Genomic DNA, 56,067 nt, shown 5'->3' with positions numbered 1-56,067 from the left:
GTGGCTGGGTGATATGGGCTGCATCACAGTTGGTGGCGAAGCCAACGATCTCGCCATAGATAGTTGCACCGCGTGCTCTGGCATGCTCAAGCTCTTCCAGAATCAGGGTGCCTGCGCCTTCCCCAATGACCAGACCATCACGCTGCGTATCAAATGGCGAAGGGGTGGTTTTCGGCGCATCGTTGCGCTGGCTGGTCGCGAATAAGGTGTCAAATACCGCCGCCTCTGACGGACAAAGCTCCTCTGCTCCGCCTGCGACCATCACGGTCTGATAACCGTGACGAATGGCTTCCCAGGCGTAGCCAATGGCCTGACTGCCCGACGTACAGGCACTCGACGTCGGGATAACGCGACCCCGAAGGCCAAAGAACAGGCCGGTATTCACCGCGGTCGTGTGCGGCATCATCTGCACATAGGTCGTACCGGTGATGTTGTGGGTGTGTTTTTCGGTGAGCATGGTGGCGAATTCGCTGACCGGCCCGGTACTGCCTGTGGAGGAACCATAGGCGATACCGGTTTGGCCATTTGTGAGCACCGCCTCGCCAATCAGCCCCGCCTGCTCCAGCGCCAGCTCGGTGGCGCGGGTCGACATCAACGACACGCGGCCCATGGCGCGAATACGCTTGCGGGTATAGTGTTCCGGCAGGGTGAAATCATCAATCGGCGCGCCCAGCAGAGTGTGGAGGCCATCGTAAACCTGCCACTCCGGCATTTTGCGTACCGCGTTGTCATACGCCAGCAGCCTGCGGGAAACGGATTGCCAGTCCTCGCCGAAGGCGGTAACGCCGCCCATACCGGTAATCACCACGCGACGCGTCATAGCATTCCTCCGTTGATGGAAATGACCTGGCGGGTAACGTAGCCTGCAATATCTGACATCAGATAGCTGGCAAGTCCTGCAACCTCTTCGGCCTGGCCCATCCGTTTCATGGGAATGATGGACATTGCCTCTTTCAGCGCAGCCTCTTCCATTTCAATCATGCCGGTATCAATCAGCCCCGGCGCAATGCAGTTCACGGTGATATTGCGTTTTGCCAGCTCAATTGCCAGTGCTTTGGTCGCGCCAATAATGCCCGCTTTTGCCGCGCTGTAGTTCACCTGACCGCGGTTGCCCATCATGCCGGACACGGAGGATAAGGTGATAATGCGCCCCCCTTTTCGGGTGGCGATCATCGGCATAATGCAGGGTTGAATAACGTTATAAAAACTGTCGAGATTGGTATGGATGACGCTGTCCCAGTCGTCTTCGCTGAGGGCCGGAAACGCACCGTCGCGGGTGATACCGGCATTACTGACCACGCCATACCATGCGCCGTGGGCCTCGATATTCTGCTCCAGCACGTCACGGCACTGTTCGCGGTTACCTGCATCGAAAGAGAGCAGGCGACCCTGACCGCCCGCCTGTGTGATGGTATCCAGCGTCGCCTGCGCGCCTGCGGCGTCACGGTGGTAATGTACGCCTACGGTAAACCCATCAGCGGCAAGCTGGCAGGCGATGGCACGACCAATGCCTTTGCTGGCCCCGGTGACCAGTACGGAACGACTCATGCGTGAGATCCCTGATTAAAAAGCGATGTTAATTCTTCTGCGCTCGGCTGGAAGGTATTGACCCGGCCCGTGGCCAGCGTCTCCTCACCTGAGGAGATCGTACATTCAAAACTGCCGAAGCGTTCATCCTGCATCAGCAGTCTGACGGTGATGTCCAGCGTCGCGTCTTTTGCGAAATGTCCACTGGCGCAGACCAACTCGCGCGCACCCAGCACCATGCCCAACGCAATATGATCTTGCCCTTTCTGCTGGCGATGCCAGCCTGACCAGACGCCAACGGTCTGCGCCATCAGTTCGAGCGCGTACCAGCCAGGCAAATCGCCCTCGGCATTCAAAAAGGGCGCCAGTACGCTTTGGCCGTTGACCGCGACACGGCATACGGCGGAATCGTCGGTGACGCGTTCAACGGATCCCAGCAGCATCATTGGCGCATCGTGCGGCAGATAGTCGACGGGTGATAAGTAGCTCATGACACTCTCCCCAGCAGGATGCTGGCGTTGTTGCCACCAAACGCGAACGAGTTAGATAAAATGACCGGTTTTTTCAGCGCGGTGCTCTGGTGCAGCACGCCGCACGGCGACAGCGTTTCGTCCGGCGCGTAGCGGGCGAAATCCTGTGGGGGTAACGGCAGGTCACGCGTCAGAATAAGCCAGCTCAACGCCGCTTCGGTGATACCGGCAGCGCCCAGCGTATGGCCGGTAAGGTGTTTGGTAGAACTGCAGGGCACGTTTTCTCCAAAGAGGTCGTGTACCACGTGTGATTCAATCTGATCGTTGAGCGGTGTGGCGGTGCCGTGCAGGTTGATATAGCCAATATCCTCCGGCTGCAGACCCGCGTCATTGAGCGCCTGGGTAATGGCGCGAATGGCGCCTTCACCCTGCGGATGCGGCGCCGAAATATGGTAAGCATCGCTGGACTCGCCTGTTCCCAGCAGCGCGACCCCGGCGGGCTCACGGGTCAACACCATCAGCGCAGCGGCTTCACCAATGGTGATACCCCGACGGTCGCGGCCAAACGGCTCGCAGAGCGTTGGAGAAAGCGATTCCAGACTGTGAAAGCCATTGACGGGCATCCGGCTCAGGGTATCTGCGCCGCCCACAATGGCAATATCCACCAGCCCGGCGTCAATCAGACGCCGGCCGCTGATAATTGCCCGCGCGCTGGAGGAGCAGGCGGTCGAGAGGGTATATGCCGGGCCCTCGAGCTGTAACCAGTTTGCCAGAAAGCGGGACGGATCGCCCAGCTCCTGTTGCGGATACTGCCACCGGGTGCTGGCTTCGCCGTTGAGCGTTAATCGTACGTGCTCATCCCCTTCATCGAGGCCGGAGGTGCTGGTACCCAAAACCACGGCCACGCGGTCGCGGCCGACCCGGGCAATCGCGTCGTCAACGGCGGATTGAATCTGTGCCAGCGCGGCCAGCAGCAGCTGGTTATTGCGGGTGCGGTGCGCGGACAGGGTATCCGGAATGGACGGCAACTCGCCTTCCACGCCACCCAGCACGGCGTCGGGCGCATCCTGCAACCAGCCGGACCGACAATGCATGCCAGGGGCTACGCCCGCCGTCAGGTTAGCGGCAATCTCATCCAGCGAGTTACCCAGCGCGTTGACCATGCCAACAGCAGAAATGTAAATCATCTCAGTCACCCAGATATTGAATGGTGATGTGGTAGTTAAAGACGTGTTGCTCGATGCTGATTGGCACGCGCTTGCCTTTGCGTTGCAGGTAGACAATGTCAGTGACTAGCTTGCCGCTGGCATTGCGTAGCTCGCGCCGATCGCCCTTGTCTTTAAGCGTCCAGCCCTTTGGCAGTTGTGGCTGCCAGGCGCTGAGTGGCCAATGGCTGAGCATCACATCGGCCAGTACCTGGCTGGCGGGAGGCAGCTGCGGCACAACGATCGACTGTTCGGTGTGGATCCCGGTGTCGTCGTAAGTCGCCAGGAACAGACGGATACCGACGGAAGAGAGCCCGGCAAGCGTCACTTTGTGATCATCCGCGTTGAGCATGACCAGCAGGGACTGCGTTTGTCCGTTGAAGGTTCCGGTCAGCAGCTGCTGCGAACTGACCGCCGGGGTAATACCGGGCGGCGGCAGCGTCACTCGGGTTCCTGGCTGAAGCCAGGCCTGCGGACGTGTCCCTTCAGTATCGGTCGAATGGCTACAGCCTGCCAGCAGCAGCGTCGCGACCAGCGCGGCTGCGCGGTAAAAAGCATTCATTTTCGTTTTCTCTCTTTCTTAACAGGCATCGCCAGCGGCGCCAGCAGGAAGGCGGTAAAAATGCCGCTCACCAGCACAATACCGAAGCTGCTGATGGCCTGCGTGGCGCTGAACACGAGCATGCCTAACGTCAGCAGCGTGGTCATCATCGCCAGCGTGATGGCCAGCATTGACGTCAGCGGCGTACCGCGCGGGTTGCCGAAAAACAGCGTGTAGTTAATGCCAATGCCGAGCACCAGGACCAGCGCCAGCAGTGAAAACAGATTTACCGGATGCCCCGTGACGGCCAGCGCGGCCAGCCCGCAGCTGAGCGACAGCACGGACGGGACCAGACTGATAAGCCCTTTTCGCCAGCCGAGGCGTACCATCGCCCCGCAGGCAATCACCGCCAGCGCGACAAACAAGAGTCCCGTTAACAACGTGCGGTAGAGCGCAAACAGGCTGTCAAAACTGGCCTTGCGATCGACCCAGATGACGCCCGCATGACGGGCGGCTACTTCGCTGAGTGCGGCGCTGTTGCGGGCGTTGTCCACCGGCACTAACACACCGCTTTCGCCGTCAGGCAGGGTCAGCCACAGCAAACGCCAGCCTTCGCTGGCCGGGCTGGCGAGCCACGCCTCCACGCTCACGGGCATGGCGTTCAGATTCGGTGTGACGGTGCTCAGTCCCGCGTTTCGCAGCGCGTTCGTTATGGCCGGCGCGGCCTGCTGCAACAGCAGCAGATCGCTTTTCTGGCGCGCCAGCGAATTTAAGGGCAGGGTCCGCCAGCGGGTAATATCCCCCGCTTTTTGGGCCTGGGCTAACGCCGGGGTAAAGGCTTCCAGCCGTTCCAGCGTTTGCTGCGGCGATGCGCCATACACCACAAACCATTTCTGATCGACACCTTGCCCGGTCAGGGCGGTAATGGTTTTCTCCTGCGTCAGAATGTCTTTGGGCAGCGCCTGTAGCTGGGCGATATCGTCGTTGACCTTCAGGGTGGCAAGCCCGGCAGCCGAGACCAGCGCCAGTACCACAGGCAGGCCCACAGAGAGTTTTTTATTGCGTCGCCAGGCGGCCAGCCAGCGCAACATCAGGACCATAAACGGAACCGGACGCACCGGCAAACCACGGCACAGCCAGGGATGCCAGAAAATCACCGTCAGGCAGGAGGCGCTCAGCCCCACCGCGGCAAACACCGCCATCTGGCGGATCCCGGGGAAGGGGGCCAGCATCATAATCAGGTAGGCGGCAACGGTCGTCAGCAGCGCCAGCAGCAGCGCATTACGCACTTTGGCCAGGCTTTGCCACGGGGAATGTTCTGCGCCGTGCACCATGCGTTCGGTGAGGTAATAGAGCGTGTAATCCGCTGAAATTCCGATGATGCTCATGCTCATCACCAGCGTCATCAGATGCAGTTCGCCAAACAGCAGCAGCGTCACCACCGTACCCGCCAGCGCACCTGTGGCAATGGAAATCAGACACAGCAGCAGGGGTTTCAGGGAACGAAACACTGCCAGGATGAGCAGGATAACCCCAAGGATCGTGACGATGCCCAGCGTAGAGATGTCCCGTTTTGCCTGCTGGCTGGCGTAATCACTGTAAAACACGGTACCGCGTGAGAGCAGCTGCGCCTGCGGAAAGCGTGTTTTCAGCGTCTCCTGCAGGGCGGTAAGGGTGGTTACCAGCTGATGGGTTTGCTGCATATCAAACGATGAGCCCGCCAGCTCACCGTGCAGCATATACCAGTAATTTCCACTGGCATCCTGGGTGACCAGCCAGCCGTCCATCAGCCGTAGCTTCTGGCTGTTTTGCGCCAGCGCCAGCTGCGAGCCGCGTATCAGCATCAGGGGATCGTTTTGCAACTCTTTGCCACTCACGCCGGAAAAGGCCGAGTAGAGCTGGGATAAAATCCACTGCGCCTGCGCCTCACCGCCGTTTTGCAGGCGGGCCCGGGTGGCCGAATCAATCAGGCCGTTGCGATGCTGCCAGAAGAACTCGCCCCAGGCTTTTTGCCCGGCGGCGTCCATCGGGCCTTTAACCTCCCTGAGCGAATGGCTGTTTTTCAACAGATCCAGCCACTGCTGCGCCACCCGCGGATCGGGTTCTTTACCGGGACTGACCAGCCAGACAAGCTGGCGGTCAAGACGCTGCATAAACGCGTCGTTGAGTGCCGGCGGGATTGCCCCGAGCGTCTGCTTCGGCAGCATAGCCAGTACGCTGCTGTTCAGGCGCGCGCCGGGCAGCAGCGACAGCAACACACCCAACAGAATCAGGCATACCGTCGCCCACAGCAGCGCCGGGCGCAGGGATTTACGGTGCGGCAAAGCGTTGGCGTTCGTCATCGGTCAGGCTGGCGGGCGTCAGTGTGTGGCGGGAAAGGACGATATCGGTACGATCGCCCTGCTTATCGTTGAGGCGAATCGTCTCAAGGTAGGTCGCGCCGCCCAGATCGAGGGTAGCGAAAATTTTGTCCAGCGGTGTCGTTGTGGGGGTCAGCACCAGCGACCAGCGGCCTTCACCGAGATCGCGAAAATCGATGCGGAAGTTCTCTTCCAGCACCTTGCGGTCGGCCTGGAACAACGCCCGCAGCAGGTGGTTGAACTGGAACATCTGCGGATTATTGTCGGCGGTAATGGTCTGCGGAGGCTGGCCGTTGATCGTCTGGATCATCCGTTTATCATCCAGCAACAACGTCATGGGGAAAGGCGCTTTTTGATCCCACAGCAGGCCGCTGTCGCGTGCGATCAACATTTCGCCCTGCGAGCGCAGCGGCTGCGGCAGATCCTTAATCGTCCGGACCTGTTCGAAATGCGCGCGCACGACAGGTTGCCCGGTAAACCGCTGCTGCAGCTCATCCAGCGTCACGGCGCTCACCAGCGGGCTGATCATCAGTGCCAGCACAGGCAACCATCTCATGGCGTAACTCCCATTCGTTCAAATAATATAGCCGGGCTGACAAAGCACATTTCACGGCTGGCTTCTTCGACGGCCACCTGGATGGTATAGCCGGTGGTGGTGCGTTTACCGGTTTGCGCGTCGAAAATTTGATAGGCGATGCGCAGACGGTTTTCATACTCTTCGATGTGCGCGCGTACACGGATGCGCTGCTCAAAGGTCACCGCATCGCGGTATTTCACCCGGGTATCGACTACCGGCCAGACATAGCCTGACGCCTTCATCTGGCGATAACCGTAGTTAAACTGGTTGAGCAGCGCCTCGCGGGCAATCTCAAAGTAGCGGAAATAGTTGCCGTGCCAGACCACGCCCATCATATCGACATCGTGGAACGGAACGGTGATTTCTACTTCGGTCGTAAAGCGGGGATCGGTCAGCACCCTTTACTCCTTCTCTTTGGCATCCGGCAGGTGCCAGAAATCGAAAAAATTAAACCAGTCGAGCGGTGACATTAAGGCGTAATGCTCAAGCCGCTGTGCATAGCGATCGACGGCCTGTTGCAGCGCCTGCTGGCGCTCCCCGCGTGGCAGAAGCAGCGGGTCGGCAAATGGTTCGCAGTGTATCGTGAGCGCACCCTGCTGACGCAGGGCGTAAATCAGCACCACCGGGCAGCGCAGAATGGAGGCGAGAATAAACGGCCCTTGCGGGAACGGGGCGGGCTGTCCCATAAACGAACTCCAGATCACCCGCCAGTCGCCGCCGCGCTGTGGCGTGACCGCTATGCGATCGCCCACAATGGCGACCCATTCACCGCGCTCAAGCTTCTCTTTGATGGCGATAGCAGTATCCGGGCCAATGTCCGTCACGGGCATCAGGTTAACCCCCGCCTGGGGGGCCATCTCGGTCATGATCTGTTTAAAGCGCTGCGCGTTATCGCTAAAGACCAGCGCGTTGATGACTTTGCTGCCTTCCAGCTGAGCCAGTGCCCGGCAGGCTTCCACATCGCCAAGATGCGACGCGAGCAGCAGTTTGCCTTGCGATGCGTCAGCATCCAGCACGTCATACGCACCGGGAGCAAAGACCACGTCACGATGAAACTTCAGTTCGCCGCGCCAGCTGGCGACTTTATCCAGCATGGCGTTACCGAAGCGCATAAAATGGAAAAAGCTGTTAAGGCGTGGCGGAACAGGCATGTTCCGCTGCGTCAGCACCTGCTTCACTCGTGCTGTCCACTGCTGTGAAGCCTGTCGCGCCGGTCGGGCCGTAAGCCAGTACACCCCGATAACCGGCCACAGCAGCACGGTAAAGGCCCGGCGGCCAAACAGCTGCCAGACGCGCAGCATCAGGCGCATACCCCACAGGCCTTTCACCTCGTCCTGCTGCGCCCAGTGCTGGCGGCGACGACGAAACAGCAGGGCGGGAATGCGGGGCAGCATGCCGAAGAACAGCCGGGTGTGCATCAGCGAGATCCGCAGGTTGTCTTTGAGCGCGTCGAAATGAGATAACCCGTCCGGCGGATAGGTAACGCGGGTCGGCAGAAAATAGCTGGTATTGCCCTGCCAGTAGAGACGGACCATTACTTCGGTGTCAAAGTCCATACGTTTACCAAGCGATACGCGTGCGGCCAGCTGCAGCGTGGGCGAGACCGGGTAGACCCGAAAACCGCACATGCTGTCTTTAAGTTGCAGGGACAGGGTTTCAATCCATACCCAGACGTGCGTTATCCAGCGACCGTAGAGGCGGGAGCGCGGAATGGAATCATCGTAAATGGGCTGGCCAGATATCAGCGCCTCCGGGTGACGCTCAGCCAGAGCCAGCATTTTGGGGATATCCTCAATAGCATGCTGGCCGTCGGCATCCACCTGTACGGCGTGGGTATAGCCCGCGCGGGCCGACTCTTCCAGCCCCTTAATGACCGCGGCACCTTTACCTGCGTTTTGCGCCAGACGTACCAGCGTAACCTGGGGCTGCCCGGCGGCCAGACGCTCCAGAATACGGCGCGTCTGCTCGTCACTTCCGTCATCGACCACCAGACAGGGCAAGCCGAACGGTGCCAGCCGCGACAGTACCTTTGCCATCATCGCGCCATGGTTGTAGCACGGGATCAGCACGCAGGGGCGGAAGGTTACTGACACAGGCGAATCTTCCCGCTGCTGGCAGTATGGCGATTGTCACCGGCATGGCGCTGGTAGCTGAAGGTCAGTATCTGACGTTCGGCATGCCAGTTAAGGACCAGCGTGACCGTGGTATCCGGCAGCAGAGGGGCCTGGAATTTCACATTTTGGATGCTGTGAAAACGGTAACCCGGTGCCAGCAGCGTGGTGGCGTAGTGCATGACCCAGTCAATCTGTGCCACACCTGGCAGCAACGGCTGTACGGCAAAATGCCCCTGGAACCAGAACAGGGAGGGGTCAAGATGCAAAACGATTTCCAGGTGCTGCGGCTGTGCCTGGTGGCGTTCGATTTCATGAATTTTCATGAAACAACTCCTGTAACTGCGCATAGACACGCTTATTCATACTGTTTACCGGCATCGCATCGATAATGCGCCAGTAGCGGGGGACAGCGACCGGCTCAAGCCAGGGCCGCAGGGCGCGGCGCCAGGCCAGTTCCTGCGTTTTTTTGCCCTGCTGATGCCAGCGCTGACGGGTCTTCTCATCCAGAACCAGCAGGACACCTATACCCTGACGACCTCCGCGGGTGACCGGTAATGCTGCGGCTTCACATATGCCCTCAAGCTCCAGCAGGCGACGTTCAATCTCGTTCAGTGAGATACGCTTTTCTTCGATTTTGACCACCCGACCACGACGTCCGGCAATGCTAAAAAAACCGTTACTGTCGAAGTGCAGGATATCGTCCAGCTCTAACCCTGCGGCTTCGTGAATGAGCGGGGAGGTCACGCGGCAGATTTCCCCTTCACTCTGGAACACCACGCCGGGGAAGGCGAACCAGGGTACGCTGTCCGCCTGACGGTGCCGCCAGGCGAGGATCCCGGTTTCGGTACTGCCGTAGATTTCATCCGGCCAGACGTTAAGCCAGCCATGGGTCTCCGTGACATCGCACCAGGGCAGCATTCCCCCGGCGGAGATCAGCATCACGACGGGAGGGGCAGTCAGCTCGGTATCCAGCCGTTTCAGGAATGCCGGACTGCTGATAAAAAGGTACTGCCTGTCGTGAGGGAGTGCCGCCAGTTGCTCAGCGTAATAGAGCATGGCGGCGTGCAGCGGAAGCCCCATCGCCATTGGCAACATGATGCGGAACGTCAGGCCATAGAGATGTTGTGGTACGACCGAGGCCACAATGCTGCAGCCCGCCAGGCGTTCGCCAAAACGGTTCGCCAGCAGGCATGCTTCACGGTCCAGGCTGGTGATGTGCTTAATGACCCGGCGTGGGGTGCCCGTGGAGCCCGAGGTAAAAAGCTCAACAAAGCGCGCGTCGTCAATGACGGGCAACGGTGCCCATTGGCGCGCGGTCTGGGGGGAGGAGGTTACCACAATGACCTTTCCCTGAATATCCAGCGTCTGATCGCTCAGGACACCGCTAAACAGCGACTGCTGTTCGTCGAGCAGAGAGACCCGGCTATGGCCTGGAATGACCGGGGTTTTACCGGCATGCAGTGAGGCCAGCAGCGCAACAATAAACAGGTAGCTGTTTTCAAAGCACAGCGCCCAGCGTTCACCCTCCTGCTGTCGCAATACTTCTACCAGCAAGGTGACATCGTGGCGCAACTCACCCAGCGTCCAGGTGCGATCGTCAAGCCAGGCGATCGGCGTGTCGTCAGGGCGTGGAGCATTTAACCACAGGCCCAGCGGGAGGGGTTTATTCATCGAGCTTCTCTTTTTTCATCACCCGTTGACGCACCAGCCACTCTGTCGCCATCAGCGTGCCCATCAGAAAATAAGCCACCATACCGTTCCACACTGTCCAGACATGCATATCGCCGTGTAGCACGGTAAACAGGGCTATCGCACCGTTACCGAGGAAAAACCCGCACCACACCAGCGTCACCTTACGGGTATATCGCACACCCGCCGGAGGCAAATTCGGTTCACGCAGACGTGCCAGCCGTTCAACCAGCGGCATGGTTGTCCACAGTGAGCCGCCAAACACGGTCAGCATCACGAGATTAACCACCACCGGATAGAGCAGCAGCCACTGATGCGCTTTCAGCAGATAGCTCGCCGCGCAGAGCGCCAGGCCTGCCAGCGCAATGCACTGCACCACATACCGCATCGGGCCTGCGTTTCGCCGCGCCTGATGCAGACGCAGCACCAGCACCAGGGCCATCAGCGGCAACAGCCAGTGCAGACCGTTGTGCGTCAGCCCCAATCCAATCAGGAATGGCCACGCCAGCAACACGACTCCCGTCAGGAGTGGGATTGCCGGAAACGCTCGTCCTCCAGGCACGGTGGTTTACTCGTCGCGCAAAAGCTGAGCGACAGCGTCAACCACATCCTGCACGGTACGGACAGATTTGAAGGTTTCCGGTTTGATTTTCGTCCCCGTTTTCTTCTGCAGGTGAACAATCATGTCCACTGCATCGATACTGTCCAGATCCAGATCTTCGTACAGGCGAGCCTCAGGCGTGATTTCCTGTGGGTCGAGTTCAAACAGCGTAGCCAGGAGTTCGCAGACTTCCTGATAAATGGTTTCTTGTTCAGTCATAACGGATCACATCTCAGGCGCGTTGAGCGTTGATAAAAGAAGCCAGCGTGGCGACGGAAAAGAAGTGCTGACGCATCTCTTCGCTTTCGGCAGACAGCACCACGCCATACTGGTTTTTCACGGCCAGGCCAAGTTCGAGGGCGTCGATAGAGTCGAGACCCAGTCCATCACCAAACAGCGCAGCATCGGTATCGATATCCTCGGCGGTAAGCTCGTCCAGATTCAGCGTGGTGATGATGAGATTTTTAATTTCAAGATGAAGCGCTTGCATCATTAATTCCTGACAAAGATTGAAGGCCTGATGTTAATCGATGCTGCAGATGCCGGTTTAACTGCCTTGCCGCCAGTGCCGGTTCTTGTGTCTTCGCATCGTAAAAAGCGTCGATATTCACGCGATCGCGAACATCTACGGTGAAAACAGGTTTTACGGGCGGTACGTCGTACCAGTGACTTTTTTTATCCAGCAGAGGTTCGCTGCAGTGGATCACCACGATGCGCAGGTCGCTGTGGCAGCGCACGGCAATATTTGCCGCGCCGCGCTGGAGGGAGATTGCCTCTCCCGACCGGGTTCGTGTGCCTTCCGGAAAGATTAACAGCGTGTCGCCCTGGGCCAGACGCTGCTGGCTTGCACTGAGGAGCGTTTCCGCTTCGCTGTTAATCAGGTAATCCGCTGCGCGAATGACGCCGTTGACAAAGGGATTGCGAAGCAACGCACTTTTCACCAGACAGTCGGTTTCGGGCATGACGGACGCCAGGATCACGTAATCAATCAGCGTCGGGTGATTGGCCACCACCAGACAACCACGGTCCCCGCGAAGGGCGTCAAGATTGTGAATGCGATAGTCCAGTACCCCGGTGCCACGGGCGACATGTAAGAAAAAGCGGAAGCTGGCCGCGATACTGCGACGCGCCAGGCGACGGCGTCTGGCGCGGTCGCGCTGAACCAGCAACAGCAGATTGAACCACACCAGCGACAGCAGCAACCCGCCCGTGCCAAACAGCACGAAGCAGAAGCCGGTCATCATCAGACGCCATAACCAGTTGATACGGGCAGTCAGGCGGCTCATTCGCGTGTCCATTGCCACAGCAGACGTTCGCCTGAAACCACAAACTGCCGTTCATCGCGGAGGTACCGTTGCAGGAACATCAGGCTCTGCGGCAGGGGAGGTTCTTCACCCGTGCTGCCGCTGCGGGTTTCGCACTGCAGTGTGCTCCCGGCTTCAATCACCAGGGCCAGTGCGTAGGGCCAGGTAGGCATCTGCGGCGGTAAACCCGGATGATAAAAATCGGGCAGGGCGCCGTCAAAATCGACCAGCAAGACGCGGGAATAGCCCGCCTGAAGCAGGCTCAACACTTCACATAATGCCTGCTGGAAGGTGTCCAGCCCCGCAGAAACAGAAGACGAGACGATGGGGTGTCGCGCAGTGATCGTCAGGTTGCCCACCGCCGAATTGTGCACGGACATGGCAAAGTCTGTCGGCGAGACGGCCTGACCGGTCGCCAGGGAGTGCAGGATGCGGAAATTACGCTCCAGTTCGCCATGACGGCTGGAATAGACAACGGCATCAATCGTGTGGCGGCGAAGCAGGGTGAGTCCAAGGTCTACCGCCAGCTTACTGCCCGAGTTGAGGCGGCGCGCGGTCATCATCGGCAGTTCGGTAAGCTTAGGCAGCGGCGCAGCCGGGTCGAGGGTAAGGTGCTGGCGTGACCACGCCTGCCACTCTGCGGCATCGCTCAGGCCTGGCGCTCTTGCCTGCCAGTCAATTATGTTCAGTGAAAATTTCATCTACGCGCGTCCGCGGAAAACCATCATTAAAAGACAGGCAAGCCTGCCGGGCAGTTCAACTGCTCTATTGTTCAATTTTTTGACAAATCAATAGGGTATGACCTACCCCAAGGTTGTCCAGCCGCTGTTCTACGTGGAAACCGGCCCGCTCCAGGTAGTGATAAAATTTCTCTACACTGTAAAACCGGCTGTTGCCGTTCGCCATACAGGTGAAATAAAGCGAGGTAGCATTCAGGCTGAATGAGGCGGCTTCAAATTTTTGGGCATCCCAGAACAGTTCCATGATGCACAGTCGCGCGCCGGGCTTCATAGCCTGTGCAACGCGAGTCAACATGGCGACAATCTGGTCCGGAGAGAAACAATCCAGGAACTGGCTCATCCACCAGATATCGGCTTCACCCGGCAATGTCGCATGACTAAGCATATCGACAGCATAGAAGCCAATGCGATGAGATAAACCTGCTTTTTCGATGTTTTCCTGCGCCAGCGTTATCTGCTGTGGAAGGTCAAGGATCGTCACGGCAACATTGTCGTCATAGCGGCAGCAGCGTAACGCCCATTTACCCGTATTTCCGCCCACATCGTACAATTTTGTCGGCGAGCTTGCGAATATATATGGCAGCGCCGCGTCGAAAGCGGCATCAGAATAGTAATGATCAAAAGCGAACCAGCTCTCTTTTGCCTGCGCGGGTAATTGTGATAATGCCGGATAGATGGTTGGCCAGTTGCCAAACACGGATAATCCCGCCGGTTTTTCTTCCTGCAGGGCATCGGCCAGATGGAATAACCCCTGGTAACAAACATCCTGCGTGAAATCCATATTCACGCGAGTCATGGTGTCATGCAATAAGAAATGGCCCACCTTTGCCAGGAAATAGCGCCCTTCTTTACAGGTAACGATCCGCCCGCTTAATCCCATATCCAGCAATACGCTTACGCTATAACTGCTCAGGGTACTGTTTTCGGTTATTTCCTCGAGACTTGCCCCTGCTTTCCCTTTTTTATCCAGCCAGGAAAGCACGCCCGAATTACGCAGACAACGCGCGGTCTGAAACAGCATCGGCGCAAAAGCGATGCGTTGCGCTTCGGTAATGGCGTCCAGCGCGTTGAGGGTGTCCTTTTCGTACATGCGTGCGTAACCTTATGAGGCCGAGAAAAACGTTATCGGGCCATGTCGGCCCGACATGAGGAAAATATTACAGCGCGGCGCCTGCAGAGAGGTTCATCTGAATATCGTGGTCGAGGTTATGAACCCAGCGGTTATAGTTCTTGTGGATTTTACCGTCGGCGGCTTTCAGGTTCATACTGCTTTCGTAATTAATTGAATAGTTTGTCGCAGAATAAGGAATACGGATTTCGACCGAGTGGTCGCGTGCCTGCAGACGGCCTTTAATTACGCCCGGGCCCGCTTCGCTCATGATCCAGTCGCGCTTCTGGCCTGCTTTCAGAATGGCGGTTTTCACCTGCTCAGCGGTGTGGCCTGTACTGACAGTAGCGTGAACCTGATCGATTGGGGCGGTACGCGCGCAACCGGCCAGTGCGCCGACGACAGCAACAGCAGCAAACCATTTAATGATCTTTTTCATCAACAACTCCGTATCAATAATAACAATTTAAATCAGTAATTTTAAAAATTATATTTTGGCGGAGTATTATCGCTAATGAGGATAATTTTTGTCGATATAAAAGTGGGTATTTATTTTATGTGAGGGGAGATGTAATGCATTGAAACGAAAGGGTGAGAATTATATGTCATGTAATTTGCGTTAAATAAATATTTGCATGACAATTCATTTATTAGGGCGGGATAAATAACGCGAAATCCTCCTTAGCGAAAATGAAAATTACCGCGCGGTGAGCGTCGCGGTAATTTTCGGTGTGTTGCACAGTGACGCGTTGTGGGACCCGTTATCCCGGCAATCGGCTTTTCGGTCGCCCGGGACCCAACAGGATCGCCAGTTTGCTGCCACCTTTGGTGGTTTCCATCCAGATCTTACACACGCTGGTCAGCGGTACTGACAGTAACATCCCGACCGGTCCCAGCAGCCATCCCCAGATCAGCAACGACAAGAACACCACCAGCGTCGACATTCCGAGACGGTGGCCCATCATGCGCGGCTCAAGGATATTGCCCAGCACCATATGCACGACCAGGAACAGCGCCCCCACCAGCATGCATTCGTAAAAGCCATTGAACAGAAACGCCTGAATCATCGGCGGCACGGCGGAAAGCACCGCGCCGATGTTGGGTACATAGTTCAGCAGAAACGCCAGTACGCCCCACATCAGCGCGAACTGCACGCCCATCAGCATCAGTCCCAGCCAGACAATCACCCCGGTCCAGACGCTTAACAGCGTTTTCAGGGCCAGATATTTGGACACGCCCTTCAGGGCCCGGTGTAAACCCGCAATATGAATTTGCGGGTTATTCAGCGCAAAGCGCAGCTTATAAGGAACATGGCGGACCTCGAACAGCATAAACACCACCGTCATCACCAGCAGCAGGATGCTGGCCATCGCGCCGGAAAGGCCGGTCATCAGGGTGGTGGCGTAGGTCATGACCTTCTCTGAATCCATGCGGCGTAACATCCGCTCGGGTGAGATATGCAGGTTAAGAAAAGGCATCATCTCCTGAAGCGAAACGATCTTACGCGTCAGCTCTTTGTTGTACTGCGGGAGCATGGTGGAGAATTCACTGAGCGACGCCGCGAGCACGCCGAAAAGCGCCGTCAGGGCAATCATCATCACGATGACCACGATAGTAATGGCCACCGGACGGCTGATGCCCCGGCGCAAAAACCAGGTCACCAGCGGATTAAGCACAATGGCAAAAAAGAGCGCCAGCAGGAGCTGGACAATGATGTCAGCGGCAGCATGGATACCTGCAAGGATAACCACCAGGCAGGCGAGTTTTAATAAGATGTGAAGTCCTGCTTTGTCGGACTGGTTCGGTATCATGCGGGTTCCTTAATGTGATAGCCCGTTAAGTGTAGTGCCCGGCGGCCGCTTCGTCTGGAGCCGATAATCTGAAAGTCAGTGCTGATTTTCTTATCCTGCCGTGGTAATAGTGAAACACTGTTGTAAAAATTCAGGTTAAACCCCATGCCAGAGCATGCCGCCGAACCGGCGCTGAGCGGATTGCGCCTCAATCTGCGCATTGTTTCCGTTGTGATTTTTAACTTCGCCAGTTATCTGACGATTGGCCTGCCGCTGGCGGTGTTGCCGGGCTATGTCCATGACGTCATGGGTTTTAGCGCATTCTGGGCGGGGCTGGTCATCAGCCTGCAGTATTTCGCCACGCTCCTGAGCCGCCCGCATGCCGGGCGCTATGCGGATCTCTTTGGGCCAAAGCGCATCGTCGTTGTGGGGCTCTGCGGCTGTTTTCTGAGTGGTCTGGGCTACCTGCTGGCCGCCACCACCAGCCACTGGCCGCTGGTCAGCCTGGCGCTGCTCTGTCTGGGGCGTGTGATTCTGGGTATTGGACAAAGTCTGGCGGGCACCGGTTCGACGCTGTGGGGCGTGGGTGTGGTGGGTGCGTCCCATATTGGCCGGGTGATCTCGTGGAACGGTATCGTCACTTACGGCGCAATGGCGCTGGGCGCACCGCTGGGGGTGATCTGTTATGCCTATGGCGGGCTATCCGGGCTGGCTATCACCATTATGGTCGTCGCGCTGCTCGCGATTCTGTTTGCCCTGCCGCGCCCGAAGGTGAAGGCCAGCAAAGGCAAGCCACTGCCGTTCAGGGCGGTGCTGGGGCGCGTCTGGCCTTATGGTATGGCGCTGGCGCTGGCAACCACCGGCTTCGGCGTGATCGCCACGTTCATCACTCTCTTCTATGACGCCAAAGGCTGGGACGGCGCAGCCTTTGCCCTGACGCTGTTTAGCTGTGCGTTTGTCGGCGCGCGTTTGCTCTTCCCGAACGGTATCAACCGTCTGGGGGGACTGAATGTGGCGTTGATCTGCTTTGTGGTAGAGATTGTCGGGCTGGTGTTGACCGGGATTGCCACCGCACCGTGGATGGCGAAAATGGGCGTTTTCCTCGCCGGCGCTGGCTTTTCGCTGGTCTTCCCGGCACTCGGCGTGGTCGCGGTAAAAGCCGTGCCGCAGCAGAACCAGGGGTCGGCGCTGGCGACCTACACGGTGTTTATGGACATGTCGCTGGGCATTACCGGGCCGCTGGCGGGGCTGGTGATGGCGTGGGCAGGGGTACCGGTAATCTATCTTGCCGCGGCGGGTCTGGTGGTTATCGCATTGATGCTGACATGGCGGCTAAAAAAATGGCCCCCGGTGCAGGCACCGGAGGCCACGTCATCATCGTGAAGAATTACTGGATCACGATGGTGTTAATGATGTTTTCAGCAGCCGTCTGCGCTTTCTGCTGATTTTCCGCCGGCAGGGTGATCTGCAGGGTCAGCAGTTTATTATCGACCTTACCAAGCACCACGGAAGAGTAAGCGGTCTGACCTTTTGCTGAAATGATGCTGTCCAGCTGTTGCAGCGTGTGGCCTTTCAGTTCGATAGATTTATTGGTCACGACCTGCAGCTGCGGATCGCGGCTGCGCTGCTGATCTTCCAGACGTTTGGTCATGACGGCCAGGTCTTCGCTGGTGTCGTCGCCCACAATCACAATAACGGCTTTCTGCCCGGTTGCATCGGAGTAAACGTGCATATTGTTCGCCTGGGTACCCAGCTTGCCGCTCTGGTCAGTCATATCTGCTGGCAGAGAGAAACTGAGTTTACCGTCCAGCAGACTCACCGGCTGACCGGTGGCGTTGCTCTCTGCAGACGCGCCCTGAGCAGGCGTTTTCGTGTCGCTGTTATCACAGGCTGCAAGGCCCACAACCAGCAGGCCAATCCCGACATATTTAACCAGATTGCGCATTAACTTCTTCCTTTCGATAAACGGCCATAACGGCTGATTGGCTCATCTTATCACAACTGATAAAGCGAACCCTTAACCAGCCTGCAATGCTGTGATTTCAGATTTATCTGCGAGTCTTTTCAGCAGCATATTCAGCAGGACGCCGTACATCGGCAGGAAGAACACAATGCTGATAAGCACCTTGAAGCAGTAGTCCACAAGGGCGATTTCCATCCAGTGCTGGGCCATAAATGCGTCCGGGCTACGCCAGAATGCGATAAAGAAGAAGGCCAGCGTGTCGCTGACGTTGCCGAACAGCGTGGACGCCGTGGGTGCCATCCACCAGCGATGATTTTGACGCAGGCGGTTAAACACGTGAACGTCGAGGATCTGCCCCAGCGCGTAGGCCATAAAGCTGGCGGAGGCGATACGGGCAACAAACAGGTTGAAGTGCGTTAACGCCTCGAACCCCTGCCAGCTTCCCATATAAAACAGGGAAGAGATCACGTACGAAATGAACAGCGCCGGCAGCATGACCGCAAAAATAATGCGGCGAGCCAGCGGTGCGCCGAAAATACGCACGGTCAAATCAGTGGCGAGAAAAATAAACGGGAAACTGAACGCACCCCACGTGGTATGAAAACCAAAGATGGAGATCGGGAGTTGCACCAGATAGTTGCTGGAGGTAATCACCAGCAAATGAAAAAGCGAAAGCCAGAACAACGCTTTAACGCGCTGCGAATCAGAAAACTGCATCATGTTGTAACCTTTTTATACGTTGGGGTGAGGGAACCCAATAAAAACCGCAGCATGATACTGCTTTGGCCGGACATTGCAATGGTTAGTTTTTACGCAATCGTTAACCTGGTTGCATTGCCGACGATGGGGCGTAAACTACAGCCGTTTTTACCTGACCGAGAAGAACATGACCGATCTGTTTTCCAGCCCAGACCACACCCTTGATGCTCAGGGCCTTCGCTGCCCGGAGCCGGTAATGATGGTACGTAAAACCGTGCGCAACATGCAGACCGGTGAGACGCTGCTGATCATCGCCGACGACCCCGCCACCACCCGCGACATTCCCGGTTTTTGTACCTTTATGGAACATGAGCTGGTGGCACAGCAGACCGAAACGCTGCCGTACCGGTATGTGATCCGTAAGGGGTAAATGTGGCCTGATGGCCTCACCCCGACCCTCTCCCACCGGGAGAGGGAGAAAACCTTTCTAAACCATCGTTTCAAAATTTCACGCTTTTGTGAGGCGCTTCACCTCCGCTTTTCCGGCCGTAGTCTAGTTTTTAAGCGTACAAAAATAAAACACTGTTTTAACGCTTATCTCACTACCCTGGAGTTGACCCGATGAAAACGACCCTCAAGCCGTTACTGGCCGCCCTGTGCCTCTCCGCTTTTGCCTGCTCTGTCGCTGCGCAAACCATCAAAGCCGCCGATGTGCACCCTGAAGGCTACCCGAACGTGGTGGCGGTTCAGCAAATGGGTGAAAAACTCAAACAACAAACCGACGGCAAGCTGGAGATCAAGGTCTTCCCCGGCGGCGTGCTGGGGGATGAAAAACAGATGATTGAGCAGGCGCAGATGGGGGCGATCGATATGATCCGCGTCTCGATGGCGCCGGTGGCGGCCATCCTGCCCGATATCGAAGTCTTCACGCTGCCCTACGTTTTCCGCGATGAAGACCACATGCACAAAGTGATCGACGGGGATATCGGCAAGCAAATTGGCGATAAGCTAACTGCCAACCCGAAATCACGACTGGTGTTCCTCGGCTGGATGGACTCCGGCACCCGCAACCTGATCACCAAAGATCCGATTGTTAAACCCGACGATCTGAAAGGGAAGAAAATCCGCGTACAGGGCAGTCCGGTGGCGCTGGCGACGCTCAAAGATATGGGCGCTAACGCGGTGGCAATGGGGGTAAGCGAAGTTTACAGCGGAATGCAAACCGGCGTGATTGACGGCGCGGAGAATAATCCACCGACCTATGTCGCGCATAACTATATGCCGGTCGCCAAAAACTACACCCTCAGCGGCCACTTTATCACCCCGGAAATGCTGCTCTACTCAAAAGTGAAGTGGGACAAACTCAGCGCCGACGAGCAGAAAAAGATCCTGACCCTGGCCCGTGAAGCCCAGTTTGAACAACGTAAGTTGTGGGAAGCCTATAACGCCCAGGCGCTGGAAAAAATGAAGGCTGGCGGGGTGCAGTTCCACGAGATCGACAAAACGGTATTTATCAAAGCCACAGAGCCGGTGCGCGCCCAGTATGGCGAAAAGCATCAGGATCTGATGAAAGCCATCGCTGACGTCAAGTAACCGGAGTACGTATGTCCGAACTCTATCTGAAGTGGATGGACCGTCTCTACCTGCTGGCGATGGCCGTGGCGGGCATTTCGCTGCTGGTGATGACGATTGTGATCCCCATCGGCATTTTTTCGCGCTATGTGCTTAACCGCGGTGAATCCTGGCCGGAGCCGGTTGCCATCATCTGCATGGTGACCTTCACCTTTATCGGCGCGGCGGTCAGCTACCGTGCCGGTTCGCACATTGCGGTGAATATGCTCACCGACCGGCTGCCCGGGCCGTTAAAAACCGTCTGCGCACGGGCCGTTGATCTGCTGATGCTGCTGATCGCTGGCCTGATGTTCTGGTACAGCTACTGGCTGTGCGTCGAACTCTGGGAGCAACCGGTCGCCGAATTTCCGGTCCTGACCTCCGGCGAGAGCTATCTGCCGCTGCCGGTGGGCTCTGCCGTTCTGATCCTGTTTGTGATTGAGCGCCTGCTGTTTGGCTCGCAGGAAAACCGTCCCGTCGTGCTGATCGGCAACCACAGTTAAGGGGTGAACAATGGATGCATTCGTTTTGTTATTCACCCTCGCCATTTTGCTGGCGCTGGGGATGCCGGTGGCCTTTGCCGTCGGGCTAAGCGCCGTCGCGGGCGCGTTGTGGATAGATTTACCTCTCGAGGCGCTGATGATTCAGATAACCAGCGGGGTGAATAAATTCACGCTGCTGGCGATCCCCTTCTTTATTCTCGCGGGTGCGATTATGGCGGAAGGGGGGATTGCCCGACGGCTGGTCAATTTCGCCTACGTGTTTGTTGGCTTTATTCGCGGTGGGCTGTCGCTGGTGAATATTGTGGCCTCCACCTTCTTCGGCGCGATTTCCGGCTCGTCGGTGGCGGATACGGCCTCCATTGGCAGCGTAATGATCCCGGAGATGGAGAAGAAGGGCTATCCGCGCGATTATGCGGCGGCGGTGACCGCCAGCGGGTCGGTACAGGCGATTTTGATCCCGCCCAGCCACAACTCGGTAATTTATTCCCTCGCGGCAGGCGGGACGGTCTCTATCGCGACGCTGTTTATCGCGGGGGTGCTGCCAGGGCTGCTGCTCGGCGTAAGCCTGATGGCAATGTGTCTGGGCTTTGCCCGCAAACGTGGCTACCCGAAAGGGGAAAAAATTCCCTTTAAGCAGGCGCTGAAAATCACGCTGGACGCGCTGTGGGGGCTGATGACCGTGGTGATTATTCTCGGTGGGATACTGTCCGGGATATTTACCGCAACGGAATCCGCTGCTGTGGCCTGTCTGTGGGCGTTCTTTGTCACCATGTTTATCTACCGGGACTACAAATGGAACGAACTGCCGAAGCTGATGTGCAGGACGGTGAAAACCGTCACCATCGTGATGATACTGATTGGCTTTGCGGCGGCGTTTGGCGCGGTGATGACCTACATGCAGCTCCCGAGCCGTATCACCGAGTTCTTCACCTCGCTCTCCGATAACAAGTACGTGATCCTGATGTATCTCAACATTATGCTACTGCTGATCGGCACGTTAATGGACATGGCGCCGATCATCCTGATCCTGACGCCAGTGCTGTTGCCGGTAACCAATTCGCTGGGCATCGATCCGGTGCATTTTGGGATGATCATGATGGTGAACCTGGGGATCGGGCTAATTACGCCGCCGGTCGGTTCGGTGCTGTTTGTGGCGAGTGCGGTAAGTAAACAGAAAATCGAGCATGTGGTTCGCGCCATGCTGCCGTTTTACGGCATGCTGCTGGTGGTGCTGGCGATGGTGACGTACATCCCGGCCATCTCGCTGTGGCTGCCGCGCGTGTTAGGGATGCAGTGACGCCGTTTTCCGCCCTCTCCCGGTGGGAGAGGGCATCTCGTGTTATTGTCGACGTAATAAGCGGAGCGCGTTCGCCGTCACCAGTACCGTCGCGCCGGTATCCGCCAGCACCGCCAGCCACAGGCCGGTTATACCGAGCAGCGTGGTGACCAGGAAAATTCCCTTCAGGCCCAGCGCAATCCCGATGTTCTGACGGATATTGGCCCGCGTGGCGCGCGCCAGAGCAATCATCTGCGCCAGCCCGGTCAGGCGGTTATGGGTGAGTGCCGCGTCGGCGGTTTCCAGCGCCACGTCGGTGCCGCTGCCCATTGCAATGCCAATGGTGGCAGCTTTCATCGCCGGGGCATCGTTGATGCCGTCACCCACCATTGCCAGCGGTGCATGGTTGTTCAGTTCCGTTACGGCGCGCACTTTATCCGCAGGCAATAACCCGGCTTTAAACGCCAGCCCCAGCTCACCGGCAATCGCTGCCGCGGCTCGCGGGTTATCCCCGGTGAGGATCACCCCCTGCACGCCCAGTTGATGCAACGCGGCGACGGCGTCTTTTGCATCGTCACGCAGGGTGTCACACAGTGCCAGCATCCCTATCGCCACGCCGTTTTGCACCACCATCACCACGGTTTGCCCGGCCTGTTCCAGCGCCTGGACTGGCTGGCTCAGCCCGGCCGCCGGAAACGTATTCGCGGCAACGATCAGGACGTTATTCCCTTCAACGTCGGCTTCAATCCCGGACCCGACCAGCGCCCGCTGTGCGGTGGCGGCAGGGATGTCCAGCCCACGCGACTGCGCCTCGCGGACTATTGCCTGTGCCAGCGGGTGGGTGGAGCCTTGTTCGACGGCAGCGGCCAGGGTGAGCAGCGTGTTTTCACTGACCTCCTGAGGATAAATGCCCGTGACCTGCGGTTTACCCACCGTCAGCGTACCGGTTTTATCGAAGGCGATATGTTGCACCTGGCTCAGCTGCTCCAGCGCCGCACCGCCTTTAATCAGCGCTCCACGACGCGCCGCGGCCGCCAGGCCGGAGGTAATGGCCGCCGGCGTGGAGATCACCAGCGCGCACGGGCAACCAATCAGCAGCAACGTCAGACCTTTATAAACCCAGCCTTCCCAGGCTGCGCCCAGGAACAGCGGTGGAATAATTGTCACCAGCAGGGCGACCAGCATGATGGCGGGGGTGTAGATCCGGCTGAAGCGATCGATAAAGCGCTCAACGGGTGCGCGACGCTCCTCGGCCTCTTCTATCAGCTTCAGGATGCGGTCGATGGCGCTCTCACCCGGTCCGGAGAGGACCGTGAGTTGTACCAGACGATCGACGCTGGTGGCGCCTGCAGGCACTTTCTCGCCCGCTGAGCGTTCAACCGGAATCGACTCGCCAGTAAGGGCACTTTCATCGAAACTCGCCGTGGCGGTAAGCAATTCACAGTCCGCAGGCAGACGCCCGCCGGCGGCGACCTCAATCACATCACCCGGGCGCAGCGTGTTAATAGCCACCGTCTGGCGTTCGCTGCCTGTCACCCGCGTTGCGGTTTCCGGTTTCAGCGCCATCAGCGCGCTGACCCCTTTCCGTGCCCGACTCGCCGCCCAGCCCTCAAGGCGCTCGCCAATTAAGAACAGCAACAGCACCATGGCCGCTTCCGCCGTCGCGCCAATAAACAACGCGCCGATCGCCGCCACGCTCATCAGCGTTTCGATGGCGAACCAGCTTCCGCTTTTCATCAGCCGCACGGCCTGACGGGCAATCGGAAACAGTCCGACAAGCGTCGTGGCGATGAACGCCAGGTTACCGAACGGGTGGTTAAACTGCTCCAGACCCCAGCTCAGGGCCATCATGATGACAAGGGTGATAATGGGCAGGTTTTCTCGCAGGGCTGACGTCTTTTCGACAGATGCGGTTTCGCTGCGCAGGCTGTAACCGGCCTTACTGACGGCGGCTTCAACCAGCGTGCTGATGTCATTATCGGCGCTGACCAGCAGCTTTTCGGTGGCGAAGAGCACCTGGACGTGGCTGACGCCCGGGACCTGTTTTACCGCGTTTTCGACTTTACGGGCGCAGGCCGCGCAGTCCATACCGTTGACCACCCAGCTGTAGCGGTTTGCGCTTTCCGGGAGCGGCGGCGTGTTTTGCGTTTCGCATGCGCCGTCGCAGCAGCAGTCGTCCTTCGCAGGAACAGGGCTGAGCTTAAGTGCCGAGAATTGTGGAACTTTTTTAGGTGTTTCTGGAGTCGACATGGCAGTCTCCGGTAATGATAATTTTCTCATTAACCGCAGCATACACTCTGGAGTCGACTCCAGAGTCAAGGCTTATTTAGATATACAGTGAACGCACAATCAGGAAGTGCCCGGCAAAGTAGCAGGCGGCGGCAATCGCGTTATCCGCACGGAAGCGGCGACGATAGTGGCTGCCCAGCCAGACGATATTCCCGAGTAACAGCAGCGTGGCACCAAAGAACGCGGACATTGCCGGTGCCGTCGGACGGAAGAACCACAGTTCACCCGCCAGCCATACCATCACCAGCGTCATGGCGATAAACGTGCAGACAGGCAAGCGCATCTCTTCCAGACGCGTCCAGATCACCGCGATCAACAGCGCGCCAATGACCAGCAGCACCAGCGGCAGCGGCCAGAAGAAGGAGAGCGTCATCTGGCTGGCGAAGTAAATGGTATAAAGCAGATGCGACAGGAAAAATGCCCCAACGGCATACAGCAGGCGCTGTCGCGGCAGCAGGGTTAAGGCATCACCAATCAGGGACGCACACAGACCGGCAAGAACCAGATAGCTGACGGCGTTAAACATGGGCGCTTGCCAGGCAAGCAGCAGGAGTAACAACAGCGTGACGGGTTTAAACAACCATCGCTGCCAGGCAGGGCCGCGATAGGATGCATCGACGTAAAGCCATGCGGAAAAACAGACAGCGATAAATGACCAAAGCATATTAACTCCCTGTAACTGTTGAGTCTGAATAATCAGTTTCTTATTCAGTGTAGTGATGGGGGCAGGCGTTTGGCAATGCCGGGGAAGGCAAGGTATCCTGAATTCCGTATAATCTGATGGGATTTTTGAATGAGCAAGATGCCGCTTTTTTTCGTTATCGTGGTGGCGATTATCGTCATTGCCGCCTCCTTTCGTTTCGTGCAGCAGCGCCGTGAGAAGGCGGACAACGATGCCGCGCCGCTGATGCAAAAACGCGTGGTGGTAAGCAATAAACGCGAGAAAGCCCTCAATGACCGACGCTCGCGCCAGCAGCAGGTTACGCCGGCGGGAGCCACCATGCGCTATGAAGCGAGCTTTAAGCCGGAAACCGGCGGGCTGGAGATGACCTACCGTCTGGAGGCGCAGCAGTACCATCAACTGACGGTGGGAGAAAAAGGGATGCTGAGTTACAAAGGGTCGCGGTTTGAAGGGTTTACGCCAGATCGGTAATGTTCCCTCTCCCGCAGGGAGAGGGGTAGGCTGAGGCTTGAGGCGCCTTACTTCTTCGCCTGGGCCTTAAATTTCTTCATCCACACCAGCAGTTCAAATACGCCAAAAATAAACACGCGCAGCTGCTGCCAGCCGGTCATCTGCGGACCGTCTTTTGGCAGGCCGTTTTTCAGCATCACCATCTGCAGGGCGTGCATGAAGGTGGTAAAGATAAAGGCCACGTTCACAAAGATGTTCATCGGGCGCGGGAACGGGTGCACCAGATTGAGGAGCAGAAATGCCCAGACGCCCAGCATCAACAAACGTCCCACATTAATCAGTACTGGCATTGGATTCTCCTTGTGCCTGACGGTGATACAGACGATAAGCGACCTGACCTGCCACTTTTTCTCGGTGCAGATCCCAGTGTACCGGGACCGGCGGTAAACCATTTTCGACTTCGCTTTCGACGTAGATTAACGCGTCATCCGCCAGCCAGCCGTTGTTTTCCAGCAGGGATAACGTCTCTTCCAGCAGCCCCTTGCGGAACGGCGGGTCGACAAACACCACGTTGTGCGGCGTGCCCTTTTGCGCGAGGAAGCTCAGTGTGTTGGTATTCACTACTTTGGCGTTGGTCGCTTTCAGCGTTGCCAGATTTTGCTGCAACGTCTGCGCAACGCCGCGCTCCATCTCCAGCAGCGTGGCGCTGGCGGCATAGCGCGACAGCGCCTCCAGACCCAGCGCGCCGCTGCCCGCGAAGCAGTCAAGGCAGTGGGCATCCACCATTGAGGGGGCCAGCCAGTTAAACAGCGTTTCGCGTACGCGGTCCGTGGTTGGGCGTAGTCCGGGGCTATCCGGCACCGGTAATTTCCGGCCTCGCCATTGGCCGCCGATAATACGAATTTGACCGGCTGGGGCGCGGTTGGGTTTCTTCATCTCTGGAAAGCTCTGTTAACAATTGGCCTGCGATTGCGGGCGGTGATGTCAATTAAGTAAAGTGTTAGACTATTTCATCATTTTTTTAGCTTCCATGTATATAGCGCCGCGAGGAGTGTAGTCGCAGATGGCAAAACAAAAAAAACGTGGCTTCTTTTCCTGGCTGGGCTTCGGTGAAAAAGAGCAAGAAACAGAGCAGAAAACCGAAGAACAACAAGCCGTTGAAGAGCAGTCTCAGCCTGAAACGCCGGTAGAAACTGCCGCCGTTGTCGACGCGGAAGAGCACGCGCACAGCAAAGAAGAGACCGAAGCCTTTGCTGAAGAGGTGGTGGAAGTTACCGAACAGGTTCAGGAAAGCGAGAAGCCAGAACCCGTTGTGGTAGAAGACGTTATCGATACGCCGCAGGCGATTATCGAGCATGAAACGTTGCCGCTGCCGGAAGAGGTGAAAGCCGAAGAGGTTTCAGCGCAGGAGTGGCAGGCCGAGGCAGAAACCGTCGAAATTGTTGATGCGGTGGAAGAAGAAGCACAAGACGAGCCAGTGCTTACCGACGAAGAGCTGGAAGCCCAGGCGCTGGCGGAAGAAGCGGTTATCGTCGTGCCGGTGGAAGCGCAACCAGAGCAGGGTGAAGAGGTTGCTCAGGAGCAGGAAAAACCCACCAAAGAAGGTTTCTTCGCCCGCCTGAAGCGTAGCCTGCTCAAAACCAAAGAAAACTTAGGTTCCGGATTTATCAGTCTGTTCCGCGGCAAGAAGATCGACGACGATCTCTTTGAAGAGCTGGAAGAGCAACTGCTGATCGCCGACGTTGGGGTGGAAACAACCCGTAAGATCATCGCCAGTCTGACCGAAGGGGCGAGCCGCAAGGAGTTGCGTGACGCCGAAGCGCTGTACGGTCTGCTGAAAGACGAGATGGGCGAAATCCTCGCAAAAGTTGACGAACCGCTTAATATTGAAGGCAAAACGCCATTTGTTATTCTGATGGTTGGCGTGAACGGTGTGGGGAAAACCACCACCATCGGCAAGCTGGCGCGACAGTTTGAGCAGCAGGGCAAATCGGTAATGCTGGCGGCAGGTGATACCTTCCGTGCGGCGGCGGTTGAGCAGCTGCAGGTCTGGGGCCAGCGTAACAACATCCCGGTGATTGCGCAGCATACCGGTGCGGATTCCGCCTCCGTTATCTTTGACGCTATTCAGGCGGCGAAGTCGCGTAACGTGGATGTGCTGATTGCCGATACCGCAGGGCGTTTGCAGAACAAAGCGCACCTGATGGAAGAGTTGAAGAAAATCGTCCGCGTCATGAAGAAGCTGGACGAAGAGGCACCGCATGAAATTATGCTGACCATTGATGCCAGCACCGGACAGAACGCCATCAGCCAGGCGAAGCTGTTCCATGAAGCGGTAGGGCTGACCGGGATCACGCTGACCAAACTGGACGGCACCGCGAAAGGCGGGGTGATCTTCTCCGTGGCCGATCAGTTCAATATTCCTATCCGTTACATCGGTGTGGGCGAGCGTATTGAGGATTTACGTCCGTTTAAAGCGGACGACTTTATTGAGGCACTATTTGCCCGAGAGGACTAACAATGATTCGCTTTGAACACGTCAGCAAGGCCTATCTCGGTGGGAGACAAGCGCTGCAGGGGGTGACATTCCACCTGCAGCCAGGCGAGATGGCATTCCTGACCGGCCATTCCGGCGCGGGGAAAAGTACCCTGCTCAAGCTTATCTGTGGGATCGAGCGGCCGAGCGCCGGGAAAATCTGGTTCAGCGGCCATGATATTAGCCGTCTGAAAAACCGTGAGGTGCCGTTCCTGCGTCGTCAGATTGGCATGATTTTCCAGGACCACCACCTGCTGATGGATCGCACCGTTTTCGATAACGTGGCCATTCCGCTGATTATTGCCGGTGCCAGCTATGATGATATCCGTCGTCGCGTCTCTGCGGCGCTGGATAAAGTCGGGCTGCTGGACAAAGCGAAGAACTTCCCGATCCAGCTGTCTGGCGGTGAACAGCAGCGTGTGGGGATTGCCCGTGCGGTGGTGAACAAACCTGCGGTACTGCTGGCGGATGAACCGACCGGTAACCTGGACGACGCCCTGTCAGAAGGGATTTTGCGTCTGTTTGAGGAATTTAACCGCGTTGGGGTGACGGTATTGATGGCAACGCACGACATCGGGCTGATTTCCCGTCGTTCGTACCGCATGCTGACCCTGAGCGACGGTCATTTGCACGGAGGCCTCGGTGAATAAGCGTGATGCAATAAACCAGATTCGGCAGTTCGGAAACCGGTTTGACCGCTTCCGTAAGCCGCAGGGCGGCGGTGACGGCAATCGTAATGCGCCAAAGCGTGCGAAAGCGGCGCCTAAGCCGAACTCCCGCAAAACCAACGTGTTCAACGAGCAGGTGCGTTATGCGTTCCACGGTGCGTTGCAGGACCTGAAAAGCAAACCGCTGGCGACGTTCCTGACGGTGATGGTGATTGCCATCTCCCTGACGCTGCCAAGCGTCTGCTACATGGTCTATAAAAACGTTAACCAGGCGGCGTCGCAGTACTATCCTTCTCCGCAGATCACGGTCTATCTGGATAAGGCGCTCGACGATAACGCGGCGGCGCAGGTTGTGGGGCAAATCCAGGCCGAACAGGGCGTAGAGAAAGTGAATTATCTCTCTCGTGAAGAAGCCCTGGGTGAGTTCCGTAACTGGTCAGGCTTTGGCGGTGCGCTGGACATGCTTGAAGAGAACCCCCTCCCGGCCGTGGCGGTGGTGATCCCGAAACTCGATTTCCAGGGGACCGATTCGCTCAACACCCTGCGTGACCGCATCACCCGTATCAACGGGATTGATGAAGTGCGCATGGATGACAGCTGGTTTGCGCGTCTTGCTGCGCTGACCGGGCTGGTAGGGCGCGTGGCGGCGATGATTGGTGTGCTGATGGTGGCGGCGGTCTTCCTCGTCATCGGTAACAGCGTACGCCTGAGCATTTTCGCGCGTCGCGACACCATCAACGTGCAGAAACTGATTGGTGCGACGGATGGCTTCATCCTGCGTCCGTTCCTGTACGGCGGCGCATTGCTCGGTTTTTCCGGCGCATTTCTTTCACTGATATTGTCAGAAATTTTGGTGATGCGGCTGTCCTCTGCCGTAACCGAGGTAGCGCAGGTTTTCGGAACGAAGTTTGATATCAGCGGCTTAGGGTTCGATGAGTGCCTGTTACTGCTGCTGGTGTGCTCGATGATCGGCTGGGTGGCAGCATGGCTGGCAACCGTGCAACATTTACGTCACTTTACTCCCGACTAATAAAAGCGTGATATAATCTTTCCCTGCACCGAGATGTTCGCTCTGCAGGGAAAGCGTCCCTGTTGTCTCTTCCCCTGTTATCATCTCCATGTCACAATTTGTGCGTAATTTATTCACCGTTGCACCTGGAACTTGTGGATAAAATCACTGTCTGATAAAAGAGTGAATGCTAATCTCGTGGCTCAAACGCTTTGGCATGGTTGTTGCCTGATGGGGACAGCCTGGACCAGAAGAAACATTGAGAGGAATGAATGACCAAAGAAATGCAAACTTTAGCTTTAGCCCCTGTTGGTAACCTGGAATCTTATATCCGGGCTGCGAACACCTGGCCGATGTTAACGGCCGAGGAAGAAAAGGAGCTTGCTGAAAAGCTGCATTACCAGGGCGATCTGGAAGCAGCGAAAAAGCTGATCCTGTCTCACCTGCGCTTTGTTGTTCACATTGCTCGTAATTATGCGGGCTATGGCCTGCCGCAGGCGGACTTGATTCAGGAAGGTAACATCGGTCTGATGAAGGCTGTACGTCGCTTCAACCCGGAAGTGGGTGTGCGACTGGTCTCCTTCGCCGTGCACTGGATCAAAGCAGAAATTCATGAATACGTGCTGCGCAACTGGCGTATCGTGAAAGTCGCCACGACAAAAGCGCAACGTAAACTGTTCTTCAACCTGCGTAAAACCAAGCAGCGTCTGGGCTGGTTCAATCAGGATGAAGTTGAAATGGTGGCGCGCGAGCTGGGCGTATCCAGCAAAGACGTGCGTGAGATGGAATCCCGTATGGCCGCGCAGGACATGACCTTCGATATGTCCTCCGACGACGACGGCTCTGACAGCCAGCCAATGGCACCGGTTCTGTATCTGCAGGATAAAACTTCTAACTTTGCTGACGGCATTGAAGAGGATAACTGGGAAGATCAGGCCGCGAACAAGCTGACTTCAGCAATGGAAGGCCTCGACGAACGTAGCCAGGATATTATCCGCGCCCGCTGGCTGGACGAAGACAACAAGTCCACGCTGCAGGAGCTGGCCGATCGCTACGGCGTCTCCGCTGAACGTGTGCGTCAGCTTGAAAAGAACGCCATGAAAAAACTTCGCGCCGCTATCGAAGCGTAATTTCCGCGATGTCCCCGATAACCCTCGAATGCAAATTCGGGGGTTTTGTTTTTTTATCTCCCGCTCTGGCGAATTCCCTCCCCCTGGCAAACACTTACAGATGCGCTAAGCAGGTGACTTTCTCAGGGGGACAGGGTGAAAAACAGTGAACTGAATGACCGGCGTTTGCAGGCGACGCCGCGCGGTATCGGCGTGATGTGTAACTTCTACGCCGATAAAGCCGAAAATGCCACGGTGTGGGACGTCGAGGGTAACGAGTATATCGACTTCGCCGCCGGGATTGCGGTGCTGAATACCGGCCATCGGCATCCAAAAGTTATTGCCGCCATCGAAAAACAACTCCACGCATTTACCCATACGGCATACCAGATTGTCCCGTACGAAGGCTATGTGGCGCTTGCCGAGCGCATCAACCAACGTGTACCCGTTGATGGGCCTGCCAAAACGGCTTTCTTCTCTACGGGAGCAGAGGCGGTCGAAAACGCGGTAAAAATTGCCCGCGCGTATACCCGTCGTCCTGGCCTGATCGCCTTTGGCGGTGCCTTCCACGGCCGTACCTTTATGACGATGGCGTTGACGGGGAAAGTGGCGCCGTACAAACTCGGTTTCGGTCCGTTTCCCGGATCGGTTTATCACGCACACTATCCAAATGATCTGTACGGCGTCAGCACGGCAGAAGCGTTAAAAAGCCTCGAACGCATCTTCAAAGCCGACATTGCGCCGGACCAGGTGGCGGCCATTATCCTGGAACCGGTTCAGGGGGAGGGGGGGTTCAACATTGCCCCCGCCGATTTTATGCAGGCCCTGCGCGAACTGTGCGATACGCACGGAATTTTGCTGATTGCCGACGAAGTGCAAAGTGGCTTTGCGCGAACCGGCAAGCTGTTCTCGATGGAACACCATTGCGTGAAGCCGGATTTGATCACCATGGCGAAAAGCCTGGCCGGCGGGATGCCGCTCTCGGCGGTCTCTGGCCGGGCGGAGGTGATGGATGCCCCCGCACCTGGCGGGCTGGGCGGGACTTACGCCGGCAACCCGCTGGCGATTGCCGCAGCCCATGCCGTGCTGGATGTGATTGATGAAGAGGATCTCTGCACGCGCGCGGCGCATCTTGGCCATCATCTGGTGGAAGTGCTGAACAAAGCGAAGGGCGACTGTCCGTTTATCGCTGATATTCGTGCTCAGGGCTCAATGGTGGCGGTGGAGTTTAACGACCCGCAAACCGGACTGCCGTCGCCGGAATTCACGCGTCAGGTCCAGGAGCGTGCGTTACAGGAAGGTCTATTGCTGCTGAGCTGCGGCGTGTACGGCAACGTTATCCGTTTCCTCTATCCGCTTACCATCCCCGAAGTTCAGTTCCGTAAAGCGCTGGATATTATCTCCGCGTCGCTGACACGTTAAAGCCCTGGCCCGGCGGTGATCCCTGCCGGGCTTATCATATATTCATTTCAAATTAGCTATTCCAAAATCATAAAAATGGGGTATGTTTTAGCAGAGTATGCTGAAAAAGCGCGACTGTCATACCTATAACTGAAATAAAGCGCTACACAACAACATCACGACAATCGTAATAACCATAATAATGGGGAATCTCAGGATGAATATGAAGGGTAAAACGTTACTGGCAGGATGTATTGCGTTGGCATTCAGCACGATGGCACAGGCCGATATTAAAGTGGCTGTCGTGGGCGCGATGTCCGGTCCGGTAGCACAGTACGGCGACCAGGAATTTACCGGCGCAGAACAGGCGGTTGCAGACATTAATGCTAAGGGCGGCATCAAGGGCGAAAAACTGCAGATCGTAAAATATGATGATGCCTGTGACCCGAAACAAGCGGTTGCCGTGGCGAACAAAGTGGTGAACGACGGGATCAAATACGTTATCGGCCACCTGTGCTCCTCTTCCACGCAGCCCGCATCTGATATCTACGAAGACGAAGGCATTCTGATGATCACCCCGGCTGCAACGGCGCCGGAGCTGACCGCTCGTGGCTATAAGCTGACCCTGCGTACCACCGGTCTGGATTCAGACCAGGGCCCAACCGCGGCAAAATACATTCTGGACAACGTGAAGCCGAAGCGTATCGCGATTGTTCACGACAAACAGCAGTACGGTGAAGGTCTGGCGCGTGCCGTGCAGGATGGTCTGAAGAAAGGCAATGCCAATGTGGTCTTCTTCGACGGTATCACCGCCGGTGAGAAAGACTTCTCCACTCTGGTGGCACGTCTGAAGAAAGAGAATATTGATTTCGTTTACTACGGTGGCTATCACCCTGAAATGGGACAGATCCTGCGTCAGGCACGTGCGGCCGGCCTGAAAACCCAGTTTATGGGCCCGGAAGGGGTGGCGAACGTTTCCCTGTCTAACATCGCCGGTGAGTCTGCTGAAGGCCTGCTGGTGACCAAACCTAAGAACTACGACCAGGTGCCTGCGAACAAACCGATCGTAGATGCCATCAAGGCGAAGAAACAGGATCCAAGCGGCGCGTTTGTCTGGACCACCTACGCTGCGCTGCAGTCTCTGCAGGCGGGTCTGAACCAGTCAGCCGATCCGGCTGAGATTGCCACTTGGCTGAAAGCCAACTCTGTCGATACCGTGATGGGTCCGCTTTCCTGGGATGCGAAGGGCGATCTGAAAGGCTTCGAGTTCGGCGTGTTTGACTGGCATGCTAACGGAACGGCGACCGACGCCAAATAAAAGCAAACGGCAACCTTTCGGTTGCCGTTTTAGTATTTGCACCCTCTCCTGTGGGAGAGGGGCGGGGGGAGGGCATCAGGCGGCATTCAGCAAACCTGACGTTTCTCCCACCCGTTTTCCTGCGCCGTAAACCCTAACGCCTGCATAAACGCCGCCATCACGCCGCGGTCTTCCACGCCCACGTCCGCCATCCACCAGGAGGTGACGTTCGGGTTTTCACGGATTATCTCTTCAATTAAATACTGCCCCACACCGCGACGACGGGTCACGTCACGTACGCGCAGTGAGTCCAGCGCCCCTTCGGTGCCGCTCAGGGTCACGCGAACCGCGGCGAGCAGACGCTCGTTAAAGCGCGCGGCGTAGATGCGGTGTGTCTCATCGACACGGAGCGATGAAGGGGAATATTCCGGCCAGATCTTGCCCAGGTCGATATGATCCTGGTCGCTAAAGGTCACCAGACGCACGATAGTCAGTTTCATTAGCTGCTTGTCCAAATCAAATTGAGTAGGGGCAGTGTACTCAATTTATTCCCTCAGCGGCTTCCTCTTTTTATTCCGGCTCACCAGGTGATTAGTTTTTTGGCAGCGCGAAGGGCAGTTTGAAAACACATGGATCGAAAAATAAGCAGAATTTTAACCTGAATGGCAGTGAATTATTCGGCGCTTTGTACCGTTATTTTATGCTGCAAATTGCAATTTTATTTGTTTATCTCTGCCCTATTTCAGAATATTATCTTTGCTTAATCGCCTGAAAAATAGAGATTTTAGTCTGGTTTTTATGAAAAAACTGCGCTAAACCATTAAAGGCGCTGGTAAAAATAGCGTTGTGCATTAAAAGTACAGAATGCTTTTTAACCATAATAAAACAAAATATATACACGACATCACGAATGGGGATTCAGAGATGAAAAGGAACGCGAAGACGTTAATCGCGGGGATGGTTGCATTGGCGATTTCGCATGCAGCCATGGCGGAAGATATTAAGGTTGCTGTAGTGGGTGCGATGTCCGGTCCTGTTGCCCAGTGGGGGGACATGGAGTTCAACGGTGCTCGCCAGGCAATCAAAGACATCAACGCCAAAGGCGGCATCAAAGGCGACAAGCTGGTTGGCGTGGAATATGATGACGCCTGCGATCCCAAACAGGCCGTCGCGGTCGCTAACAAAATCGTGAACGATGGCATCCAGTACGTGATTGGCCACCTGTGCTCGTCGTCCACCCAGCCTGCGTCGGACATCTACGAAGACGAGGGCATTCTGATGATTACCCCGGGCGCAACCAACCCTGAACTGACTCAGCGCGGTTATCAGCACATCATGCGTACTGCCGGTCTGGACTCGTCTCAGGGACCAACCGCCGCCCGATACATCCTCGACACCGTCAAGCCGACGCGCATCGCCATTATTCATGACAAACAGCAGTACGGCGAAGGCCTGGCGCGTTCCGTTCAGGACGGGCTGAAAAAAGGCGGCGCGAATATCGTCTTCTTTGATGGCATTACCGCTGGCGAGAAAGATTTCTCCGCGCTGATCGCCCGTCTGCAAAAAGAGAATATCGATTTTGTTTACTACGGTGGCTACTACCCGGAAATGGGTCAGATGCTGCGTCAGGCGCGTTCGGTCGGGCTGAAAACCCAGTTTATGGGGCCAGAAGGCGTCGGTAACGCTTCCCTGTCGAACATCGCCGGGGACGCAGGCGAAGGCATGCTGGTGACGATGCCAAAACGCTATGACCAGGATCCTGCGAACAAGGCTATCGTAGACGCGCTCAAGGCGCAGAAGAAAGATCCAAGTGGTCCGTATGTCTGGATCACCTACGCGGCGGTGCAGTCTCTGGCAACCGCGCTGGATCGCACCGGCAGCAAAGAACCGCTGGATCTGGTGAAAGATTTAAAAGCACACGGGGCGAACACCGTGATTGGGCCGCTGAACTGGGATGAGAAAGGCGATCTGAAGGGATTTGAGTTTGGTGTCTTTAAGTGGCACGCCGACGGTTCGTCCTCGGTCGCCAAATAATTATCCCACCGCCCGGACCGCCGGGCGGGTATAAAAAGGTTTGCATATGTCCGAGCAGTTTCTCTATTTCCTGCAGCAGATGTTTAACGGCGTCACGCTGGGAAGCACCTACGCGCTGATCGCCATCGGCTACACGATGGTTTACGGCATTATCGGCATGATTAACTTCGCCCACGGCGAGGTCTACATGATCGGTAGCTATGTCTCCTTTATGATTATCGCCGCCCTGATGATGATGGGTATCGACAGCAGCTGGCTGCTGGTCGCCGCCGGGTTTGTCGGCGCGATTGTGATTGCCAGCGCCTATGGCTGGAGCATTGAACGCGTGGCGTACCGGCCGGTGCGTAGCTCCAAACGCCTGATTGCGCTGATCTCCGCCATCGGGATGTCGATCTTCCTGCAAAACTACGTCAGCCTGACGGAAGGCTCGCGCGACGTGGCGCTGCCAAGCCTGTTCAACGGTCAGTGGGTGGTCGGTGCCAGCGAGAACTTCTCTGCCTCTATCACCACCATGCAGCTGGTGATCTGGGTGGTGACCTTCGTTGCGATGCTCGCCCTGACGGTCTTTATCCGCTACTCGCGTATGGGACGCGCCTGCCGTGCCTGCGCAGAAGATCTGAAGATGGCGAGCCTGCTTGGCATCAACACCGATCGCGTTATCGCCCTGACCTTTGTGATTGGGGCAGCGATGGCGGCGGTCGCGGGTGTCCTGCTGGGGCAGTTCTATGGCGTTATCAACCCGTACATCGGCTTTATGGCCGGGATGAAAGCTTTCACCGCGGCGGTCCTGGGCGGTATCGGCAGTATTCCAGGCGCGATGATTGGCGGCCTGATTCTGGGCGTGGCCGAAGCGCTCTCCTCCGCGTATCTGAGTACGGAATATAAAGATGTGGTGTCGTTTGCCCTGCTGATTCTGGTTCTGCTGGTAATGCCTACCGGTATTCTGGGTCGTCCGGAGGTAGAGAAAGTATGAAACCGATGCATTTCGCAATGGCGCTCCTCTCTGCCGCCATGTTCTTCGTGCTGGCAGGCGTCTTTATGGGCGTCCAGTTAGAGCTGGACGGCACAAAACTGGTGGTGGATACCGCCGCCGACATTCGCTGGCAGTGGATATTCATTGGCACCGCGGTCGTGTTTCTGTTCCAGATGCTGCGTCCTGTGTTCCAGAAGACGCTGAAAAGTGTCTCCGGTCCGAAATTCGTTCTGCCGGCTCTCGACGGTTCAACCGTTAAGCAGAAGCTGTTCTTCGTGGCGCTGCTGGTGGCTGCGGTGGCGTGGCCGTTTGTGGTTTCTCGCGGTACGGTCGATATCGCGACCCTGACCATGATCTACGTGATCCTCGGTCTGGGCCTGAACGTGGTGGTGGGGCTGTCTGGCCTGCTGGTGCTGGGCTACGGTGGTTTCTACGCCATCGGGGCCTATACCTTCGCGCTGCTGAACCACTATTACGGTCTCGGCTTCTGGACCTGTCTGCCGCTGGCGGGCCTGGTCTCCGCCGCCGCGGGCTTCCTGCTGGGCTTCCCGGTCTTACGCCTGCGCGGTGACTATCTGGCGATTGTGACCTTAGGCTTCGGCGAAATCGTGCGTATCCTGCTGCTCAACAACACCGAAGTGACCGGCGGCCCGAACGGGATCAGCCAGATCCCGAAACCGACCTTCTTTGGTCTGGAGTTCAGCCGTACGGCTCGCGAAGGGGGCTGGGATACCTTCAGCAACTTCTTTGGCGTGAAGTACGATCCGTCCGACCGGGTGATTTGGCTCTACCTGGTGGCGCTGCTGCTGGTGGTGCTTACCCTGTTTGTGATTAACCGTCTGCTGCGTATGCCGCTGGGCCGTGCGTGGGAAGCGCTGCGTGAAGATGAAATCGCCTGCCGTTCACTGGGCCTCAACCCGACCCGCATCAAGCTGACCGCGTTTACCATCAGCGCCGCGTTTGCCGGTTTTGCCGGTACGCTGTTTGCCGCGCGTCAGGGCTTTGTCAGCCCCGAATCGTTTACCTTTGCCGAATCTGCCTTTGTACTGGCGATTGTGGTGCTCGGCGGTATGGGCTCGCAGTTTGCCGTTATCCTGGCGGCCATTCTGCTGGTGGTCTCCCGTGAGCTGATGCGCGACTTTAACGAATACAGCATGCTGATGCTGGGTGGTTTGATGGTGCTGATGATGATCTGGCGTCCGCAGGGCTTGCTGCCGATGACCCGTCCACAGCTGAAGCTGAAAAACGGGCAAGCGAAAGGAGAGCAGGCATGAGCCAGCCATTATTATCCGTTAACGGCCTGATGATGCGTTTTGGCGGCCTGCTGGCCGTCAACAACGTGAATCTGGATCTGCACAAGAAAGAGATTGTCTCCCTGATTGGCCCTAACGGCGCGGGAAAGACCACGGTCTTTAACTGCCTGACCGGTTTCTACAAGCCGACGGGTGGCACCATCAAGCTGCGCGACCAGCATCTGGAAGGGCTTCCGGGCCAGCAGATTGCCCGCATGGGGGTGGTGCGTACCTTCCAGCACGTGCGTCTGTTCCGCGAGATGACGGTGATAGAGAACCTGCTGGTGGCGCAACACCTGCAGCTCAAAACCGGCCTTTTCTCTGGCCTGCTGAAAACCCCGGCCTTCCGCCGTGCTCAGGATGAAGCGCTCGACCGCGCTGCCACCTGGCTCGACCGTATCGGCCTGCTGCAGCATGCGAACCGTCAGGCCAGCAACCTGGCCTACGGTGACCAGCGTCGTCTGGAGATCGTGCGCTGCATGGTGACGCAGCCAGAAATCCTGATGCTCGATGAACCGGCGGCAGGGCTTAACCCGAAAGAGACCAAAGAGCTGGACGAGTTGATTGCCGAACTGCGCGATCATCACGACACCACCATCCTGCTGATTGAGCATGATATGAAGCTGGTGATGGGCATTTCTGACCGTATCTACGTGGTAAACCAGGGCACGCCGCTGGCAAACGGGACGCCGGAAGAGATCCGCAACAACCCGGACGTGATCCGTGCATACCTGGGTGAGGCATAAGATGGAAAAAGCGATGTTAACGTTCGACAAGATTAATGCTCACTACGGCAAGATACAGGCGCTGCACGACGTCAGCCTGCATATCAATCAGGGCGAAATCGTCACCCTGATTGGCGCGAACGGTGCGGGTAAAACCACGCTGCTCGGCACCCTGTGCGGCGACCCGCGCGCCACCAGCGGGCGGATTGTCTTTGATGGCAAAGATATTACCGACTGGCAAACCGCCAGAATCATGCGTGAAGCGGTGGCGATTGTCCCGGAAGGGCGTCGCGTCTTCTCACGCATGACGGTGGAAGAGAACCTTGCGATGGGCGGCTTCTTTGCTGACCGCGACCAGTACCAGTCCCGCATCAAATGGGTCTATGAGCTGTTTCCGCGTTTGTGGGAGCGCCGTATTCAGCGGGCTGGCACGATGTCCGGTGGTGAACAGCAGATGCTGGCGATTGGCCGCGCGCTGATGAGCCAGCCGCGTTTGCTGCTGCTGGATGAACCGTCGCTCGGTCTTGCGCCGATCATCATTCAGCAGATCTTCGACACCATCGAACAGCTGCGTAAAGAGGGGATGACCATCTTCCTCGTCGAACAGAACGCCAACCAGGCGCTGAAGCTCGCCGACCGCGGCTACGTGCTGGAAAACGGCCACGTGGTGCTCTCCGATACCGGCGACGCGCTGCTGGCAAACGAAGCGGTGCGAAGCGCCTATCTCGGCGGCTAGATAAAAGCAAAAGCAAAAAGGCAACGTCAGTTGCCTTTTTTCATGCAGGGTACCAGACCGCACCGAACTTACCCCAACCGCCTTCACACAACCATCATCCGCCTGACGTTTTGTTGTCATCTCACTGTAAAGAAAAAGTTATTTTTCTGTCATTCGAGCATGTCATGTTACCTCGCGAGCATAAAAACGCGTGATATCGCGCATCCGGCACAATAAGAGAGATGACAATGACATCGTTACGACACACAGCTTTGGGTCTGGCAATGGGGCTGACTTTTGCGGCGAACGCAATGGCTGTCACCACCATTCCGTTCTGGCATTCCATGGAAGGGGAGTTGGGTAAAGAAGTTGACTCCCTGGCGCAGCGTTTCAACGACACCCATCCGGATTACAAAATTGTGCCGGTGTACAAAGGTAACTACGAGCAGAGCCTGAGCGCGGGCATTGCCGCTTTCCGTACCGGTAATGCACCTGCGCTGCTTCAGGTTTACGAAGTCGGTACTGCGACCATGATGGCCTCTAAAGCCATTAAACCGGTCTACGAAGTGTTTAAAGACGCAGGTATCAACTTCGACGAATCGCAGTTCGTGCCGACCGTGGCGGGTTACTACACCGATTCCAAAACCGGTCATCTGTTGTCTCAGCCGTTTAACAGCTCCACGCCGGTGCTGTACTACAACAAAGACGCCTTCAAGAAAGCCGGTTTAGATCCGGAACAACCGCCAAAAACCTGGCAGGATCTGGCGGCGTACACCGCTAAGCTGAAAGCGGCGGGGATGAAGTGCGGCTACGCCAGCGGCTGGCAGGGCTGGATCCAGATTGAAAACTTCAGCGCCTGGCACGGCCTGCCGGTGGCCACTAAAAACAACGGCTTCGACGGCACCGACGCGGTACTGGAGTTCAACAAGCCAGAGCAGGTGAAGCACATCGCTCTGCTTGCCGATCTCAACAAGAAGGGCGATTTCAGCTACTTCGGGCGTAAAGACGAATCCACCGAGAAGTTCTACAACGGTGACTGCGCGATTACGACCGCCTCTTCCGGCTCTCTGGCGGATATCCGTCATTACGCAAAATTCAACTACGGCGTAGGCATGATGCCTTACGATGCTGACGTGAAAGGCGCACCGCAGAACGCCATCATCGGTGGGGCGAGCCTGTGGGTCATGCAGGGCAAAGACAAGGGCACCTACAAGGGCGTGGCCGAGTTCCTCGACTTCCTGGCGAAGCCAGAGAATGCCGCCGAATGGCATCAGAAAACCGGCTACCTGCCTATCACCACGGCTGCGTATGACCTGACCCGCGAGCAGGGCTTCTACAGCAAAAACCCGGGCGCGGATATCGCGACGCGTCAGATGCTCAACAAGCCGCCATTGCCGTTCACCAAAGGCCTGCGTCTGGGGAACATGCCGCAGATCCGTACCATCGTAGATGAAGAGCTGGAAAGCGTGTGGACCGGGAAGAAAACCCCACAGCAGGCGCTGGATTCTGCGGTAGAGCGCGGTAATCAGCTGCTGCGCCGCTTTGAGCAATCAACAAAGTCTTAATCATTTTACCCTCATCCTGTCCCTCTCCCTGTGGGAAGGGCTGGGGTGAGGGCTACCTACGCTGAGCTAAACTATGTCCTCATCCCGTCCGGTGTTCCGTTCGCGCTGGCTGCCGTATTTGCTGGTCGCGCCGCAGCTGGTCATCACCGTTATCTTCTTTATCTGGCCTGCGGGCGAGGCGCTCTGGTACTCGGTACAAAGCGTCGATCCGTTTGGGCTTTCCAGCCAGTTTGTCGGGCTGGACAACTTTACCGCGCTGTTCCACGACAGCTATTACCTCGACGCCTTCTGGACGACCATGAAGTTCAGCGCGCTGGTCACTGTCAGCGGTCTTGTCGCATCGCTCTTTTTCGCGGCGCTGGTGGATTACGTGGTGCGCGGCAGCCGTCTGTATCAGACGCTGATGCTGCTACCTTACGCCGTGGCGCCTGCCGTCGCCGCCGTGCTGTGGATCTTCCTGTTTAACCCAGGGCGCGGGCTGATTACCCATTTCCTGGCGGAGTTCGGCTACGACTGGAACCACGCCCAGAACAGCGGTCAGGCGATGTTCCTGGTGGTCTTCGCGTCGGTGTGGAAACAGATCAGCTACAACTTCCTGTTCTTCTTTGCTGCGCTGCAGTCTATTCCGCGCTCGCTGGTTGAAGCCGCGGCGATTGATGGTGCAGGGCCGGTCCGTCGTTTCTTTAGGCTGTCGCTGCCGCTGATTGCCCCGGTGAGTTTCTTCCTGCTGGTGGTCAACCTGGTTTACGCCTTCTTCGACACCTTCCCGGTGATCGACGCCGCCACGGCCGGTGGCCCGGTGCAGGCCACTACGACGCTTATCTATAAGATCTATCGCGAAGGCTTTGCCGGTCTGGATCTCTCGGCATCCGCCGCCCAGTCGGTCGTGCTGATGTTCCTCGTCATCCTTCTCACGGTAGTGCAGTTCCGTTATGTCGAAAGTAAGGTGCGCTACCAATGATCGAGAACCGTCGCGGGCTGACGATGTTCAGCCACACCATGCTGATTTTGGGCATCATCGTCATTCTGTTCCCGCTGTATGTGGCCTTCGTTGCCGCCACGCTGGACACCAAAGCGGTGTTTGATACGCCGATGACGCTGATCCCAGGCGGGCATCTTTTCGAAAACATGAAAACCATCTGGACCCAGGGCGTGGGCGCTAACAGCGCGCCATTCTGGCTGATGATGCTGAACAGCTTCATCATGGCGTTCGGTATTACGGTGGGCAAAATCACGGTGTCGATGCTCTCGGCGTTCGCCATCGTCTGGTTCCGCTTTCCCCTGCGTAGCCTGTTCTTCTGGATGATCTTCATCACCCTGATGCTGCCGGTCGAAGTGCGTATTTTCCCGACGGTGGAAGTGATCGCCAACCTGAAGATGCTGGACAGCTACGCAGGTTTAACCCTGCCGCTGATGGCCTCGGCCACCGCCACCTTCCTGTTCCGCCAGTTCTTTATGACCCTGCCGGACGAGCTGATTGAGGCCGCGCGTATTGACGGTGCCTCGCCGATGCGCTTCTTCCGTGACATCGTGCTGCCCCTGTCGAAAACCAACCTTGCGGCGCTGTTTGTCATCACCTTTATCTACGGCTGGAACCAGTATCTGTGGCCGCTGCTGATTATTCAGGACGTCAATCTTGGCACCGCCGTGGCGGGCATCAAAGGCATGATCGCCACCGGTGAAGGCACCACGCTCTGGAATCAGGTGATGGCGGCGATGCTGCTCACCCTTATCCCCCCGGTCGTTATCGTTTTAGCCATGCAGCGTGCGTTCGTGCGTGGTTTAGTGGACAGTGAGAAATAAGATGGCAGGTTTAAAATTACAGGCAGTGACCAAAAGCTGGGACAACAAAACCCAGGTCATTCAGCCGTTAACGCTCGACGTGGCGGACGGGGAGTTTATCGTGATGGTTGGCCCGTCAGGCTGCGGCAAATCGACGCTGCTGCGTATGGTTGCCGGGCTTGAACGTGTGACCAGCGGCGATATCTGGATCGATCGCCAGCGCGTGACCGAGATGGAGCCGAAGGACCGGGGCATCGCGATGGTGTTTCAGAACTACGCCCTTTATCCGCACATGAGCGTGGAAGAGAACATGGCCTGGGGGCTGAAAATCCGCGGGATGGGCAAAAGCCATATCGATGAGCGCGTGAAAGAGGCGGCGCGTATTCTGGAGCTGGATGGCCTGCTCAAGCGACGTCCGCGTGAACTGTCCGGCGGACAGCGCCAGCGCGTGGCGATGGGGCGCGCCATTGTGCGTGACCCTGCGGTGTTCCTGTTCGACGAGCCGCTCTCAAACCTTGATGCCAAGCTGCGCGTGCAGATGCGCCTTGAGCTGCAGCAGCTGCACCGTCGTCTGAAAACCACCTCCCTGTATGTGACGCACGATCAGGTGGAAGCGATGACCCTCGCCCAGCGCGTGATGGTGATGAACAAAGGCGTCGCCGAACAGATTGGCACCCCGGTGGAGGTATACGAGAAACCGGCCTCCCGCTTTGTGGCGAGCTTTATTGGCAGCCCGGCGATGAACCTGCTGGAAGGGCGGATCAGCAGCGCCGGTACGCACTTTGAGCTGGAAAGTGGGATGGTGCTGCCCGTAAACGGGTACTATCGTGGCTATGCCGGGCGTAAGATGACGCTCGGTATCCGCCCGGAACATATTAGGTTAACCTCACAGGCGGAAGGCGGCGTGCCGCTGGTCATGGACACGCTGGAGATGCTGGGGGCTGACAACCTGGCGCACGGACGTTGGGGTGAACAAAAAATGGTGGTGCGTCTGGCCCATCAGGAGCGCCCTAAAGCAGGCAGCACGCTGTGGCTGCATCTGCCGGAAAATCACCTGCACGTATTCGACGGTGAAACAGGACAACGTATATGAGTAACTGGCCTTATCCCCACATCGTCGCCCACCGGGGCGGCGGTAAACTGGCGCCGGAAAACACGCTGGCGGCTATCGATATGGGCGCGCATTACGGTCACACGATGATCGAGTTCGACGCCAAGCTATCGAAAGACGGCGAGATTTTCCTTCTGCATGATGACAACCTCGAACGCACCAGCAATGGCTGGGGCGTGGCGGGAGACCTGCCGTGGCGCGATCTGCTGAACGTCGACGCCGGAAGCTGGTACAGCAGCGCGTTCAAAGGCGAGCCGCTGCCGCTGCTGGCAGAAGTGGCCGACCGCTGTCGCCTGCACGGCATGATGGCCAATATCGAAATCAAACCAACCACCGGCACCGGGCCGCTCACAGGTAAAGTCATTGCGCTGGCCGCGCGTGAGCTGTGGGAGGGCATGACGCCACCCCTGCTGTCGTCGTTTGACATTGATGCCCTGGAGGCGGCGCAGGCGTCCGTTCCGGCGTTGCCGCGCGGACTGCTGCTCGACACGTGGCGTGATGACTGGCGTGAGCTGACCAGCCGTTTAGGGTGTGTGTCGATTCACCTGAACCACGCGCTGCTGGATGAGGCACGGGTGAACATGTTGAAAGAAGCGGGGCTGCATATCCTGGTCTATACCGTCAACAAACCCCAGCGCGCGGCGGAGCTGCTGCGCTGGGGGGTGGACAGCATCTGCACCGATGCGATTGACGTGATCGGCCCGAACTTTAGTTCTGCGAAGAATTAAGCATCCCGCCATTCGACGGTGACTGGGACGGCAGCATATGCTGCTGTCCGCTGCCCGACGAGGTCATGCCGCCCAGCATCCCGCCGTTTGGGTTAGGCAGCGGCTGCTCACGCACCTGACCCTGCTGTATGCGCTGGGTGTTGGTGTTCATCTGGTTTTGCAGGCTTTGCTGCTGCATCTGGGTCTGCGTTTTCAACTGCTGGTTTAGCATCCCTTTCTGCTGTTGCTGCTGGCTCATCATCTCCGTTTGCATACGCTGCTGGCTTGGAATGACGTAGCCCTGCTGGTTCGGGTTGTTCATCGTATTGAGTGGCTGTGCGAGCGCGGCAAACGGAAGCAGCGCCGTAAGAATCAGTAAGCGTTTCATTGTCATCTCCCTTCTTTTGAGGCTTCTCTTAAGTTTACCCTGATTTCACCATGACGATGATTTTTTAGGAGTTGTGAACCAGGCTTAAGCGGGGAATATGGCCCTCTTCACCTGGAGAACAATAATGATGAAACCAACGTTTTTGCGCTGGATAGCGATCGCCGCGCTGATGGCAGGCGGCACATTTAGCGTGGCGGCCAACCCGCCAGCGGCTCCGCCAGTCTCGTACGGCGTGGAGGAAGATGTTTTTCATCCCGTGCGGGCAACGCAGGGTATGGTGGCGTCGGTGGATGCGCTGGCAACGAAAGTGGGCGTCGATATTCTCCGGCAGGGCGGTAATGCGGTGGATGCGGCAGTCGCGGTGGGCTATGCGCTGGCGGTGACGCATCCGCAGGCGGGGAACCTGGGCGGCGGCGGCTTTATGATGCTGCGGACCAAAGACGGCAAAACCACCGCCATCGACTTCCGTGAGATGGCCCCCGGACAGGCTTCCCGCGATATGTTCCTTGACGATCAAGGCAACCCGGACAGCAAAAAATCCCTGACTTCGCATCTCGCCTCCGGTACGCCGGGCACCGTCGCAGGCTTCTCCTTGGCGCTGGAAAAATATGGCACCCTGCCGCTCAACAACGTGGTACAGCCTGCGATTAAGCTCGCCCGCGAAGGTTTTGTGGTGAATGACGCCCTGGCTGACGATCTTAAAACCTATGGCAGCGAAGTGATTCCGAATCACGAAAACAGCAAGGCTATCTTCTGGAAAGACGGTGAACCGCTGAAGAAGGGCGATAAGCTGGTGCAGAAGAACCTGGCGAAAAGTCTGGAGCTGATTGCGGAGCACGGCCCGGATGCGTTCTACAAAGGGGCGATTGCCGACCAGATTGCCGAAGAGATGCAAAAGAACGGTGGGCTTATCACCAAAGCGGATCTCGCGGAGTACAAGGCCGTCGAGCGTGAGCCGATTCACGGAAGCTATCGCGGCTATGACGTTTTCTCTATGCCGCCTCCGTCTTCCGGCGGCATTCACATCGTGCAGATCCTCAACATTCTTGAAAACTTCGATATGCACAAGTTCGGCTTCGGCAGTGCGGATGCCATGCAGGTGATGGCAGAGGCGGAAAAACGCGCCTACGCCGACCGTTCAGAATACCTGGGCGACCCGGACTTCGTGAAGGTGCCGTGGCAGGCGCTGACCAATAAAGCCTATGCCAAATCGATTGCTGATGAGATTGACATCAACAAGGCCAAACCGTCGAGCGAGATCCGCCCGGGCAAGCTGGCACCGTATGAGAGCAACCAGACCACCCACTTCTCGGTGGTGGATAAAGACGGTAACGCGGTGGCGGTGACCTATACCCTCAACACCACCTTTGGTACAGGCATCGTGGCAGGCAACAGCGGGATTCTGCTCAATAACGAGATGGATGACTTCTCGGCCAAACCGGGCGTGCCGAACGTCTACGGACTGGTGGGTGGGGATGCGAATGCGGTCGGACCGAAGAAGCGTCCGCTGTCGTCCATGTCGCCTACCATCGTGGTCAAAGACGGTAAAACCTGGCTGGTGACAGGCAGCCCTGGCGGCAGCCGTATTATCACCACGGTGCTGCAGATGGTGGTGAACAGCATCGACTTTGGAATGAATGTCGCCGAAGCGACGAACGCACCGCGTTTCCACCATCAGTGGCTGCCGGACGAGCTGCGTGTTGAGAAGGGCTTTAGCCCGGACACCTTAAAACTGCTGGAGCAGCGCGGACAGAAGGTGGCGCTGAAAGAGGCAATGGGCAGCACCCAGAGCATTATGGTCGGCCCGGACGGCACGCTGTTTGGGGCCTCGGATCCGCGTTCGGTGGATGATTTGACGGCGGGGTTCTGATTTTATTGCCCGGTAAGCGTCGCGCTACCGGGCAATTTATCACTTCAGCCGCGCCATGTAATACGCGTCCACATAGTCGCCGTTACGCAGGGCGAAGTTCCTGCCGGTCCCTTCGATTTCAAACCCAAACTTCTTATACAGCGCCAGTGCCGCAGGGTTATCCGCAAAAACCGTGAGCTCAATGCGTTCAATGCGCAACCAGTTGTCGCAGAGATTGACCATTTCGCGCATGAGCGCATGACCCACACCGCGTCCCTGTACATCAGCGGCCACGCTAATGCCGAACGTTGCAACGTGGCTGCGGCGGGGATTTTCCATCACATCGAGTGCCATATGGCCAACCACTCGCTGGTCAAGACAGGCGACGAGATGCCGTCTTCCCGGTTTCGTCGCGACCCGGTCATGCCACATATCCATTGAGGGATGGGGAAGTTGTAGCGTGTCGTGATACACCCCAGGATGCGACATAATGTCACGTAACGCTTCTGCATCGCGGGCTTCGATATGGCGTATCACAATCTCACTCATTCCTTCATCCTCAGTCAGTTAAACGTCCATTCCAACATCAGTGAGATTAAAATTTGAGTCAACTGCTAATTTTTGCAAAAAAGATTGGACAAGTGCGAATGAGAATGATTATTATTGCTCTGCGTTCAGGAAGACCCCTACGGGAACCTGAAAGCACGACATTGCTCACATTGCTTCCAGTATTACTTTAGCCAGCTTTTCGCTGGCTTTTTTTTGTCTTTTTTCGCCCGCTCCCCGTGCAAGAGGGCTGGGGTGAGGGCAAAACTTGCGCTATGGTTGCACTCAGTAACCTTAAAAAGGACTGAGCCATGACATTACATTGCGCATTTATTGGATTTGGCAAAAGCACCACGCGTTACCACCTTCCGTATGTTCTCAACCGCAAAGACAGCTGGCACGTTGCACATATCTACCGGCGTCGCGCGAAGCCGGAAGAGCAGTCTCCCCAGTACTCCCATATTCATTTCACCTGCGATCTTGATGAGGTCCTCAACGATCCGCAGGTCAAACTGGTGATTGTCTGTACCCACGCTGACAGCCATTTCGAGTACGCAAAACGCGCGCTGGAGGCGGGCAAAAACGTGCTGGTGGAAAAGCCGTTTACCCCGACAATGACAGAGGCGAAAACGTTGTTTGACCTGGCGAAGCGCAAAGGGCTGACCGTCACGCCGTACCAAAACCGCCGCTTTGACAGCTGCTTCCTGACGGCAAAAAAAGTGATTGAGAGCGGTAAACTGGGTGACATCGTCGAGATTGAAAGCCACTTTGATTACTACCGTCCGGTGGCCGAAACGCATCCCGGCCTGCCACAGGACGGCTCGTTCTATGGTCTCGGCGTGCACACCATGGACCAGGTAATCTCCCTGTTTGGCCGACCGGACCATGTGGCGTATGACATTCGCAGCCTGCGTAACAAAGCCAATCCGGATGACACCTTCGAAGCCCAGCTGTTTTACGGCGATCTGAAAGCCATCGTCAAAACCAGCCATCTGGTGAAAATTGACTACCCGAAATTTATTGTGCATGGCACCAGAGGCTCGTTTATCAAGTACGGTATCGACCAGCAGGAGACCAGCCTGAAGGCGAACATTATGCCCGGCGACCCGGGGTTTGCGGCGGATGACTCCGTGGGCGTTCTGGAGTACGTCAACGAAGAGGGCATCACCGTTAGAGAGGACGTGAAACCCGAAGCGGGTGACTATGGCCGCGTTTACGATGCGCTGTATGAGACCCTGACTAACGGTGCGCCCAATTACGTCAAGGAATCTGAAGTTATGACCAATCTCGAACTCCTTGAACGGGCCTTCGAACAGGCCTCTCCTGCCACGATAACCCTCGCCAGATAAGAAATTATGACTCCTCTTTGCTTGTTCTAAATTTTTGAACAGAGGAGTCAATTTTCACCCTCTATGATCCCAGGCCGTTTGCGTCCACACTTACTCCATCGAAACGAACTGAGGGTGAAACAATGATCTACTTACGCAAAGCAAACGAACGTGGTCACGCGAATCATGGCTGGCTGGACTCATGGCATTCATTCTCGTTTGCTGACTACTACGACCCGAACTTTATGGGCTTCTCCGCACTGCGCGTCATTAACGATGACGTGATTGATGCAGGCCAGGGCTTCGGTACCCACCCGCACAAAGACATGGAAATCCTGACGTATGTGCTGGAAGGGGCGGTTGAGCACCAGGACAGCATGGGCAACAAAGAGCAGGTTCCGGCGGGCGAGTTCCAGATTATGAGTGCGGGTACCGGGGTGCGTCACTCTGAATACAACCCAAGCAAAACGGAAAAACTGCACCTGTATCAAATCTGGATCATTCCGGAAGAAACCGGCATCACCCCGCGCTACGAACAGCGCCGCTTTGATGCTAAACAGGGCAAACAGCTGGTGCTCTCTCCGGATGCGCGTGACGGTTCGCTGAAAGTGCACCAGGATATGGAACTGTACCGCTGGGCGCTGGCAAAAGACGAACAGTCTGTCCATCAGATTGCCGCTAACCGCCGCGTCTGGATCCAGGTGGTGAAAGGCGAGGTGTCTATTAACGGCACGAAAGCTACCACGGCGGATGGTCTGGCAATCTGGGATGAGCAGGCACTGTCCGTGCATGCCGACAGTGAAAGCGAAATTCTGCTGTTTGATCTGCCACCGGTGTAATAAATCATAAATAAATGCCCATCCTTCCCTTTGACAGGGGAAGGATGGGCTTTGTCCGTGATAAACTGAGCAAATCTATCACTTACGATTTCTCAGGACGATGAAAAAGAAACGCCCCGTACTTCAGGATGTAGCCGATCGCGTCGGTGTGACCAAAATGACGGTCAGCCGGTTTTTACGTAACCCGGAACAGGTTTCCGTGGCGTTGCGTGGCAAGATTGCCGCTGCCCTCGATGAACTGGGGTATATCCCTAACCGCGCCCCCGATATTCTTTCGAATGCGACCAGCCGCGCGGTTGGCGTCCTCCTGCCTTCCTTAACCAACCAGGTTTTTGCCGAAGTGTTGCGCGGCATTGAAAGCGTGACCGATGCCTTTGGCTATCAGACCATGCTCGCCCACTATGGGTACAAGCCGGAACTGGAAGAAGAACGTCTTGAGTCCATGCTCTCCTGGAACATCGACGGTCTGATTTTAACCGAACGTACTCACACCCCCCGTACGCTAAAAATGATTGAAGTGGCAGGCATTCCGGTGGTGGAGCTGATGGACAGCCAGTCGCCGTGTCTCGATATTGCGGTGGGCTTTGATAACTTCGAAGCGGCGCGCCAGATGACGGCGGCTATCATTGCCCGCGGCCATCGCCATATTGCCTACCTGGGTGCACGTCTGGATGAACGTACTATCATCAAACAGAAGGGTTACGAGCAGGCAATGCTCGACGCCGGTTTAACACCATACAGCGTGATGGTTGAGCAGTCGTCATCCTATACGTCGGGTATTGAGCTGATGCGTCAGGCACGACGCGAGTATCCGCAACTGGACGGTATTTTCTGTACCAACGATGACCTTGCGGTCGGTGCAGCGTTCGAATGCCAGCGTCTGGGGCTGAAGATCCCCGAAGACATGGCGATTGCCGGTTTCCACGGCCACGACATCGGCCAGGTGATGGAACCCCGTCTGGCGAGCGTCCTGACACCGCGTGAACGTATGGGCCGTATTGGCGCAGAACGCCTGCTGGCGCGCATACGTGGCGAGACGGTGACGCCGAAAATGTTAGATTTAGGTTTCACCTTGTCACCGGGTGGATCTATTTAAGCTGACAAATTTGAAGTGGGTCACACTTATTCACTTCGCGCACGTTTGGATATTGCTTCTCTTTTGCCCCGGCAGGACAATGTTACCGATAACTGTTACCCGTAACAATTGACTGAGGGACACCCTTTGAGCACGACTAATCATGATCACCACGTTTACGTCCTGATGGGCGTTTCCGGTAGCGGTAAATCTGCCGTGGCCAGCGAAGTGGCGCATCAACTTCATGCGGCGTTTCTTGATGGCGACTTCCTCCATCCGCGCAGCAATATCATGAAAATGGCCTCCGGCGAGCCGCTGAACGATGACGACCGCAAACCGTGGTTGCAGGCGCTGAATGACGCCGCGTTCGCGATGCAGCGTACCAACAAGGTCTCCCTGATCGTCTGCTCCGCGCTGAAAAAAACCTACCGCGACCTGCTGCGTGACGGCAACCCGAACCTCTCTTTCATCTACCTGAAAGGCGATTTCGAGGTGATTGAGAGCCGTCTGAAGGCGCGTAAAGGCCACTTCTTCAAAACCCAGATGCTGGTGACGCAGTTCGAAGCGTTGCAGGAGCCGGGTGACGATGAGAAAGACGTCTTAGTGGTTGATATCGATCAGTCACTGGAGGGTGTTGTTGCCAGCACCATCGAGGTCATTAATAAAAGGCAGTAAGTTTTGAGTACATTAACGCTAGTTTTAACAGCAGTTGGTTCCGTATTGCTGCTGCTGTTTTTAGTGATGAAAGCGCGTATGCATGCTTTCGTTGCCTTAATGGTGGTGTCTATTGGTGCAGGTCTCTTTTCCGGTATGCCGCTCGATAAGATCGCAGCGACGATGGAAAAAGGGATGGGAGGCACGCTGGGTTTCCTGGCCATTGTGGTCGCGCTGGGCGCGATGTTTGGCAAGATCCTGCATGAGACGGGCGCAGTCGACCAGATTGCCGTCAAAATGCTCAAATCCTTCGGACACAGCCGTGCGCACTACGCGATTGGCCTCGCCGGTCTGATTTGTGCGCTGCCGCTGTTCTTCGAAGTGGCCGTGGTGCTGCTGATTAGCGTGGCGTTCTCGATGGCGCGCCATACCGGCACTAACCTCGTGAAGCTGGTGATTCCGCTGTTTGCGGGCGTGGCGGCTGCGGCGGCGTTCCTGCTGCCTGGGCCTGCGCCGATGCTGCTGGCTTCTCAGATGCACGCCGATTTTGGCTGGATGATCCTGATCGGCCTGTGTGCAGCGATCCCGGGAATGATTATTGCCGGCCCGCTGTGGGGCAACTTCATCAGCCGTTACGTTGAGCTTCACATTCCGGATGACGTCACCGAGCCGCACCTTGGCGAAGGCAAAATGCCGTCCTTCGGCTTCAGCCTGGCGCTGATCCTGCTGCCGCTGGTGCTGGTGGGGCTGAAAACCATCGCCGCGCGTTTCGTGCCGGTAGGGTCTACCGCGTACGAATGGTTTGAGTTTATCGGCCACCCGTTCACCGCGATCCTGGTGGCGTGTCTGGTGGCGATGTACGGCCTGGCGATGCGCCAGGGCATGCCGAAAGACAAAGTGATGGAAATCTGCGGCCATGCGCTGCAGCCGGCGGGTATCATTCTGCTGGTGATCGGTGCCGGCGGCGTGTTCAAACAGGTGCTGGTGGATTCCGGCGTGGGTCCGGCGCTGGGCGAAGCCCTGACCGGCATGGGGCTGCCCATTGCAGTGACCTGTTTCGTACTGGCTGCGGCGGTGCGTATCATCCAGGGCTCTGCGACGGTGGCATGTTTAACCGCCGTGGGTCTGGTGATGCCGGTGATTGAACAGCTTAACTACTCCGGTGCCCAGATGGCCGCGCTCTCAATCTGTATTGCGGGCGGTTCGATTGTGGTGTCACACGTCAACGACGCCGGCTTCTGGCTGTTCGGTAAATTTACCGGTGCGACCGAAGCGCAAACCCTGAAAACCTGGACGCTGATGGAAACCATCCTCGGCACGACGGGTGCCATTGTCGGGATGATTGCGTTTACGCTGCTGAGTTAAACCCGGCTAAAAGCAAAAGGACAACGTGAGTTGTCCTTTTTTGTTTTTACTTAGCCCTTCATCCACGCGCGGATCCCGTCCAGGAACATCTGCGTCGCCATCATCACCAGAATCAACCCCATCAGGCGCTCCAGCGCGTTTACGCCTTTCTCACCCAGCAGGCGCAGGAACAACGACGACTGCAGCAGAATGATAAACGTCCCGCCCCAGGCAATCAGCAAGGCAATCACCAGATGGCTCATCTGATTAGGGTACTGATGCGACAGCAGCATCAGCGTTGCCAGAATCGTCGGTCCGGCGACAAGGGGAATCGCCAGCGGCACAATAAACGGCTCTTCCCCCGCGGGCAGGCCGCTGCTGCTGCCTTCGGCGCTCGGGAAAATCATCTTAATCGCTATCAGGAACAGGATAATCCCACCGGAAATCGAAACCGTTTCGGCACGCAGATTCAGGAAGGCGAGGATTTTCTCACCGGCAAACAGGAAGATGAACATCACCAGCAGCGCGATAAGCAGCTCGCGGATCATGATCGCCCGACGGCGTTTGGGTTCGGTGTGCTTCAGCACCGACATGAAGATAGGCAGGTTGCCCAGAGGATCCATTATCAGGATCAATAAAACCGCCGCGGATATGATTTCACTCATTAAAATTATCCCTGAAACTCTCTATGGTTATTATGATGATTAGCGCTATTTCTGATTGGCGGGCCATCATCGATTAATTTCGCTTGCGACTTTGGCAGCATTTTGTAATGTGAAGCATATCCCAGTTGAATACTGGTTTGCACAATCAGCACACACCCTCTGCAGGAAAAAAATGCTATGAAAAACGTTGGTTTTATCGGCTGGCGCGGTATGGTCGGCTCTGTTCTCATGCAACGCATGGTTGAAGAGCGCGATTTCGACGCCATCCGCCCGGTCTTCTTCTCCACTTCCCAGCTCGGCCAGGCTGCACCTTCTTTTGGCGGCAGCACCGGTACGTTGCAGGATGCTTTCGATCTGGAAGCGCTGAAGGCACTCGACATTATTGTCACTTGCCAGGGCGGCGATTATACCAACGAAATTTATCCAAAGCTGCGTGAAAGCGGCTGGCAGGGCTACTGGATTGATGCGGCGTCTTCACTGCGCATGAAAGACGATGCCATCATCATTCTCGACCCGGTCAACCAGGACGTCATCACCGACGGCCTGAACAACGGCGTAAAAACCTTTGTCGGCGGTAACTGCACCGTCAGCCTGATGCTGATGTCCCTCGGCGGCCTGTTCGCACAGGACCTGGTGGAGTGGGTCTCCGTGGCGACTTACCAGGCCGCATCCGGCGGCGGTGCGCGTCATATGCGCGAACTGCTGACGCAGATGGGCCAGTTGCACCACAGCGTTGCGACCGAGCTGACAAATCCGGCCTCCGCTATTCTCGATATCGAGCGTAAAGTCACCGAGCTGACCCGCAGCGGCGAGCTGCCGGTGGATAACTTTGGTGTACCGCTGGCCGGTGGTCTGATCCCGTGGATCGACAAACAGCTGGATAACGGCCAGACCCGCGAAGAGTGGAAAGGTCAGGCTGAGACCAACAAAATACTCAATACCGCGAACACCATTCCAGTTGACGGTCTGTGCGTACGTATCGGCGCGCTGCGCTGCCACAGCCAGGCCTTCACGATTAAACTGAAAAAAGATGTGTCGATTCCGACCGTGGAAGAGCTGCTGGCTGCACACAACCCGTGGGCGAAAGTGGTTCCAAACGATCGCGACATCACCATGCGTGAATTGACCCCGGCTGCCGTCACCGGCACGCTGACCACCCCAGTTGGTCGTCTGCGTAAGCTGAACATGGGGCCGGAGTTCCTTTCTGCATTCACCGTCGGCGACCAGCTTCTGTGGGGCGCAGCCGAGCCGCTGCGTCGCATGCTGCGCCAGCTGGCGTAATAATTTGTTAAACCCCGGGGGTGATTTTCACCCCCTTTTCCGCGTACTACATGGAGTAAAACGCATATGTCTTATTTTTTATCAGGAGTCATTTAGAGCGTTGGCTATGCTTTAAGGAAGAGTTATTTCTTACCTGAGGTTAGGACGGGGCTGAGAGGATGCCCGTTCAGGTCACATTAAAGTCGTCCCAGGCGCTAAAAAAGGACGACATAAAAAACAGGATGAATACCATGTCCGATCGTGTGGATAGAGACGTGATTAATGCGCTTATTGCGGGTCATTTTGCCGACCCCTTTTCCGTACTGGGGATGCACCGTACCGAGGCCGGGCTGGAAGTCCGGGCACTGTTACCGGATGCCACAGAAGTGTGGGTTATCGAACCCAAAACCGGCCGCAAGGTCGGCAATCTGGAATGCCTCGATTCTCGTGGCTTCTTTTCGGGCGTAATGCCCCGTCGTAAAAACCCTTTTCGTTATCAGCTTGCCGTTATCTGGCATGGTCAGCAAAATCTCATCGATGATCCCTACAGCTTTGGGCCTCTTTTACAGGAGATGGACGCGTGGCTGCTGTCTGAAGGTACCCACCTGCGACCTTATGAAACGCTGGGTGCCCATGCCGATACGATGGATGGCATCACCGGCACGCGGTTTGCCGTGTGGGCGCCTAACGCCCAGCGAGTCTCCGTTGTTGGCCAGTTCAACTACTGGGATGGCCGTCGTCACCCGATGCGTCTGCGCCGTGAAAGCGGTATCTGGGAGCTGTTTATCCCCGGTGCGCACAACGGCCAGCTGTATAAATTCGAGATGATCGATGCGCACGGCAAGCTGCGTATTAAGTCCGACCCGTACGCCTTCGAAGCGCAGATGCGTCCGGAAACCGCGTCAATGATTTGCGGCCTGCCGGAGAAAGTTGTCCAGAGTGAAGAACGCAAGCAGGCCAACCGCTTTGATGCGCCAATCTCCGTCTATGAAGTGCATCTCGGTTCCTGGCGTCGCCATACCGATAACAACTTCTGGCTCAGCTACCGGGAGCTTGCTGACCAGCTGGTTCCGTACGCGAAATGGATGGGCTTTACCCACCTTGAGCTGCTGCCAATTAATGAACACCCGTTCGACGGAAGCTGGGGTTATCAGCCGACCGGGATGTATGCCCCGACGCGTCGCTTCGGCACGCGCGATGACTTCCGCTATTTTATCAATGCCGCGCACGCCGCCGGGTTAAACGTGATCCTCGACTGGGTGCCGGGCCATTTCCCGTCCGATGATTTTAGTCTTTCAGAGTTTGACGGCACTAAGCTGTACGAGCACAGCGACCCGCGCGAAGGCTATCACCAGGACTGGAACACGCTGATCTACAACTACGGTCGTCGTGAAGTGGCAAACTACCTCGTGGGCAATGCGCTGTACTGGATTGAGCGCTTTGGCATTGATGCCCTGCGCGTTGATGCCGTGGCGTCGATGATCTACCGCGACTACAGCCGCAAAGAAGGCGAGTGGATCCCGAACGAGTATGGCGGCCGTGAAAACCTGGAAGCGATTGAGTTTCTGCGCAACACCAACCGTATTATCGGCGAGCAGGTAGAAGGTGCGGTGACGATGGCGGAAGAGTCCACCGACTTCCCTGGCGTCTCCCGTCCACCGTCAACCGGCGGACTGGGGTTCTGGTACAAATGGAA

At 56.8% G+C, this 56,067-nt stretch carries 59 protein-coding genes (2 of these 59 running past the window's edge); 30 read left to right on the top strand and 29 right to left on the bottom strand.

Features of this window, described 5'->3' with window-relative positions; all coding sequences use genetic code 11:
* From HV242_RS22080 to HV242_RS21990, 19 genes are all read right to left on the bottom strand, one after another.
* Positions 1 to 820, bottom strand: partial view of a beta-ketoacyl-ACP synthase gene (locus HV242_RS22080; RefSeq protein WP_020884520.1) — the 5' portion only. 410 nt of this gene lie to the left of the window's left edge; 820 of the gene's 1,230 nt are visible here — the first part of the coding sequence; its start codon is at positions 818 to 820; its stop codon lies beyond the left edge, outside the window.
* Positions 817 to 1,548: a 3-ketoacyl-ACP reductase FabG2 gene (locus HV242_RS22075; RefSeq protein WP_020884521.1), complete on the bottom strand. Its 732-nt coding sequence runs from the start codon at positions 1,546 to 1,548 to the stop codon at positions 817 to 819. The genes HV242_RS22080 and HV242_RS22075 overlap by 4 nt, the downstream gene beginning before the upstream one ends.
* Positions 1,545 to 2,018: an ApeP family dehydratase gene (locus HV242_RS22070; protein ID WP_020884522.1), complete on the bottom strand. Its 474-nt coding sequence runs from the start codon at positions 2,016 to 2,018 to the stop codon at positions 1,545 to 1,547. The genes HV242_RS22075 and HV242_RS22070 overlap by 4 nt, the downstream gene beginning before the upstream one ends.
* Positions 2,015 to 3,184 (bottom strand): beta-ketoacyl-[acyl-carrier-protein] synthase family protein, encoded by a 1,170-nt coding sequence (locus HV242_RS22065; protein ID WP_047355831.1) that lies wholly within the window; start codon positions 3,182 to 3,184, stop codon positions 2,015 to 2,017. Before HV242_RS22065 ends, HV242_RS22070 begins: the two co-directional genes overlap by 4 nt.
* A gap of 1 nt (position 3,185) precedes the next feature.
* Entirely contained in the window at positions 3,186 to 3,764 is a 579-nt protein-coding gene (locus tag HV242_RS22060; protein ID WP_014172042.1) for a DUF3261 domain-containing protein, read from the bottom strand.
* Positions 3,761 to 6,085, bottom strand: coding sequence for an MMPL family transporter (locus tag HV242_RS22055; protein ID WP_050737709.1), 2,325 nt, complete (start codon positions 6,083 to 6,085; stop codon positions 3,761 to 3,763). The genes HV242_RS22060 and HV242_RS22055 overlap by 4 nt, the downstream gene beginning before the upstream one ends.
* Positions 6,054 to 6,659 (bottom strand): outer membrane lipoprotein carrier protein LolA, encoded by a 606-nt coding sequence (locus HV242_RS22050; protein ID WP_025202832.1) that lies wholly within the window; start codon positions 6,657 to 6,659, stop codon positions 6,054 to 6,056. Before HV242_RS22050 ends, HV242_RS22055 begins: the two co-directional genes overlap by 32 nt.
* A complete protein-coding gene (locus HV242_RS22045; RefSeq protein WP_014172038.1) occupies positions 6,656 to 7,078 on the bottom strand; it encodes an acyl-CoA thioesterase in 423 nt (140 codons plus the stop codon). The genes HV242_RS22050 and HV242_RS22045 overlap by 4 nt, the downstream gene beginning before the upstream one ends.
* Before the next feature lie 3 nt (positions 7,079 to 7,081).
* The gene (locus HV242_RS22040) at positions 7,082 to 8,773 is read right to left on the bottom strand and encodes a glycosyltransferase family 2 protein (RefSeq protein ID WP_050737708.1); all 1,692 of its coding nucleotides are present in this window, start codon (positions 8,771 to 8,773) and stop codon (positions 7,082 to 7,084) included.
* Positions 8,764 to 9,117 carry an ApeI family dehydratase gene (locus HV242_RS22035; protein WP_050737707.1) on the bottom strand — a complete coding sequence of 118 codons (354 nt, stop codon included), beginning with the start codon at positions 9,115 to 9,117 and terminating at the stop codon, positions 8,764 to 8,766. Before HV242_RS22035 ends, HV242_RS22040 begins: the two co-directional genes overlap by 10 nt.
* Positions 9,104 to 10,465 (bottom strand): AMP-binding protein, encoded by a 1,362-nt coding sequence (locus HV242_RS22030; protein WP_050737706.1) that lies wholly within the window; start codon positions 10,463 to 10,465, stop codon positions 9,104 to 9,106. The genes HV242_RS22035 and HV242_RS22030 overlap by 14 nt, the downstream gene beginning before the upstream one ends.
* Positions 10,458 to 11,045, bottom strand: coding sequence for a COG4648 family protein (locus tag HV242_RS22025; RefSeq protein ID WP_050737705.1), 588 nt, complete (start codon positions 11,043 to 11,045; stop codon positions 10,458 to 10,460). The genes HV242_RS22030 and HV242_RS22025 overlap by 8 nt, the downstream gene beginning before the upstream one ends.
* A 6-nt stretch (positions 11,046 to 11,051) precedes the next feature.
* Positions 11,052 to 11,303: an acyl carrier protein gene (locus HV242_RS22020; protein WP_014172033.1), complete on the bottom strand. Its 252-nt coding sequence runs from the start codon at positions 11,301 to 11,303 to the stop codon at positions 11,052 to 11,054.
* 13 nt (positions 11,304 to 11,316) lie between these two features.
* Positions 11,317 to 11,574: a phosphopantetheine-binding protein gene (locus HV242_RS22015; RefSeq protein ID WP_020884530.1), complete on the bottom strand. Its 258-nt coding sequence runs from the start codon at positions 11,572 to 11,574 to the stop codon at positions 11,317 to 11,319.
* On the bottom strand, positions 11,555 to 12,370 hold the full coding sequence (locus tag HV242_RS22010; RefSeq protein WP_050737704.1) for a lysophospholipid acyltransferase family protein: 816 nt from the start codon (positions 12,368 to 12,370) through the stop codon (positions 11,555 to 11,557). The genes HV242_RS22015 and HV242_RS22010 overlap by 20 nt, the downstream gene beginning before the upstream one ends.
* On the bottom strand, positions 12,367 to 13,089 hold the full coding sequence (locus tag HV242_RS22005) for a beta-ketoacyl synthase chain length factor (protein WP_025202836.1): 723 nt from the start codon (positions 13,087 to 13,089) through the stop codon (positions 12,367 to 12,369). The genes HV242_RS22010 and HV242_RS22005 overlap by 4 nt, the downstream gene beginning before the upstream one ends.
* Before the next feature lie 64 nt (positions 13,090 to 13,153).
* Positions 13,154 to 14,218 carry a methyltransferase gene (locus HV242_RS22000; RefSeq protein WP_050737703.1) on the bottom strand — a complete coding sequence of 355 codons (1,065 nt, stop codon included), beginning with the start codon at positions 14,216 to 14,218 and terminating at the stop codon, positions 13,154 to 13,156.
* Between the two features lie 67 nt (positions 14,219 to 14,285).
* Positions 14,286 to 14,675 (bottom strand): hypothetical protein, encoded by a 390-nt coding sequence (locus tag HV242_RS21995; RefSeq protein WP_044867739.1) that lies wholly within the window; start codon positions 14,673 to 14,675, stop codon positions 14,286 to 14,288.
* Positions 14,676 to 14,997: 322 nt separating this feature from the next.
* Positions 14,998 to 16,047: an AI-2E family transporter gene (locus HV242_RS21990; RefSeq protein WP_014172027.1), complete on the bottom strand. Its 1,050-nt coding sequence runs from the start codon at positions 16,045 to 16,047 to the stop codon at positions 14,998 to 15,000.
* A gap of 144 nt (positions 16,048 to 16,191) precedes the next feature.
* Between HV242_RS21990 and HV242_RS21985 the strand changes: the two genes are divergently transcribed.
* Positions 16,192 to 17,409: an MFS transporter gene (locus HV242_RS21985; RefSeq protein WP_050737702.1), complete on the top strand. Its 1,218-nt coding sequence runs from the start codon at positions 16,192 to 16,194 to the stop codon at positions 17,407 to 17,409.
* 4 nt (positions 17,410 to 17,413) lie between these two features.
* On the opposite strand, the gene HV242_RS21980 is transcribed toward HV242_RS21985, so the two are convergent.
* Together HV242_RS21980 and HV242_RS21975 are read right to left on the bottom strand one after the other, a co-directional pair.
* Positions 17,414 to 17,971 carry a DcrB family lipoprotein gene (locus tag HV242_RS21980; RefSeq protein ID WP_014172025.1) on the bottom strand — a complete coding sequence of 186 codons (558 nt, stop codon included), beginning with the start codon at positions 17,969 to 17,971 and terminating at the stop codon, positions 17,414 to 17,416.
* A 72-nt stretch (positions 17,972 to 18,043) separates the two neighbouring features.
* A complete protein-coding gene (locus tag HV242_RS21975) occupies positions 18,044 to 18,709 on the bottom strand; it encodes a 7-cyano-7-deazaguanine/7-aminomethyl-7-deazaguanine transporter (protein ID WP_020884536.1) in 666 nt (221 codons plus the stop codon).
* Between the two features lie 166 nt (positions 18,710 to 18,875).
* Between HV242_RS21975 and tusA the strand changes: the two genes are divergently transcribed.
* From tusA to HV242_RS21955, 4 genes are all read left to right on the top strand, one after another.
* Positions 18,876 to 19,118: a sulfurtransferase TusA gene (gene tusA, locus HV242_RS21970; RefSeq protein WP_020884537.1), complete on the top strand. Its 243-nt coding sequence runs from the start codon at positions 18,876 to 18,878 to the stop codon at positions 19,116 to 19,118.
* Between the two features lie 191 nt (positions 19,119 to 19,309).
* Positions 19,310 to 20,281, top strand: coding sequence for a TRAP transporter substrate-binding protein (locus HV242_RS21965; protein ID WP_014172022.1), 972 nt, complete (start codon positions 19,310 to 19,312; stop codon positions 20,279 to 20,281).
* Positions 20,282 to 20,292: 11 nt separating this feature from the next.
* Positions 20,293 to 20,802, top strand: a complete 510-nt coding sequence (locus HV242_RS21960) for a TRAP transporter small permease (RefSeq protein ID WP_014172021.1) — start codon at positions 20,293 to 20,295, stop codon at positions 20,800 to 20,802.
* Between the two features lie 10 nt (positions 20,803 to 20,812).
* Complete coding sequence (locus HV242_RS21955; protein ID WP_014172020.1) at positions 20,813 to 22,099, top strand: TRAP transporter large permease; 1,287 nt, start codon at positions 20,813 to 20,815, stop codon at positions 22,097 to 22,099.
* 42 nt (positions 22,100 to 22,141) lie between these two features.
* Here HV242_RS21955 and zntA read toward each other — a convergent pair whose 3' ends face one another.
* Complete coding sequence (zntA, locus tag HV242_RS21950) at positions 22,142 to 24,328, bottom strand: Zn(II)/Cd(II)/Pb(II) translocating P-type ATPase ZntA (RefSeq protein ID WP_181616871.1); 2,187 nt, start codon at positions 24,326 to 24,328, stop codon at positions 22,142 to 22,144.
* 76 nt (positions 24,329 to 24,404) lie between these two features.
* A complete protein-coding gene (locus HV242_RS21945; protein WP_014172018.1) occupies positions 24,405 to 25,031 on the bottom strand; it encodes a lysoplasmalogenase in 627 nt (208 codons plus the stop codon).
* Positions 25,032 to 25,160: 129 nt separating this feature from the next.
* On the opposite strand from HV242_RS21945, the gene HV242_RS21940 reads away from it, so the two are divergent.
* Positions 25,161 to 25,520 (top strand): DUF2500 domain-containing protein, encoded by a 360-nt coding sequence (locus HV242_RS21940; RefSeq protein ID WP_014172017.1) that lies wholly within the window; start codon positions 25,161 to 25,163, stop codon positions 25,518 to 25,520.
* Positions 25,521 to 25,567: 47 nt separating this feature from the next.
* Here HV242_RS21940 and HV242_RS21935 read toward each other — a convergent pair whose 3' ends face one another.
* Together HV242_RS21935 and rsmD are read right to left on the bottom strand one after the other, a co-directional pair.
* Positions 25,568 to 25,849, bottom strand: coding sequence for a DUF1145 family protein (locus HV242_RS21935; protein ID WP_014172016.1), 282 nt, complete (start codon positions 25,847 to 25,849; stop codon positions 25,568 to 25,570).
* Complete coding sequence (gene rsmD / locus HV242_RS21930; protein WP_020884541.1) at positions 25,833 to 26,435, bottom strand: 16S rRNA (guanine(966)-N(2))-methyltransferase; 603 nt, start codon at positions 26,433 to 26,435, stop codon at positions 25,833 to 25,835. Before rsmD ends, HV242_RS21935 begins: the two co-directional genes overlap by 17 nt.
* Positions 26,436 to 26,562: 127 nt before the next feature.
* On the opposite strand from rsmD, the gene ftsY reads away from it, so the two are divergent.
* From ftsY to livJ, 6 genes are all read left to right on the top strand, one after another.
* Positions 26,563 to 28,017 carry a signal recognition particle-docking protein FtsY gene (gene ftsY, locus HV242_RS21925; RefSeq protein ID WP_063858535.1) on the top strand — a complete coding sequence of 485 codons (1,455 nt, stop codon included), beginning with the start codon at positions 26,563 to 26,565 and terminating at the stop codon, positions 28,015 to 28,017.
* Between the two features lie 2 nt (positions 28,018 to 28,019).
* Entirely contained in the window at positions 28,020 to 28,685 is a 666-nt protein-coding gene (gene ftsE / locus HV242_RS21920; protein WP_014172013.1) for a cell division ATP-binding protein FtsE, read from the top strand.
* Positions 28,678 to 29,733 carry a permease-like cell division protein FtsX gene (gene ftsX, locus HV242_RS21915; protein WP_014172012.1) on the top strand — a complete coding sequence of 352 codons (1,056 nt, stop codon included), beginning with the start codon at positions 28,678 to 28,680 and terminating at the stop codon, positions 29,731 to 29,733. Before ftsE ends, ftsX begins: the two co-directional genes overlap by 8 nt.
* Positions 29,734 to 29,984: 251 nt before the next feature.
* Entirely contained in the window at positions 29,985 to 30,842 is an 858-nt protein-coding gene (gene rpoH, locus HV242_RS21910) for an RNA polymerase sigma factor RpoH (RefSeq protein WP_014172011.1), read from the top strand.
* 135 nt (positions 30,843 to 30,977) lie between these two features.
* Complete coding sequence (locus tag HV242_RS21905; protein WP_032679136.1) at positions 30,978 to 32,243, top strand: 4-aminobutyrate--2-oxoglutarate transaminase; 1,266 nt, start codon at positions 30,978 to 30,980, stop codon at positions 32,241 to 32,243.
* A 196-nt stretch (positions 32,244 to 32,439) separates the two neighbouring features.
* Positions 32,440 to 33,540 carry a branched chain amino acid ABC transporter substrate-binding protein LivJ gene (gene livJ, locus HV242_RS21900; RefSeq protein ID WP_074172497.1) on the top strand — a complete coding sequence of 367 codons (1,101 nt, stop codon included), beginning with the start codon at positions 32,440 to 32,442 and terminating at the stop codon, positions 33,538 to 33,540.
* Positions 33,541 to 33,626: 86 nt separating this feature from the next.
* On the opposite strand, the gene panM is transcribed toward livJ, so the two are convergent.
* Positions 33,627 to 34,019: an aspartate 1-decarboxylase autocleavage activator PanM gene (panM, locus tag HV242_RS21895; protein ID WP_020884545.1), complete on the bottom strand. Its 393-nt coding sequence runs from the start codon at positions 34,017 to 34,019 to the stop codon at positions 33,627 to 33,629.
* 424 nt (positions 34,020 to 34,443) lie between these two features.
* Between panM and livK the strand changes: the two genes are divergently transcribed.
* The 10 genes from livK to ugpQ all read left to right on the top strand — a co-directional run bounded on the left by livK (position 34,444) and on the right by ugpQ (position 44,444).
* Positions 34,444 to 35,553, top strand: a complete 1,110-nt coding sequence (gene livK / locus HV242_RS21890; protein WP_020884546.1) for a high-affinity branched-chain amino acid ABC transporter substrate-binding protein LivK — start codon at positions 34,444 to 34,446, stop codon at positions 35,551 to 35,553.
* Positions 35,554 to 35,599: 46 nt separating this feature from the next.
* Positions 35,600 to 36,526: a high-affinity branched-chain amino acid ABC transporter permease LivH gene (livH, locus tag HV242_RS21885; protein WP_020884547.1), complete on the top strand. Its 927-nt coding sequence runs from the start codon at positions 35,600 to 35,602 to the stop codon at positions 36,524 to 36,526.
* Complete coding sequence (livM, locus tag HV242_RS21880; protein ID WP_014172003.1) at positions 36,523 to 37,800, top strand: branched chain amino acid ABC transporter permease LivM; 1,278 nt, start codon at positions 36,523 to 36,525, stop codon at positions 37,798 to 37,800. The genes livH and livM overlap by 4 nt, the downstream gene beginning before the upstream one ends.
* Complete coding sequence (gene livG / locus HV242_RS21875; protein ID WP_014172002.1) at positions 37,797 to 38,564, top strand: high-affinity branched-chain amino acid ABC transporter ATP-binding protein LivG; 768 nt, start codon at positions 37,797 to 37,799, stop codon at positions 38,562 to 38,564. The genes livM and livG overlap by 4 nt, the downstream gene beginning before the upstream one ends.
* 1 nt (position 38,565) lies before the next feature.
* On the top strand, positions 38,566 to 39,279 hold the full coding sequence (livF, locus tag HV242_RS21870) for a high-affinity branched-chain amino acid ABC transporter ATP-binding protein LivF (RefSeq protein WP_181616870.1): 714 nt from the start codon (positions 38,566 to 38,568) through the stop codon (positions 39,277 to 39,279).
* Positions 39,280 to 39,506: 227 nt separating this feature from the next.
* A complete protein-coding gene (gene ugpB, locus HV242_RS21865; protein WP_032679132.1) occupies positions 39,507 to 40,823 on the top strand; it encodes a sn-glycerol-3-phosphate ABC transporter substrate-binding protein UgpB in 1,317 nt (438 codons plus the stop codon).
* A gap of 73 nt (positions 40,824 to 40,896) precedes the next feature.
* The gene (ugpA, locus tag HV242_RS21860; protein ID WP_014171998.1) at positions 40,897 to 41,784 is read left to right on the top strand and encodes a sn-glycerol-3-phosphate ABC transporter permease UgpA; all 888 of its coding nucleotides are present in this window, start codon (positions 40,897 to 40,899) and stop codon (positions 41,782 to 41,784) included.
* The gene (ugpE, locus tag HV242_RS21855; protein WP_050737699.1) at positions 41,781 to 42,626 is read left to right on the top strand and encodes a sn-glycerol-3-phosphate ABC transporter permease UgpE; all 846 of its coding nucleotides are present in this window, start codon (positions 41,781 to 41,783) and stop codon (positions 42,624 to 42,626) included. The genes ugpA and ugpE overlap by 4 nt, the downstream gene beginning before the upstream one ends.
* Before the next feature lies 1 nt (position 42,627).
* Entirely contained in the window at positions 42,628 to 43,698 is a 1,071-nt protein-coding gene (locus tag HV242_RS21850; RefSeq protein WP_050737698.1) for a sn-glycerol-3-phosphate import ATP-binding protein UgpC, read from the top strand.
* Complete coding sequence (gene ugpQ, locus HV242_RS21845) at positions 43,695 to 44,444, top strand: glycerophosphodiester phosphodiesterase (RefSeq protein ID WP_050737697.1); 750 nt, start codon at positions 43,695 to 43,697, stop codon at positions 44,442 to 44,444. Before HV242_RS21850 ends, ugpQ begins: the two co-directional genes overlap by 4 nt.
* Here ugpQ and HV242_RS21840 read toward each other — a convergent pair.
* A complete protein-coding gene (locus HV242_RS21840; RefSeq protein WP_020884553.1) occupies positions 44,425 to 44,811 on the bottom strand; it encodes a DUF2756 family protein in 387 nt (128 codons plus the stop codon). The genes ugpQ and HV242_RS21840 overlap by 20 nt on opposite strands.
* Before the next feature lie 127 nt (positions 44,812 to 44,938).
* On the opposite strand from HV242_RS21840, the gene ggt reads away from it, so the two are divergent.
* Positions 44,939 to 46,681: a gamma-glutamyltransferase gene (ggt, locus tag HV242_RS21835; protein ID WP_044866049.1), complete on the top strand. Its 1,743-nt coding sequence runs from the start codon at positions 44,939 to 44,941 to the stop codon at positions 46,679 to 46,681.
* Positions 46,682 to 46,720: 39 nt separating this feature from the next.
* Here the strand turns inward: ggt and yhhY are convergent, their stop codons facing one another.
* On the bottom strand, positions 46,721 to 47,209 hold the full coding sequence (gene yhhY / locus HV242_RS21830; RefSeq protein WP_044866036.1) for an N-acetyltransferase: 489 nt from the start codon (positions 47,207 to 47,209) through the stop codon (positions 46,721 to 46,723).
* A 308-nt stretch (positions 47,210 to 47,517) separates the two neighbouring features.
* Here yhhY and HV242_RS21825 point away from each other — a divergent pair, with 308 nt between their 5' ends.
* The 5 genes from HV242_RS21825 to gntU all read left to right on the top strand — a co-directional run bounded on the left by HV242_RS21825 (position 47,518) and on the right by gntU (position 52,467).
* A complete protein-coding gene (locus tag HV242_RS21825; RefSeq protein ID WP_050737696.1) occupies positions 47,518 to 48,555 on the top strand; it encodes an oxidoreductase in 1,038 nt (345 codons plus the stop codon).
* A 122-nt stretch (positions 48,556 to 48,677) separates the two neighbouring features.
* Positions 48,678 to 49,373, top strand: a complete 696-nt coding sequence (locus HV242_RS21820; protein ID WP_014171990.1) for a pirin family protein — start codon at positions 48,678 to 48,680, stop codon at positions 49,371 to 49,373.
* Positions 49,374 to 49,473: 100 nt separating this feature from the next.
* Complete coding sequence (gntR, locus tag HV242_RS21815) at positions 49,474 to 50,469, top strand: gluconate operon transcriptional repressor GntR (RefSeq protein WP_014171989.1); 996 nt, start codon at positions 49,474 to 49,476, stop codon at positions 50,467 to 50,469.
* A gap of 126 nt (positions 50,470 to 50,595) precedes the next feature.
* Entirely contained in the window at positions 50,596 to 51,123 is a 528-nt protein-coding gene (gntK, locus tag HV242_RS21810; RefSeq protein ID WP_020884556.1) for a gluconokinase, read from the top strand.
* 3 nt (positions 51,124 to 51,126) lie between these two features.
* Entirely contained in the window at positions 51,127 to 52,467 is a 1,341-nt protein-coding gene (gene gntU / locus HV242_RS21805; RefSeq protein WP_014171987.1) for a gluconate transporter, read from the top strand.
* A 50-nt stretch (positions 52,468 to 52,517) separates the two neighbouring features.
* Here the strand turns inward: gntU and yhgN are convergent, their stop codons facing one another.
* Positions 52,518 to 53,111 (bottom strand): NAAT family transporter YhgN, encoded by a 594-nt coding sequence (gene yhgN, locus HV242_RS21800; protein ID WP_003861574.1) that lies wholly within the window; start codon positions 53,109 to 53,111, stop codon positions 52,518 to 52,520.
* A 177-nt stretch (positions 53,112 to 53,288) separates the two neighbouring features.
* Between yhgN and asd the strand changes: the two genes are divergently transcribed.
* Both asd and glgB read left to right on the top strand, forming a co-directional pair.
* Complete coding sequence (asd, locus tag HV242_RS21795) at positions 53,289 to 54,392, top strand: aspartate-semialdehyde dehydrogenase (protein ID WP_044866040.1); 1,104 nt, start codon at positions 53,289 to 53,291, stop codon at positions 54,390 to 54,392.
* A 230-nt stretch (positions 54,393 to 54,622) separates the two neighbouring features.
* Positions 54,623 to 56,067, top strand: partial view of a 1,4-alpha-glucan branching enzyme gene (gene glgB / locus HV242_RS21790; RefSeq protein WP_020884557.1) — the 5' portion only. Its footprint extends 742 nt past the window's final position; the window shows 1,445 of its 2,187 coding nt (coding positions 1-1,445); it begins with the start codon at positions 54,623 to 54,625; its stop codon lies off the right edge, out of view.

It is taken from the genome of Enterobacter sp. RHBSTW-00593, from assembly GCF_013784105.1.
Taxonomy (GTDB): Bacteria; Pseudomonadota; Gammaproteobacteria; order Enterobacterales; family Enterobacteriaceae; genus Enterobacter; species Enterobacter ludwigii.
Note: the sequence above shows the minus strand (reverse complement) of the source record. Positions and strands in the feature narration are given on the sequence as shown.

Excerpts from the sequence above, each read along its gene's own strand:
- HV242_RS22000 (WP_050737703.1), bottom strand. The coding sequence starts at position 14,218 with ATGTACGAAAAGGACACCCTCAACGCGCTGGACGCCATTACCGAAGCG.
- livM (WP_014172003.1), top strand. The coding sequence starts at position 36,523 with ATGAAACCGATGCATTTCGCAATGGCGCTCCTCTCTGCCGCCATGTTC.
- HV242_RS21840 (WP_020884553.1), bottom strand. The coding sequence starts at position 44,811 with ATGAAACGCTTACTGATTCTTACGGCGCTGCTTCCGTTTGCCGCGCTC.
- tusA (WP_020884537.1), top strand. The coding sequence starts at position 18,876 with ATGACCGATCTGTTTTCCAGCCCAGACCACACCCTTGATGCTCAGGGC.
- HV242_RS21990 (WP_014172027.1), bottom strand. The coding sequence starts at position 16,047 with ATGATACCGAACCAGTCCGACAAAGCAGGACTTCACATCTTATTAAAA.
- HV242_RS22055 (WP_050737709.1), bottom strand. The coding sequence starts at position 6,085 with ATGACGAACGCCAACGCTTTGCCGCACCGTAAATCCCTGCGCCCGGCG.
- HV242_RS21965 (WP_014172022.1), top strand. The coding sequence starts at position 19,310 with ATGAAAACGACCCTCAAGCCGTTACTGGCCGCCCTGTGCCTCTCCGCT.
- rpoH (WP_014172011.1), top strand. The coding sequence starts at position 29,985 with ATGACCAAAGAAATGCAAACTTTAGCTTTAGCCCCTGTTGGTAACCTG.
- HV242_RS21985 (WP_050737702.1), top strand. The coding sequence starts at position 16,192 with ATGCCAGAGCATGCCGCCGAACCGGCGCTGAGCGGATTGCGCCTCAAT.
- HV242_RS22030 (WP_050737706.1), bottom strand. The coding sequence starts at position 10,465 with ATGAATAAACCCCTCCCGCTGGGCCTGTGGTTAAATGCTCCACGCCCT.
- HV242_RS22010 (WP_050737704.1), bottom strand. The coding sequence starts at position 12,370 with ATGAGCCGCCTGACTGCCCGTATCAACTGGTTATGGCGTCTGATGATG.
- HV242_RS22035 (WP_050737707.1), bottom strand. The coding sequence starts at position 9,117 with ATGAAAATTCATGAAATCGAACGCCACCAGGCACAGCCGCAGCACCTG.
- HV242_RS21975 (WP_020884536.1), bottom strand. The coding sequence starts at position 18,709 with ATGATGCAGTTTTCTGATTCGCAGCGCGTTAAAGCGTTGTTCTGGCTT.
- livK (WP_020884546.1), top strand. The coding sequence starts at position 34,444 with ATGAAAAGGAACGCGAAGACGTTAATCGCGGGGATGGTTGCATTGGCG.
- HV242_RS21820 (WP_014171990.1), top strand. The coding sequence starts at position 48,678 with ATGATCTACTTACGCAAAGCAAACGAACGTGGTCACGCGAATCATGGC.
- HV242_RS21980 (WP_014172025.1), bottom strand. The coding sequence starts at position 17,971 with ATGCGCAATCTGGTTAAATATGTCGGGATTGGCCTGCTGGTTGTGGGC.
- HV242_RS21995 (WP_044867739.1), bottom strand. The coding sequence starts at position 14,675 with ATGAAAAAGATCATTAAATGGTTTGCTGCTGTTGCTGTCGTCGGCGCA.
- livF (WP_181616870.1), top strand. The coding sequence starts at position 38,566 with ATGGAAAAAGCGATGTTAACGTTCGACAAGATTAATGCTCACTACGGC.
- rsmD (WP_020884541.1), bottom strand. The coding sequence starts at position 26,435 with ATGAAGAAACCCAACCGCGCCCCAGCCGGTCAAATTCGTATTATCGGC.
- livG (WP_014172002.1), top strand. The coding sequence starts at position 37,797 with ATGAGCCAGCCATTATTATCCGTTAACGGCCTGATGATGCGTTTTGGC.
- HV242_RS21850 (WP_050737698.1), top strand. The coding sequence starts at position 42,628 with ATGGCAGGTTTAAAATTACAGGCAGTGACCAAAAGCTGGGACAACAAA.
- yhgN (WP_003861574.1), bottom strand. The coding sequence starts at position 53,111 with ATGAGTGAAATCATATCCGCGGCGGTTTTATTGATCCTGATAATGGAT.
- HV242_RS22075 (WP_020884521.1), bottom strand. The coding sequence starts at position 1,548 with ATGAGTCGTTCCGTACTGGTCACCGGGGCCAGCAAAGGCATTGGTCGT.
- HV242_RS22005 (WP_025202836.1), bottom strand. The coding sequence starts at position 13,089 with ATGAAATTTTCACTGAACATAATTGACTGGCAGGCAAGAGCGCCAGGC.
- HV242_RS21935 (WP_014172016.1), bottom strand. The coding sequence starts at position 25,849 with ATGCCAGTACTGATTAATGTGGGACGTTTGTTGATGCTGGGCGTCTGG.
- panM (WP_020884545.1), bottom strand. The coding sequence starts at position 34,019 with ATGAAACTGACTATCGTGCGTCTGGTGACCTTTAGCGACCAGGATCAT.
- HV242_RS21825 (WP_050737696.1), top strand. The coding sequence starts at position 47,518 with ATGACATTACATTGCGCATTTATTGGATTTGGCAAAAGCACCACGCGT.
- ugpQ (WP_050737697.1), top strand. The coding sequence starts at position 43,695 with ATGAGTAACTGGCCTTATCCCCACATCGTCGCCCACCGGGGCGGCGGT.
- HV242_RS21955 (WP_014172020.1), top strand. The coding sequence starts at position 20,813 with ATGGATGCATTCGTTTTGTTATTCACCCTCGCCATTTTGCTGGCGCTG.
- livJ (WP_074172497.1), top strand. The coding sequence starts at position 32,440 with ATGAATATGAAGGGTAAAACGTTACTGGCAGGATGTATTGCGTTGGCA.
- ggt (WP_044866049.1), top strand. The coding sequence starts at position 44,939 with ATGAAACCAACGTTTTTGCGCTGGATAGCGATCGCCGCGCTGATGGCA.
- yhhY (WP_044866036.1), bottom strand. The coding sequence starts at position 47,209 with ATGAGTGAGATTGTGATACGCCATATCGAAGCCCGCGATGCAGAAGCG.
- ugpA (WP_014171998.1), top strand. The coding sequence starts at position 40,897 with ATGTCCTCATCCCGTCCGGTGTTCCGTTCGCGCTGGCTGCCGTATTTG.
- gntR (WP_014171989.1), top strand. The coding sequence starts at position 49,474 with ATGAAAAAGAAACGCCCCGTACTTCAGGATGTAGCCGATCGCGTCGGT.
- HV242_RS22015 (WP_020884530.1), bottom strand. The coding sequence starts at position 11,574 with ATGCAAGCGCTTCATCTTGAAATTAAAAATCTCATCATCACCACGCTG.
- livH (WP_020884547.1), top strand. The coding sequence starts at position 35,600 with ATGTCCGAGCAGTTTCTCTATTTCCTGCAGCAGATGTTTAACGGCGTC.
- HV242_RS22060 (WP_014172042.1), bottom strand. The coding sequence starts at position 3,764 with ATGAATGCTTTTTACCGCGCAGCCGCGCTGGTCGCGACGCTGCTGCTG.
- asd (WP_044866040.1), top strand. The coding sequence starts at position 53,289 with ATGAAAAACGTTGGTTTTATCGGCTGGCGCGGTATGGTCGGCTCTGTT.
- HV242_RS21960 (WP_014172021.1), top strand. The coding sequence starts at position 20,293 with ATGTCCGAACTCTATCTGAAGTGGATGGACCGTCTCTACCTGCTGGCG.
- zntA (WP_181616871.1), bottom strand. The coding sequence starts at position 24,328 with ATGTCGACTCCAGAAACACCTAAAAAAGTTCCACAATTCTCGGCACTT.
- HV242_RS22070 (WP_020884522.1), bottom strand. The coding sequence starts at position 2,018 with ATGAGCTACTTATCACCCGTCGACTATCTGCCGCACGATGCGCCAATG.
- ugpB (WP_032679132.1), top strand. The coding sequence starts at position 39,507 with ATGACATCGTTACGACACACAGCTTTGGGTCTGGCAATGGGGCTGACT.
- ftsY (WP_063858535.1), top strand. The coding sequence starts at position 26,563 with ATGGCAAAACAAAAAAAACGTGGCTTCTTTTCCTGGCTGGGCTTCGGT.
- HV242_RS21940 (WP_014172017.1), top strand. The coding sequence starts at position 25,161 with ATGAGCAAGATGCCGCTTTTTTTCGTTATCGTGGTGGCGATTATCGTC.
- ugpE (WP_050737699.1), top strand. The coding sequence starts at position 41,781 with ATGATCGAGAACCGTCGCGGGCTGACGATGTTCAGCCACACCATGCTG.
- HV242_RS22065 (WP_047355831.1), bottom strand. The coding sequence starts at position 3,184 with ATGATTTACATTTCTGCTGTTGGCATGGTCAACGCGCTGGGTAACTCG.
- HV242_RS22050 (WP_025202832.1), bottom strand. The coding sequence starts at position 6,659 with ATGAGATGGTTGCCTGTGCTGGCACTGATGATCAGCCCGCTGGTGAGC.
- HV242_RS21945 (WP_014172018.1), bottom strand. The coding sequence starts at position 25,031 with ATGCTTTGGTCATTTATCGCTGTCTGTTTTTCCGCATGGCTTTACGTC.
- ftsE (WP_014172013.1), top strand. The coding sequence starts at position 28,020 with ATGATTCGCTTTGAACACGTCAGCAAGGCCTATCTCGGTGGGAGACAA.
- HV242_RS22020 (WP_014172033.1), bottom strand. The coding sequence starts at position 11,303 with ATGACTGAACAAGAAACCATTTATCAGGAAGTCTGCGAACTCCTGGCT.